Below are 57,671 nucleotides of genomic sequence, written 5' to 3'. Positions count from 1 at the left end.
GATGACGGGCACCCGGCACCACGGTGTAGAGCGAGCCCCCGGGCGCCAGCACGCGAGAAAACTCACGCTCGTTAAAGGGAGCAAAGAGCTCGGTCACCATATCAAAGGCGCCATCAGCCACGGGGATATCCTTCATGTTGGCCACAAAATAGGTCGCATCGCCGCGCTTGGCGGCCAGGCGCACCATCTCTTTGCCCAAGTCGAACCCGTAAGCGTCCACGCCCGGCACCGCACCCATGGCGCTGGTGTAGTAGCCCTCGCCGCAGCAAATATCGAGCAAGGTCATGGGGCCGTTCGTAGACGCGGCACGTTCAGACACCCGCTCGCGCACCAGCTCGACCATCGCATCGCGCAACAGCGCATAGTATCCACGGTTCAGAAAGTCACGACGGCTGCGCGCCTGCGACTTGGGATCGCCCATGGAGTCGCCGCTCTTGGACGAGCGCAGCAGATACAGATAGCCCTCGCGCGCACGGTCAAACCGGTGTCCACCCGCACATGCAGCACCGCGCTCGTCGTCCACCAACGGCTCATGGCAAACGGGACACAACAACATGGCAACTCCTTAGCGCGAACAACACAACGCCCACCATTGTCGCACGCCTTCCCCACCTAGTCATAGAAGAGACAAGGAGTGTCCCCAGCTGCCGACAGATAAGGAACGTCCCTAAGTGCCGGCTGGCTGCATTAGGAGTATCATCGTCTGCGCAAATAAGCACGAAAGAGCATATTAGAGATTGAGAGCGTATGGCAGGCACCGCATCTAAGCACATTGACATGACCACCGGCTCGCTATGGCGCAATATTCCCCTGTTCGCCTTCCCCGTGGCCGCCACGAGCATCTTGGAGCAGCTGTCGAACCTCATCGCCACGGTCATCATCGGTAACTTCTCGGGCGACCAGGGAACCCTCGCCATGGCGGCGGTCGGCTCCAATGTTCCGCTTACCAGTCTTATGCTCAACCTTTTTATTGGCATGTCGCTTGGCTCCAACGTGGTCATCGCCAACGCTATCGGCCGCAACGATCAGAACATGGTCAAACGCGCCGTCCATACCTCGATTTTAATGGCGCTCGTGGGCTTTGTCGTCATCGCACTGGGCGAGATCTTTGCCGAGCCCATGCTCGCTGCGCTCAACGTGCCTGCCGAGACCATGCCGCTCGCCTCGCTCTACCTGCGCGTCTTTTTGCTCAGCATGCCCTCGATCTTGCTCTACAACTTTGAGGCCGCGATCTTCCGCTCCGTCGGCATCACCCGCATGCCGCTGCAGGCGCTCGCCGTGTCCACCGTCCTCAACATTGGCCTGGACCTCATCTTTGTCCCCGTGCTCCACTGGGGCGTCACGGGCGTCGCCATCGCCACCGCCATCGCCTACACCGTCAGCGCCGCCACACTCTTTGTCCACCTGCTCAAGACCGACTCCGTCGTCCGCGTCACCCCACGCGACTTAGGCTTAGACCCCGTCGCCCTCAAGCGCATCGTCAAGATCGGCCTGCCCGCCGGCATCCAAAGCGCTGTCTTTGCCGTCGCCAACATCATCATCCAGTCCGCCATCAACAGCTTGGGCACCGAGGTCATGGCGGCATCAAGCGCCGCCATGAGCTTGGAGTACGTGTGCTACAACCTGCTCAACAGCTTTAGCCAGGCTTGCACCACCTTTGTGGGACAAAACCACGGCGCTCGCCAGATCGACCGCTGCACCAAGACGCTCAAGGTCTGCCTGATCGAAGGCGGTATCGTTGCACTCACCACGATTATCGTTATCGTCGGTCTGGGGCGCGAGATCCTATCGCTCTTTAACAGCGACCCCAACATCGTCTCGATCGGCTACATCCGCGTGTGTTCGATCTTCCCGGCATACGCCTTTAGCATGTTTTACGAAAACATGTCCGGCTACCTGCGCGGCTTTGGCATCTCGCTCATGCCCGCCCTCATCACCATGATCTGCGTCTGCGGCATTCGCTTCTATTGGGTATTCTGCGTGTTCCCGCACTTCCGTACCTTTGCGAACATCATGATGGTCTACCCCATCAGCCTGGGCACCACGGCATTCTTTATGGTCGTGGCGGTATTGCTCTGCCACCCGGCACGCACCTATCACACCGCCCAAGCCAAAGCGACAGCCCGCTAAACACCGCACTCAACGTCACGCCAGTCATTAATTGACAATATGCGAGCTCATATAGTCGATAAAACGCCTCGTGGCGATAGGCATGGTGTCCCAGCTGCGCCAAGCTGCCACCACGTCGCGCGAGGGAGCATGCACGATGGGACGTACGCGGATATCGGCCCGCATGCCCTCGACGGTACGGCGATACAGCATACTTACGCCTAGGCCCTCCTCCACCATCGCCATGATGGTGTAGTCGTCGGTGACCTCACTCGTCACGTGCGGCGACAGCCCGTGCGCCGCGAATGCATCGAGCACCAGACTCTGTTCGCCCTCATCCAGCAGCACAAACGGTTCGGACGCCAGGTCGGCGAGCGTCACCTTTTCCTTTGCCGTCAGCGGATGCGCGGCCGGCAACAGCGCCACCAGCTCGTCGTGATAGACCACGCGCTTCTGAAGCCCCGTGGTAAATCCGCGTGCCGTAAAGCAAAAGTCAACCACGCCATCGTGCACCCACTGGGCGTTGCGCGTGTAATCGCCCTGCTTGAGGGTAAAGCGTACGCCCGGATGCAGGGCCCCAAAGTCGCGGATCACGCGCGGCAACACGGTACGGCTCACATTGGTAAACGTCGCAATGCGAATGTCGGCCGATGAAAGCCCCAGCAACTCCTGACGCTTGCCCTCGAGCTCGGCCTCGGCAGTTACAATCTGGCGCAGATACGGCAGGTACTGTTTGCCGTCGCGCGTAAGCGACACGCCCTGCTTGCCGCGCTCGATAATCGTGGTGCCCAGCTCGCGCTCGAGCGCTTTGACGGCCTGGCTTACCGCACTTTGCGTATAGCCCAGCTCGTCGGCCGCGCCCTTCAGGCTGCCGCAATCGACCACCATACATACAATCTGATACCGCGATGCCATCGTGCCTCCACATCGATGTAGCCGTAAAACGTTTTGCCAGGGCTTTTTCTTCCAACATTAGTATTTCTTAATCATACTGAAGATACATTCGCTTTACTACATCCATATCTGGGAGCAGAATCCTTTTTGCGAAACCGTTCTGTAACAAAAGGAGTCCCATGGATCGCAAAAAAGCAATCGCGCTCTCATTTTCCGTTCCCGTCGCATGGGGCTTTTCGTACCCCCTCATGAAGATCGGCATGGACAGCATGAACGCCACGAGCATCGTCGCGCTGCGCTGCATCATCGCCTTTGCGGCCTGCCTGCTGCTCTTCCACAAGCACGCGGTGCGCATCAACCGTGACCTGATGGTCCGCGCCGCCATCATCGGCGCCATCATGGCAACCGAGATCACCTGCATGTGCCTGGGCTCCAGCCTCACCTCCGCCTCCACCGCCGGCTTTTTGCAGAGCCTGACGGTCGTAATCGTGCCGTTTGCCAACGCGGCCCTGCTGCGTCGCGCTCCCGAGCGCAAGGTGCTCATCGGCACCGGCATCGTCACCTGCGGCATGTTGCTGCTCTCGGGCGCCGACTTTACCAGCCTGAATCCCGGCGCGATCATCATGCTGCTCTCGGCCTTTATCTATGCCGGCCACATTATCATCGCCAAGCGCTTTGTCGAAGAAGTCGATCCGCTGGCTCTGGGCGTTTGGCAGCTGGGCTTCGGCGGCTTGTTCTCGGGTATCGCCGCATTTACCTTTGGCGGCTTCACGCTTCCCAGCACGCCGAGCGAGATCGTCGTTATCGTTGCACTCGCACTCATCTGCTCTGCCTACGGCTTTATCACCCAGACGCTCGTGCAGCCCCACGTACCTGCCGAAACCACTGGCTTCGCCTTCTCGCTCGAGCCGGTCTGCTCCGCCGTCTTCTCGTTTTTCCTGGTCGGCGAGGTCCTGAGCCCTATCGCCTTCCTTGGCGCTGCCCTCATCCTCACCGGCGTCATGGTGGCAACTGTCGAGCTTCCGCGCCTTCGCGCACATGGGCATGCTCATATGGCGGCAGCGCCCGAGCACGTCTCGTAGACCCCACTCCTCATACAGCCGCGGCATAAAGGTCTCTGACGCCTTTACAATAGATGCCGACAAAGCATCTGCCCTAAAGGAGTTCCATGGACGCTGCAACTCGCGACCGCAACATAGCAACTTGGTTGGGCGATGCGCCGCAGCCGGTACGTGACACTACGAACCAGCTACTCGAGCGCATCGCCCTTCTGCGTGCCGAGCAGACCATCTACCCGGCACAAGACGACATCCTCAATGCCCTCGCCTACACGCCGGCCGACCTGGTCAAGGTAGTCATCCTGGGCCAAGACCCCTATCACGGGCCCAACCAGGCCATGGGGCTGTCGTTCTCGGTGCCTGCGACGCAAACCAAGTTGCCGCCGAGCCTGCGCAACATCTATAAGGAACTCAACGCCGATCTGGGCTGCCCCATTCCCGCCACGGGAGACCTAACCCCCTGGGCACAACAGGGCGTCCTGCTTCTCAACACGACGCTCACCGTGCGCGAACATGCCGCGAACTCGCACGCCAAGCTGGGCTGGAGCACGCTCACCGACTACGTTATCGAACGCTGCTGTCAGCTGCCCCAGCCGGTCGTCTTTTTGGCATGGGGCCGCTTTGCCCAGCAGATGGTCGAGGGCAAGCTCGCCGCGACCGGCGCGGGCAAGGCGGGCGGCAAGTTCTGCCTTGCCTCCACGCACCCCTCGCCGCTTTCGGCCAACCGTGCCACGGCAGAACTCCCCGCTTTTATGGGGTCGTGCCCCTTCTCCGCTGCCAATCGGCTACTCGAACAGCACGGCTCGACCCCCGTCAACTGGACTTGCCTCGGCTAAAAATCGATACATCAAAAAACGCGCCCGACGGCTTCCCATCGGGCGCGTTTCCTATTCGGGCCAAATAAATTGTGTGCGGCCGGCCTCGCCGCCATCGATCAGCAGGCTCTGCCCGGTCATAAACCGGTTGGTCACGCCCACAAAGTAGGTCCACTCGGCGATCTCTTGGGCGGTGGCCCAGCGTTTAAGCGGCGTGAGCTCCATAATCTGGTTCCACAGGTGTTCGTCTTCCATCACGCAACGGTTGAGCGGCGTGATAACGCCGCCCGGGTCCACACTGTTGGCGATAGCCTGCGGCGCCAGACGGTTTGCAAGGTTCTTGGTGTAGGCGATAACGCCGCCCTTGCTGGCGGCATAGGCGGGAAACTCCGATCCCGTATGCCCGCTCGCCGACCCCACATTGACCACGGATGTAATGGCCGGCGCCGGCTTGGCGGCAAGCCCCTCCCCCACAAAGGCATAGCGCTCGGTCACGTTGATGGTGCCGCACAGGTTGGCGGCAATATCGTCGGCCGAATCCTGCGTGCCGGCAACGTTCACGATCACCTGGGGTTCAAGCTCGTCTGGAAACGAATCCGGCTCGCGGACATCGACGATCAGATGGCGATAGCGCTCGTGCTCGACTGCCGCCGGCAGCAGATCAAAGCCCACGACCTCGTGACCCTCGTCCAAAAAGCGCTGCACGCACGCGGCTCCAATACCACCCGAAGCACCCGTGATCAAAACCCGCATACTTGCTCCTTAGGCGATTGCGTGGCGCTCGAGGTACTCGGCGCCCACATTCTCACGCTCCCAGCCACGCACGACCTTGTAGCCCACGGGGCTCAGGAAGACCTCGCACAGCAGCTCGGCAACAGCGCCGGTCAGCGAGCACATAAGGACCTGTACCCAGGTCCAACCAAAGAACGTGTGGCTCACCACAATGGCAAAGACCAGGTTGTCGATAAACTGGCCAACACCCGTGGACACATAGGAACGGAAGGCAAAGCTCGCAAAGTTATTCTTTTTGAGCATACGGCCGAGCGACTGGTTGAGCGTGGAGTTCACCACGGCAGAAACGAGCATTGCCAGCGAAGAGCCCAACACCACGTACCAGGTGCCGCCGATGGTGGCGTTAAGGGCGGTGTTGACCTCGATCATGCCCGTGTCATAGTAGGCGCCCCACATGCCGGGCGTGAGCGAGCACAGCCAAAAGCACAGGCTTACGGCCAGGTTGACCGCCAGCGCGAGGATAGAGATTTTGATGGATGCCTTGGCGCCAAAACGCTTGCAGATCATGTCCTGGCACAAAAACGAGACCCAGCTCACCACAAAGCCGCAGTCGAGCGCCAGATATGGCAGGCTGATAAGCTCTTTGTTGGCCAGCAGGTTCATCATGATGACACTCACGAAAAACAGCGAAACCGTTGCCGCGGGAATGCTCCGCAACAGGACCTTGTAGTCCTCCATGACCTTCTTGATCATTATGTACTCCTTTGGTTTTAGGTTTAACGAGCAGGATATCGGACCCGAACTGCTCGGACGTCACGGGCTTGAGACGACGATGGGTATAATAGCCGCTCACACGGCATCAGGCAAGCAAACGACGCGGCAGCCCCACAGGGCCACCGCGCCGGTGCGCTAAAACGTTACGTTGCCGAACTCCGACAGGACAAGGTCGGGGTTGTGGTCGGTAGCCCAGTCCACGTTCCACGGGCTCGTGAACAGCAGCAGTTTGCCGCCGCGCATGTCCTCGACGCGCAGGGTATCGCGCGTGAGCGAAAGGCCCGGGATATCGATGGTGTCGGGGTCGTTTTGGATCCAGCGGATGTCCGTATAGGGCAGCGGCTGGCGACGAACCTCAACACGGTACTCGGCCTTGAGGCGGCGCTCGAGTACCTCAAACTGCAGCACGCCGACCACGCCCACGATGACGCTCTCCATGCCGGCACCCAGCTCGCGGAAGATCTGGATGGCGCCCTCCTGGGCAAGCTCCTCCATGCCCTTCACAAACTGCTTGCGCTTGAGCGTGTCGACCTGCGTAATGCGGGCAAACATCTCGGGGGCAAACGTCGGGATCTGCGGATACTGCACGTGGCGCTTGCCGGAGCACACGGTGTCGCCGATGCTAAAGATACCGGGATCGAACAGGCCCACGATGTCGCCGGCGTACGCCTCGTCCACGATGGCGCGATCGTCGGCCATCATCGAGGTGCCCGTAGCCAGCTTGAGCTTGCGGTTGCCCTGCACATGGAAGGCATCCATGCCGCGCTCGAACTTGCCCGAGCAAATGCGCACAAAGGCAATGCGATCGCGATGGTTCTTGTCCATGTTGGCCTGGATCTTAAACACGAAGCCGCTAAAGTCGTTCTCGGCGGGCGCGACCGGCTCGCTGGTGAGTGTATCGGTATAGGCGCGCGGCGTCGGGGCCAGACGCAGGAACTCTTTAAGGAAGGGCTCCACACCAAAGTTGGTGAGTGCCGAGCCAAAGAACGCCGGGCTCAGCTTGCCGCAGGCCACGGCATCCAGGTCGAGCTCGTCACCGGCGCCATCGAGCAGCTCGATGTCGTCCATCAGGTTCTTGTGGTTCTCCTCGCCAATAAGCTCGTCCATGGCCGGATCGCCCAGCTCGGCCTCGACCTCGGCGACCTTCTTGGTGGCGTTGGCGTGGCCGTCGCCCTCAAAGGCAATGACGCGACGGGTCTGACGATCGAACACGCCGCGGAAGTTGCGCCCGCTGCCGATCGGCCAGTTCATGGGATACGTATTGATACCCAGGACGTTCTCGATCTCTTCCATGAGCTCAAACGGATCGCGAGCCTCGTGGTCGAGCTTGTTCACAAAGGTAAAGATGGGAATATGGCGCAGCGTACAGACCTTAAAGAGCTTTTTGGTCTGGGCCTCGACGCCCTTAGCGCCGTCGATGACCATGACTGCGGCGTCGGCGGCCATAAGGGTACGGTAGGTATCCTCCGAGAAGTCCTGGTGGCCGGGGGTATCGAGGATGTTGACGCAGGCGCCGTTGTAGGTGAACTGCAGCACCGAGGAGGTAACGGAAATACCGCGCTCCTTCTCGATGTCCATCCAGTCCGAGACGGCATGCTTGGCCGAGCTCTTGCCCTTGACCGAGCCGGCAGTCTGGATGCTGCCGGTATAGAGCAGCAGCTTCTCGGTAAGCGTGGTCTTACCGGCGTCCGGGTGGCTGATGATCGCGAATGTGCGGCGCGACGAGATTTCATCCGACAGGCTTGCCATGCGGATCCTTTCTTGCATTGAGTGCATTACGTCGATGTAACCGCACTATTGTAGCCGCGAAATCCCGCTCTAGGGCGCCTATCAGGACAAATTCATCAGTTGGGGCCTGGGTAGCCGGCCCAATCCGAATTTGTCTCTTGCGTAACTGTGCATAGTGTATATATACTGTGCTTACCGGTTATATACACGTGTAGCCCAACAGCTAAGGAGCCGCTGTGGACATCATCCTATCCAATTCGAGCGATAAGCCTATCTACGAACAGATATCCTCACAGGTCAAAGCTCAGATCCTTTCGGGCACACTCACTGCGGGAGCCAAACTCCCCAGCATCCGCGCGCTCGCGAGCGATCTTGGCGTGAGCGTCATCACCACCAAGCGCGCCTACGCCGACCTGGAGCAGCTCGGGTTTATCTGCACCGTGCAGGGCAAGGGCTGTTTTGTCGCCGAGGGCAACCAGGAGCTCTTGCGCGAAAACCAGCTCTGCCATATCGAAGAACTGCTTGCGAAAGCGGCGAGCCAAGCCGAAGCCCTGGGCGTTACGCGCGACAAGCTGCACGAGATGCTCGACCTGATAGCCCCCGAAACCATGCAGTAGCCATCTGCAAGAAAGGCTATACCATGCAAAACCTTCTAGAACTCAAAGGCATCTCACGCCGTGTGAGCGACCGTTTTTCACTGCGAGACGTCACACTTGCCGTGGAGCCCGGCCAGATCGTTGGCTTTGTGGGCGCAAATGGCGCCGGCAAGACGACGACCATTCGCGCCGCGCTCGGGCTTATAAAGCTCGATGCCGGCGAGGCGCATCTGCTTGGACAGCGCTGCGACGCCAACGCGCCCGACGAGGCACAGCGCCACCTGCGCTCCCGCGTCGGCCTTGTCCTGGACACATGCCCCTTCCCCTCCACGCTCAAGGTGGGCCAGGTCGAGAGGCTCGTAGGCCCGGCGTACCCCACGTGGAGCTGCGAAACGTTCGCCGGATTCATCGACCGATTTGGCCTCGACCCCAAGACGAAGGTCAAGGACCTCTCCCGCGGCATGGGCATGAAGCTGCAGCTCGCCTGTGCGCTCAGCCACAATGCCAAGCTGCTCGTTTTGGACGAAGCCACCGCGGGCCTCGATCCCATGGCGCGCGAGGAACTGCTCGACGAGTTGCTTGCCTTTGTCGCCGACGGCCAGCACAGCGTGCTGCTCTCGAGCCACATTACGTCCGACCTCGATCGCGCCGCCGACCGCGTCATCTGCATCGATAACGGTTCGATTGTGTTTGACCTGCCGCGCGAGGACATTACCGACCGAGCCGGCATCGCCCACTGCACCCAAGCACAGGCCGCAGAGCTTATGGCTTGCGTCGAAGGCGCCCGTGCCGCCCACCACGCCTATAGCGTGGACGTGCTCGTGCCCAACCGTCGCGATGTGCTCGAGGCCTTCCCCGAGATTCCCTGCGACCGGGCAACCATTGATGACTATCTTCGCCTCACGCTGAAAGGGGCTTCGAAATGAAACGCGCCTTTATGTCTGAGCTCGCCATCGTCCGCACGCTTGTCCCGAGCATCGCGGGCGTCGGCCTGTTCATCTTCGTCGTACTGACCCTCGCCAACGCATCGGACGGTGACTCTGGCATGAGTGCCGGCGCCTGCGCGGTCAGCGCCATGTCGCCCATCGTGGTCATGAACTCGCTGGCCGGCTACGACAATCAAAACGGATGGGAGCGCTATCGGGCAACGCTGCCCATCTCGCGCAAAGACATCATCTGTGCACGCTACCTGAGCATCATTGTCTTCTCGGCCGTCATGGCGTGCGCCGCCGCGCTTTTGAGCATCGTCTCCATCCCGCTCTTCAACAGCGCGGGTATTCCCTCGACGGGACAGACCGTCTTTGAGACCACAATAGCCTCCGCCGCATCGATGCTCATCTCCCTCATGATGGTGTTTCTGGCACAGCCGCTGTTCTTTCGATTTGGACACATGGAGGCGCTGCGCCTTTCCGTCGGCCTGTTTGCCCTGCTCGGATGCCTTGCCATGGCCACGCTGAGCTCCTCCAACCCCATCAGCAACTGGCTCATGTCGATTGCTGGGGCGAATCCCGATCCCGCCGTCCTCGGCTGCCTGTGCGCAGGAATTGCCGTACTGGCCCTCACGCTATGTGCAATCAGCTGCACCGTCAGCACCAAGGTCTATCGGGCACGCGACCTGTAGGCAAGCAAATCTCGACCCACGCGGGCCGCAATCGGTCGCAATCGCCCATCCGCAAATCCATGGCAAACGGCATGTCCCCGGCGTGCGCCACCGTACTACTTGCGCAGCGGCTTGGGAAGCGGAATGCCGGCGGCGATAACAGCGGCGATGATCATGCAGACGATGCCCTTGAGCGGGAAGCACATGAGCAGCAGGCCCACGACCATGACGGGCTGACGCATGACGGCGCCCATCGTCGAGGCGGTGCAGACGGCGACGCAAAAGACCGGATCTGCGCCGGTGAGGATGGCAAGGCCATAGCCCAGGCTCACACCCGAGAAGATAACCGGGAAGAAGTGGCCGCCGCGCCAACCAAGGTTGATGAGGGCGGGCGTCAGCATGGCCTTAACAAGACCGGTCGCGATAAGCACGCCAGCGGGAATGGTCAGATAGGTTTCCATGAGCACATCGGCCTGGGTCTCGCCGGCAAACATGGTGTAGGGCAGGACCGTGCCACAGATGGCGAGCGCCAGGCCGGCCAGCATGGCCTTGACGACCGGGCGCTCCCCTATTGCATGGGACAGTGCCTCGCTTGCATGCTCAGAGACAAAGTACAGCCAACCGCATACGGTGCCGACCAACGCCAGCGGAATGAGCCAGACAAGTTCCAGGTTACCCACCTGGGCGGCCTCGAACCTGGGCATGCCCATGCCGCCGCCCATAAGCTGGCCGAGCAGCAGATAGGTGCCCAGACCGCCGGCAATCGCGATGCCGTAGACCACGGTCTTTTGCGCCTTGGGCAGCTTGATGGTGATCTCATCGGACGCGGAGTCCTCGCCAGCGCCCTGGCCGTCGGCGCTACCGGCGAGCGGCGCCACAAAGCCAAACACGGGCGCGGTAAAGAGCGCCGTCAGGGCAGCCTGGGTGCCCAGCAGCGTGAGCTCCCTAAACTCGGCGCCAAAGCGACGCATGCGGTCGCCGACCCAGCTGCACAGACCCGCGATAACTCCGGTCAGGCCGGCCTCCGGTCCAATACTTCCGCCAAACAGCAGCGGCAGCAATGCCGCAAGCGAAAGCTTGCCGAGGTTGTCGTACGGGTAGCGACCGTCTTGTTTAACCTTGGCCATCACCTGGTTGAGGTCATCGGTCTTGGTGCCCGTAATCTTTTCGTACAGACCGATCAGCAGGCCGCCCAGCAAGCAGACAAAAAACGGGTACGGCAGAAAACCGAACGGGCCGCTCGCGAGCTCAGGCGAAGCGACGCCCAGCGCGTGCGGAATCTCGGTCCATAGATAGTCGACACCGTGCTCCATCGCAAAAAAGAACAGCCAGACCGCGGCGCCTGCGAACGCACCGGTCACGGCAACGCTAACTAAAAACAGCGCACGGTTTTTGGGTTTTGCAAGACTATCCATCGGGACCTCCCGTGGTCAAATTCGGCAAAGATACGTTTTATTGTAGAGCGAGCGTTACCCGAACGAGCCAACCGTCTGCGCCGCAAACGGCACCATTGGGAGTCATAGTGGGGCAGGCTCAAGACTTATCCGTTGATAATCGAGGCAATCTCGCGCAAATCGTCGGCAAAGTAGATGCCGTGCTGGCGCCTCGGGCTCGAAAGCCCTTTATCAATCATGTGCTCGAGCAACGCCTTAAGATCGTTGTAGTAGCCCCCAAGGTTGTACAGAATGCACGGCGCATCGAGATGCCCCAACGACACGGCGGACATGACCTCGGCAATCTCCTCGAGCGTACCCGTCCCACCGGGAAAGGCGATGAACGCGTCACCGAGCTCAATCATCTTGGCCTTGCGTTCGGCCATGTCACTCGTCACGATGAGGTCGTCGATACCGTCATGTTGAAACTCGGCCTCGATAAAAAAGCTCGGTTCAACACCCGTCACGTGTCCACCTGCCTCGAGTACGCTATCGGCGAGCGCACCCATCAGACCCGACTTGGACCCGCCGTATACCAACGCGTGTCCGTTAGCGCCAATCCAGTCGCCCAGCTCCTGCACCGCGGGCAGAAACGCCGGGTCATTGCCGACGCTGGCACCCAGGTATACCGTGATATTCATATTCAGTCCCCCTCGTCGTGACGCGCGGCGCCCGTTCTAGCGTTGGCGTCGGCGATATTCGCGCACACGGCGCGATAGGTCGGCAAGCTCGTCACGATCGAGCTCTTCCAAATGCTCCAGATCATCCATAAAGCGCGCCATGGTGTCCTTTTGGCGCATCTTGATGAGCGTATTGCAGTAGTTCACCGCCACGCCCGTGAGCATGGCGATGTAGAAGATGCTGATGACGCTCAAAACGACGGTGATAGCGCGGGCAACCGGCGTCTCGGCCGGGATATCACCGAAGCCGATCGTCGATACGGTCTCAAAGCTAAACCAGAGGCCGTCGCCAAACGTAAGGGTCGTGGGCTCGGACAGCCAGACGGCCGTCGAGCACAGCAGATAGAAGACGAGAAACAGGCCCGTGATGCGCGCAAAGCCAGCCTGGCGCAACACGTCGGCAAGCGTCCTCAACTTGTTCATCGCGACCCCTTTTCCCAGACGCCCAATCACATTCGCTCGGTATTGTCCCACGCCTCCCCCGCAAACGGAACTAGTCATTGGGGACGTTCTTAAACGACTAGTCAGTTAAGAACGTCCCCAATGACTACCTAACCGTTTAGCGGTGCGGCGGCTGAATGGGCAGGCTGAGCTGGTATCCTTATGCGAAACTGTCTCAACTCGATAGGATTTCATGTGAAACCTTCCGCCGTCCTTCGCTTGGCTCTATATCGCACCCTGGCCGTCGCGCTTGCCGCGCTCGCCATACTGAGCGCCGTCATGCCCGCCCCCGCCTTTGCCGCCGACTCCGACCAGCAGGTCAAGACGGTCCGCGTTGGCTGGCTCGTCAACAACAAAGGCTTCCAGGAAGGCATGCCGGGCGAGCGACTCTCGGGGTGGGGCTACGAGTACCTCCAGACCCTCTCGTATTACACAAAGGGCTGGCAATACGAATACGTTAGCGGCACCTTCTCCGAGCTTATGGACATGCTCGAAGCAGGCGAAATCGACCTCATGCCCAACATCTCGTATTCGGCAGAACGCGAGCAGAAGCTGCTCTTTTCCTCGAACCCCGAGGGCACCGAGCGCTACTACATCTACGCCAGGCCCGACCGCGACGACCTGGCCAAGGGTGACCCCCAGGCGCTCCAAGGCCTCACCATCGGCTGCAACTCTGGCGTTATGCAAACTATCGTCGGCCAGCAGTGGCTCGCCGACGAAGGCGTTACCTGCACCTATAAAGAAATCGACACCGGCAGTGCCCTCTTTGAGGCGCTTGCAGACGGCGAGGTCGACGCCGTCATCATGAACGACACCATTTCGTCGCCCGATGCGTCACCCATGTTCTACGTAGGCTCGAGCGACTACTATTTTGCCGTTCCCAAAAGCCGCCCTGATCTGATGAACGACATCAACGCCGCCATGACGACCATCGCCCGCGATAACCCGCGCTATAACGAGGAAGTCAAATCGAGTTACTCGACCCAAAACAGTGGCTCGTCATCGCTCACCGGCCCCGAGACCACCTGGCTCAAAGAAAACGGCAATACCATCACGATCGGCTATCTTAAAAACCAACTTCCCTACTGTACGCAAAATGACGACGGCGAGATGGAAGGGTCGCTCGCCTCGCTTGCAACGACGTTGCACGACAAGTTTGGCATTACGGTCAAAACAATCGCACTCTCGAGCAACAAACAAATGATCAAAGCCCTTTCCAACGGGACCATCGATGTCGCCCTGCCGTTGTTTCGCGACTACTGGCTCGCCGAGCAGACAGGGGTCATCCAGTCAAACTCGATGGGAACGGTTTCGCTGACCGCCATTCACAGTGGCAAAAACCTGAACAGCGACCTTAAGAACATCGCTTGTACAAAGAGCACAATCGTTAACCGTTTTGAGCTCGAAAGTCTCTTTCCGAACGCAACGGTAACCGAGTATTCGAATGACGGCGAGGTGCTCAAAGCCCTCGATGAGGGGAAGGCACGTTGCATCATTGTCCCCAGCACGCGCCTGGAAACTCTCCGCGACATCTACGACATCGAGGATTTCGAAACACAGGAACTCACCAACACGGCACAACTATCGTGTTTAATTTCGCGCGGCAAGCCCGAGCTGCTGGGAATCATCAATAAGGGCATCGTCAATGCAGGTGAATCGCTCTCTGCAAACAGCTATTTCCCCACATCGTACTCGGCGCAAGAATCGGATGCGTTCCGACTTCTCTACCGCAACCGCATCGTCATTGCGGCAGTCGTCATCTGCATTTTGCTCACCGGCATCGTCATCCTTGTCTGGTCGCTTTACCGCGCACAGGAGGAACGGCAGAAAGCCGATGCCGCCAACGCCGCCAAAACCGCTTTCCTCACGCGCATGAGCCACGACATCCGCACGCCGCTCAACGGCATCCTGGGCCTTATCGAAATTGAGGAATTGAGAGAAGGCGACATGCAGGTCGCCCGCGAAAGCCGCGCCAAGGCGCGCGTTGCCGCCAATCACCTGCTGTCACTGATTAACGACATCCTCGAGATGGGCAGGATCGAGGAGCGCAAAGTGACGCTCGAGCACGAATCATTCAACCTTAAAGAGCTGTGCGACAATGCGCTCGTACTGTGCAAGCTCCGCGCATCGGACCGCGGCATAACCATGCTCGACACCAGCGAGCCCTACGCTGTCGACCAATATATGATCGGCAGCCCCACCCATATTCGGCAGATCCTTGTCAACCTGCTCGACAACAGCATCAAGTACAACAAGCACGGAGGCACCGTCACGTTCTCATCGACCATCAAGCCGGTCGACGACGAGCACGCCGTGTTTTGCTTTAGCGTCTCGGACACCGGCACTGGTATGACGCCCGAGTTTTTGACGCACATTTACGAGCCGTTTGCCCAGGAAGGCGACGATGCGCGTAGCAAGTTCCAAGGAACCGGCATTGGCATGTCTATCGTCAAATCGCTCATCGATATGATGGGCGGCACGATTGAGATTTCGAGTGAGGTTGGCGTGGGAAGTACGTTTAACGTCCAGATTCCGCTCGAGATCGACAAGAACCCTCAGGCAAGAGAAGGTGCGGACGAGCAGGCGATCAGCTGCTCGCTTGCCGGCATGAACGTTCTTTTGGCCGAAGACAACGAGCTCAATGCCGAAATTGCCCAGGCCCTGCTCGAAAGCGAAGGCATCGTCGTAACTCGCGCCGCCGACGGCAAAGAAGCGGTCGAACTATACACTAGTCGTCCCGCCGGCAGCTTCGATGCGATCCTGATGGACATCATGATGCCGGGTATGGATGGCTACGAGGCAACTCGCGCGATTCGTCTGAGCGAGAAGGCCGATGCAGCCGACATCCCCATCATCGCGCTCACCGCCAATGCCTTTGCCGAGGACGCCAAGGCGGCACACGACGCTGGCATGAACGCCCATCTGCCCAAACCGCTCGACTTTAACAAGCTCAAAAACATCCTCGCCCGCATCAAGAAAAACGGGGCTGTTTCGCTATAGTTTGTGCTCAACCACCATGCGCAGTAGAAAGGAAGCCAACGATGTTTAGGCCCTTACGTCGAAAGAAACGCGCCATCACCGACGAGGAAGCGCGCGAACTGCTCGCCACCTGTAAGCGCGGCGTCTTTGCCGTCAACGGCGATGATGGCTACCCCTATGCCATTCCCGTCAACTACTTCTTTGACGCCGAGCACGACAAGATTTATTTCCATGGTGCCAAGGCTGGCCACAAGGTCGATTCACTCAGGCGTGATGATAAAGTCTGCTTTACCGTTTACGGCAACGAGTGGTACAAGGACGATGACTGGGCTCCCTATGTTATGAGCACCGTGGTCTTTGGTCGTTGCCGTCTGGTAGATGAGACACCTGCGTTTATCGAGGACAAAGTCCGCCAGCTCGCGCTTAAGTACTACCCCTCTGCCGAAGAAGTTGAAGAGGAAATCGCCAAAGACATCAAGGGCGTCCAACTCTACGAGATTTCGATTGAGCATCTTTGCGGCAAGCAGATCCATGAAAAGTAAGCCCAAAAACAGGTCCTGCAAATAGCAAAATGGCTCGGTTCCAACCAGTATTGGAACCGAGCTATTTGTTTATGAAGCGTCGGCGGCTATGTGCGCAAGCGCCTCAACGAGATCCTGAGAACTCACGGGTTTGCTCAGATGCGCGTTCATGCCCGCCTCGCGCGAAAGCCTACGGTCGTCGGCAAAGGCATTGGCGCTCACGGCGATAATCGGCGTGGTCGCGGCGTCCTCGCGATCGAGCGCTCGAATCTGACGCGTGGCCTCAAGGCCATCGATGCCGGGCATCATGATGTCCATCAATACCACGTCGTACTCGTGCGGCGCGCTCGCGGCAAACGTCTCGACGGCAGACTCGCCATCTTTAACATGTGTCACGACGGCACCGGCGCGGTCGAGCGTAAACTGTGCGATCTCGGCATTCAGGTCGTTATCCTCTACGAGCAAAACACGCAGGCCCTGGATCACGTCGCTGTCGCCTGCATCCACGCGAACTGCCTGGGGAATCTCGGAACTCTTGCACTTCTCAAACGGCAGGCAAATGGTAAACGTCGTCCCCCGCCCCAAGGCGCTCGTAAAGCTCATGGTTCCGCCCATAAGCTCGACCAACTGTTTGGCAATAGACGCGCCCAGGCCAGTTCCCGATGAAGCGCCTTCCACCTGCTGTTCCTCGCGGCTGAACGGCTCGTAGAGGTGCTGTTGAAACTCCTCGCTCATGCCAATGCCGTTATCGGCGATCGTGTATTCATAGACGGGGACACCGTCCACCGGCTCCACCTCGCGGCATGTCAGGCGAACATAGCCGCCCTGGCGGTTGTACTTGACGGCATTACCGGCAATATTGAGCAACAGACGCTTGAGGTGCGTCACGCTCACCCGGGCATAGGGATGATCAAGAGTCCGTTGGTCGCAGATAATTGTCACCAGGCGCTCCTCGGCTTGGCGCTCCAGAATATCGCACACCTCACGGTTGAGGGCCACCATATCTGTAGGCACGAGATTCAGGTCGACCTGCCCGCTCTCCAAGCGGCTCATATCGAGTGCCTCGTTCGCAAGGTCGAGCAACAGTCCCGACGCCGTCCAGATCTTTGAGCGGCACTCAGTCTGCTTTTGCAAGTCGTCCGCGTTGGCATTGCCCACCTCGACCATACCGCGAATGCCGTTGATGGGCGTGCGCAGGTCGTGACTCATGCGACGCAGGAACTCCGTCTTTGCAGAGTTGGCAGACGAAGCTTCGCGCGCCGCTTTTGCCAGTTTGTCGCCATAGTCGCGCTCCTGCAGCAACAGGTCGGCAAAGCGTTGGCTCTCGGCGCGGCGGCGCACCAACACAACAGTGGCTATAACACCGCCGTAGAGTGCCAACACGCTGGCAACAACAGCGGCAACAACCTCAAAGTAACGCTGCGCGGGAGCATAGGTGTACACGTAAAAATCGCGCGCTTTACCAAATGTGCCCAGATACCACTCACCGCTGTCGTTAACCAATCTGACCTTACCAGCCAGGCAACGCTCCTTAATGCCGTTGACAACGATGGCATCCGTCGCAGGCAAATCGAACACGCCTGACACGGCGGGCTCAACAGCGTTGGTCGCAACGACCTTACCGTCGTTTTCGATCACGATATTGCCGCTATCGATGGTCTCATAACCATCGAGCAAGCTCTGCAACTTGAGCGTATTGCTCGCGACCGCCTTGGCGCTCTGGTGCCTCACCGCGACAACGATGCCCTCACCGTCCCGCCGGGCCACGCAGCCAATGTCTGCGACCGAATCGTCCGCAAGCGTAATGCGAGCGGTATAGGACTTAAGCGGATGGGCTGCCACCTCCAGCACAGGCGCCTCTTTGAGATTCGCGGCGAGCGACTCGTAGCCCACGTCATCCTTCGAGGACTCGGACACCAAGTTGCCCGATGCATCCGTTACGATCAGCGCTGTCACATTAAACTGGTCAGCATATTGCTCCAACGTAGCGTTATCCACCGAGCCGTCGCGCTCCATATCGCGCGCCGCCTCTCCGGCGATCTCCATAACGCGAATCAGGTTTTTGGTCGCATAGGCGCTGTTGAACGCATCGTAGGAAAGGCTCTGTGTCGCCACGTAATCGACAACGTCGGCAAAGCGCTGCTCGGCCTGAGCTGTCGTGTAGGCGTAGCTCGTCACGCCGGCAACAATCGAGAGCGCTATCCCCAACAGGACGACGATGAGCCATTCCCGTGCCGAACGATCGCCCCGCTCCTGAGCGGTGTGGTCGGACGCATCAATCATGACAGGCCCTCCACATTCAAAAAGGGCGAAGGGTCATCAAAATACTTTGACACCAGGCGCTCCATGGTGCCATCGGCAAGCATTTCTTGGTAGGCATGGGTGAGCTTAACGTCGATGCCGCGTGTGTCGTTGATATCGAAAGCGGTGCCCAAACCAACCTCTAGCAGCGGCTCAGACAAAATGCGATACGTCACGCCATAGTCTTTTTCGTAGGTGAGCAGCGAGGACTCATGCGCGGCGATGGCGTCGACTAGGCCCTCGACAAGCGCCGGGTTCAGGTACGAGCGGTCCGAAAAGCTGTAGAGCTCCTTAATCTGCGGAACGTTTTCATTGGTGTGATTGAGCAGAATCGATTCGGGCTTGGTGGTGGACTGGACCGCCACGACCCTACCCTCAAGATCGGCAAGCGTGTAGATATCGCTTTCGGGATCGACAGCAACCACCTGTCGGCTCGCAAGGTACGGCCCCGCCCAGCGATACTCGCCTTCGCGGCCCGTCATACTAAAGCTGCCCATGACGCAATCGAGCTCGCCGCTCGCCAGCAGCTCTTTCTTCTTTTCCCAGTCGATCAGCTGGTACTTTGGCTTGTAGCCAATGCGGCCCAAAGCCTCGGTCAAAATATCGACATCCAGGCCAACAATATCGCCGTACTCGTTGCTATACACAAACGGTGGATAGAGGTCGCTGCCAACGTTGAGCGTCTTAAGGTTGTCGTCTTTGACCTGCGAGGCGGCTGCGCCTTCTGATGCAGACGCCGCGGCCCCATCATTCAACCCGGAACAGCCAGCTATCGCCACGACAAAGGCGCCCACCACTGCAAGCGCAACAAACAACGATATGGCGGCCGAGCGACGAGGTCTTTTCATCGAGCTCCAGACGATCCTGTTTACAGACTCAAGAGCAAAGATATTAGCAGACAAAACCGCGCTTGCGCTCAATGGTTACAGATGCTTTACCATACGGGGCCTTCCAGCCAATCTGGCAGACAGCCCCGCATGCAGCACTCACTTACCGTGCATTAAAAACGTAGCGGTCCAAGCGGTCGCACGCCTCCCTTACACGCGAAAGCGGCAGCGCCAGATTCACGCGAATGTGGCAAGGTCCATGGAATGGACGGCCGTCCTGATAGCCCACGCCCACACGCGCCCCCTCGTCGAGCAGCCACTGAATATCGCAGCCATGCTCGCGGCACCACTCCGTGCAGTCCAGGAACACCATATAGGTGCCCTGCGGGCGCGAATAGGACACGCCCTCAAAATGCTCGTCCACGTAATCGCAGAAGTAGTCAATGTTGCCCTCGATAACCTCGTTGAGCTCATCGAGCCACTCGTAGCCCTGCGGCTGGTAGGCGCCGATAAGCGCATGCATCGAAAGGACATTCATCTCGTTGTAGTGGGTCTTATTGGACACGGCGCACACGCGGTCGCGCAGCGTCTCGTTATAGATGATGTGGTAGCTGCCGACCAGGCCCGCCAGGTTAAACGTCTTGCTGGGCGCATAGAGGGCGACCGTGCGCATGCGGGCATCCTCGCTCACCGACTGCGTCGGGATATGCTTGTGACCGGGCAAGATGATGTCGGACCAAATCTCGTCCGAAATCACCACGCAATCGTGCCGGCGATAGATGTCCATGGCGCGCTCGATCTCGTCGCGCTCCCATACGCGGCCACAAGGATTGTGCGGCGAGCAGAACACCGCGGCGTGGATGTGGTTTTGGGTGAGCTTGCGTTCCATGTCCTCAAAGTCCATGCGCCACACGCCCTGGTCGTCGAGCTTAAGCGGGCTGTGGACAATGCGATAGCCCGCGGCTTCGATGGACTTGGTAAAGCCGATGTAGGTAGGGCTGTGGACCAGCACCGCATCGCCCGGCTGGACATACGCCCGCAGGGTCGACACGACACCGCCCAGCACGCCGTTTTCGTAGCCGATATGCTCCGGGAGCAGACCCTCGACGCCATTACGTCGGCTCTGCCATTCGATGATGCGGTCGAAGTACTCGTCGCGCGGATCGAAATAGCCAAACATGGGATGCTGGGCGCGCTGAATGATGTGCTCCTGGACCGTGGGCACCGTGGCAAAATTCATGTCCGCCACCCACATGGGGATGCGGTCGAAGCCCTCGTCGGGCGCGTTCGGAGCCATGCCAGGGATCTCGCCCCAGGAGTCAACGGCGATGGCGTCCATGCCGTGGCGGTCGATAAGCGAAGTAAAGTCGTATTTCATGCTGAGCTCCCGTGCAAAGCGGATTGTTTTGATAGGCGTTATTGTCCACCAGCGTGGGCGATTTTGGCACGGGGTTTGGCGTTGAATTTGGCGAGCGCCATCGAATGGCTGGCTAGTCCCGCGCGTCGTTGACGGCGGTTACCGTCAACTTGGATCCGTCAACCGTAAAGGATATGTCGAGCCCAGCGTAAGCCAAGTGGTAAATGCGGTTTGGCTCGTGCTTGCTACCCGCGCGGCGCGGATCTTGGCGAAGGACCTCGACCAACCCGGGGAGCTTCGTGGGCGGGACCATCTCCTGCAGCGCTTGCGGGAAGTCAACGTCGAGCTCTTGCCACGGCGCATCCTCAATCCAGCCGCCGGTCGCATCCGAGTGGCAGTCCGCAAACGGAATGTAGGGCTTAATGTCGTAGATGGGCGTGCCGTCACGCAGATCCGCTCCCAGCACATGGATGATGGGACCGTCGTCGGTAAGCTCGACACGATCGAGCTTGACGCAGGTAAGACCGATGGGATTGGGGCGAAACGGGCTGCGTGTGGCAAATACGCCCACGCGCTCGGCTCCACCCAAGCGCGGCGGACGCACGGTCTTCGACCACTTGGCGTTGGTGCCGGACCTATCCTGTGTCTTGGCATCGGCGGCGATGTCTTCGGCCGCGCCGCCGGGTGTTCCGTTTTCAAAGCGCCAGAGCAGCCACAGGTGAGAGAAGGAGTCCAGACCCTCAACTGCCGCGCTGGAGGCAAATTCCGGCTCAAAGACGATGCGTCCCTCAAGATGGGGCGCCAAAAAGCTGTTGCGCGGGATGCCGAACTTTTGCGGCAGGTCGGTATGTATGTGTGCAATAGGTTTCATGCCGGTCATTGTACGGCATGAGGGCATGCGCGATGCGCGTAATCCCTCACCGCGACCGCCCCTTTTGCAACCAACGGTTGCTTGGAAGGGCGTCGGCCGCCGCGTATGCTTAAGCCAACAAGCAGCAGAAAGGAGCCGTTATGGCCTTTGCAGAAAAACTCATCGCCGTCCGTCGCGCCAACAACCTTACCCAAGAGCAGCTTGCCGCCAAGCTCTATGTCACGCGCCAAGCCGTCAGCCGCTGGGAGCGCGGCGAAGTCACCCCGGGCATCGACATGATGAAGCTCATTGCCGCCGTAACCGGAGAACCGCTGTCCCACCTGCTCGAAATGCCCGAGCACTATTGCCAGAGCTGCGGCATGGTGCTCACACCCGACGACTGCGGCACCGATGCTGCGGGCACCGCGACCGATCATTACTGCAAGTGGTGCTACGACCACGGCAAGTACACCTACGACACTACGATGGAGGCAATGATCGAGGATTGTGCCCCGCGCCTGGCACAAAACACCGGTATGTCGCTCGACGAAGCTGTCTCGCTCATGGGCGCCGTGCTGCCGCAACTGGAACGCTGGCGCGCCGTGCAAGAAAACGAGGAGCGCTACGGCGCCGAAGCGCGGGCGCGCTATGGCGATGAGGCTATCGATGCAGCAAACGAAACGTTACTGGATATGGATCCTCAGACATGGAACGACATGAAGGAACTTGAACGCGCTATTCTGGGCCAGCTCTCGATTGCCATGAGCGACGGCGAACCGGATGGAAGCGAGGCTCGCAAGCTTGTCGCGATGCATCGTCGCTGGATTGCTCTCAACTGGGGATGCGAGCCCCAAGACGAGGCGTACTTGGGGCTCGCCCACGGCTATCTTGCCGACCAGCGCTTTGTTGACTACTACGACAAGCCCTGCGGCACCGGCGCCACGGCGTTTCTGGTACAGGCAATCGAGTCGTCGTTGACGCGTGCATAGACCGCGGCGGCTTTGGGTATTTCAATCGAAACCTCAACCGATTGGAGACCTATGGCTACTGATCACGAGCTCGCGCTCTACGTTATGACCGGCTGCCCGTATTGCATAAAGGTCAAGCGTTTCCTGGCCGATAACGGCGTGACCATCCCCGAGCGTAATATCTCGACCGATTCCGATGCCGAGCAGACGCTCATCGCCGTCGGCGGAAAGCGCCAAGTTCCCTGCCTGTTCATTGACGGCACGCCACTCTACGAGTCGGGCGACATCATCGCGTGGATACAGAAGAACCTGCTCTAGCGTTCTATTGCGGTCGGCCGGCCCCAACGCACAAACCCATACGGCACAAACATGTACGTCAGCATCCAAAGTCGATATTTTTCGACATCTTTGGATGCTGACGTACAGCTATTTGTGGGCAGTCGTTGGGGACGTTCTTAAATGACTAGTTACTTGTATTTTTGTCTACAAAATTGTATACAAAAAGAGAAGCCGCCTCATGGAGCTCATCGCTCGATGTTGCCCCGATCGGGATGGTTACATCATTTACCACGCCCTTGTCCCTCCTACGCGCAAGGTGCTCAGGGAAATCGGAATCGATCGATAGGAGGCGCTATGGACGCTAAACAGCTCGAAAAGATGATGGGGTTTGCTCCCGGTGAGCTAGAAAAAGCCGCAGCGGCATACGAAAAAGATGAGTGGCCGAAGGGCCACACCGTCAAGTTGGGAAGGCCGCCGATTTCCGATGAACCAAGCGTTGTTTTATCGGCACGTGTGGGCGAATCGGTTCTTGAAGCATTTGACGCAAAGGCAAAGCGCCATGGGCAAACGCGCACGGAGCGACTCAGGGAACTCATTACACTCGATGCAATGATTGCCTAGTCCCCTGCCGAACCAAACATGTACGTCAGCATCCAAAAACGATATTTTTCGACATCCTTGGATGCTGGCGTACAGTTTTTTGCATGGGTCCGGCACAGGCGATCCGTTCTTCTCCGTCCCCAAGGGATCATTTAGCCACAAAAGCGGGCGATGGGCGCAAGCTGCTGCTCGCGAAAGACACGGTCGACAGCGGCACGGTATTCATCGACCTTTTTGGTCTTGCGTACGAGTTTGTGAACGGTCGCGGGATCGGCGAAGGCGCATTTGGCGTAGAACCACCACTCCTTCATGCGAAAGACCGCGTTGCCCCCAATCTCGTCCGCATAGGCCGCAAACAGCATGTCATGGAAGCGTTGCAGCTCAGCGGCGGTAGCGGCAGGGTCGCCCTTAACCATGCGAGCCAGCGCGGGATTCGCAAGCAAGCCGCGCCCCAACATTACGTGGCGTGTTCCGGGATAGGCCTTCACCAGCGCATCCATGTCCTCAAGATCAAAGATGTCGCCGTTATAGGCCACGGGGAACGGCGCCCGTTCCAGCGTCTCGCCGTAAAACTCTTTGCGCGGTGAGCCCGTATAACGGTCCTTTTGCACGCGCGGATGCACGATCAACTCCGCCAGCGGCATTCGGCAATAGAGGTCGAGCACGCGCTCGTACTCGTCATCGCATTCGAGCCCCAGTCTGGTCTTGACCGACACCGGCAAGGGCGAGCGTTCGCACACGTCGCTCAAGAACACCTCGAGCTCATCCAAATTGCGCAGAAAGCCTGAACCCTTGCCCTTCGCGACCACCGTACCCGAAGGGCAGCCAAGGTTGAGGTTGACCTCGCGGTAACCCATATCGGCAAGCACCTGCGCCGCCCACACAAACTCGTCCGCATTCTTGGACATCAGCTGGGGCACCACGTTAAGTCCCTGGTTGTTGGCAGGATCGACCTCTTTAAACGCCTTGCCGCCAAAGCGATTGCCCACCCGCGGCGGCGGCAAAAACGGCGTGTAATAACAATCGAGCGCGCCGAAGCACTCCGCATGCACGCGACGGAACACATGCCCGGTAATCCCCTCCATAGGAGCCAGCGATAAATACATCAACATCCATTCTCAAATCAATGTGACAAAGGGACTGTCCCTTTGTCACATAATACGCCCACCGAGGGCGGGGGTTCTCTATACTGAGTCACATATGACGGTATCGCGCCAAAGGAGAACGCCGTGACCACGTCGCAGATATCCCTGCTCGCGCTCATCTTGGTTGGGGGCATCGGCATCCTGCTTATCGGAGTGAGCGCGCTCATGAAAGCCGCCGCTCGCAAGAAAGCCAAGGCCTGTACCGCCGTGACCATGGGAACGGTCATCGACCATCGCTTTATGGGCGAAGGCAGGATGTATCCCGTTTTGGAATACGCCGTCGACGGCACGCAATACCGCGCGAAAAAACAATTCCGTGGCATAAAGACCAAAAGCTTGTCGGGACTCCCCATCCGCACGCAAGCCACCGCCTACGAAGACGCCAAGGGCTGGCTGCACGTGCAGACAGGCCCCATCGCCCGCCTAGGCACCCTCGCGGAGCAGCTTTGGCCCCTCGGTAGCCAAATGACCGTGTACTACAACCCCAGCAACCCAGACAAAAGCTATGTCGAACGCCCCATCGTGGGCAACTTTGCCACACTGATGTTTAACATCGCAGGCTTCTTGCTCATCGCGATGAGCATCTTGCTCTATGTTCTTATCCAGCGCTAGCTCAAACTGATGCGCCCCGCGCCCCATGCGCCGCAACGACCGTTACGACACCAAGGATCAGCCATGGCAACACTTTCCGAACAAGAACGCAAGCGTATCCAGCGATACTGCATCTATCCCAAGATTGCCGGCGCAGCGCTTGCCATGGCGTTTGTGCTGCCTTTTTTGATTATTCCCTTCGAAATGATTGACGATATCGTCTTCCATCATGAAAGCTTCCAGGAGACGGGCATGATGACCGCCTTGGCGCTCACCGCCGTCGAGCTCGCCATCTTCTGCTACTGCGCGCTCGCGCCGCGCTTTGGCATGCGCGGCAAGCAGTGGAAAGAAATGCAGCACCGACTCGTCGTCGAGCAGGCTGAGAAAGACCGCTCGGCACAAATCGCAGGTGTTATCGGTACGCAGGCCGCCGCGCGCCTGCTCAAGAACAGCGACAACGAGACCGCACGCAACCTGGGCGGCGCGGCAGAAGTCGCCGCTGCCGTAGGCGCCGTCGCCACCGCGGCAGACGTGCTCGCCGAAAGCTTTGCCAACGCAAAGGCCATGGCAGAGGCCTGTGGCGTGCCTATCCCCCGTGCAAAAAAGTGGATCGTCGCGCTTGTGGCGCTGCCCCTCGCGATCGTGTGCGGTGCCTATATCCCGCAGCTGGCGCAGGGAAACATCGAGATGCAACAGAACGCAGCGGCCGCGGCCGAGCAGATCGCCATCGCTCGCAAGGCATTAGAGCCCGCATGCGAGCACGTGTCCGCCGATGATCCCTACGAGCGATATCAAGATTACGGCTATCATGTCCGCGGCTATCTGCACGAAGGCGACTCCGACGCCCAGAAGACCTATACGTATCTGGACTTTGACAACAAGGGGACGCTCAAGGAAGTGAGCTACGCGGCAGAGGTCGACCCCAGCGCGAGCCTCGAGGATAACCTTGCCCGCATCGAACGCGAGCTTGACGAGCTTTCCTCTGCCGTTCAAACCGTTGACGTCAAGACGGTGAGCCCCGAGCTCTTGGCACCGCAGAAACTCCCCGAAGAGTTTAGGCAGGCATTTTTGAACGGCTCACTCTACGAGAGAATCTCTATCAGGACGAGTGACGACCTCATCAAAACGTATTACTCGTTTGATACGGATCCCGAGGACGAGTTTGACGAGTACACCCATCCAAGCGTCCGTATTACGCTGATGGGCAAAACAAACTAGAAGGCGAGGGAAGGGGCCACCCCCTTCCCGCGCCTTTTCATCCAATGTGACAAAGGGACTGTCCCTTTGTCACATTATTCGGAGCGTAGGGCTTCCACAGGGTCTTTCTTGGATGCGCTGCGGGCCGGCAGCAGGCCGGCAACGACCGTCAGCAACACAGAAATTGCAATGAGCATCAGCGCATCCCGCAGGGGCAGGCTCATCAGATTGGGTACCTGCTTGGCGGCAAGTGCCCAGGCATTAACCGGAAAGCTCACGGTCACTACGACGACAATGGCAAAGACGCCGGCAATGAGGCCTTCGATAAAGGTCTCGGCGTTGAACACGTTGGCCACGTTGCGCTTGGACGCGCCGATCGCGCGCAGGATGCCAATCTCCTTTTTGCGCTCCAGTACGCTGATGTAGGTGATGATGCCGATCATGATGGAGCTCACCACCAAACTGATGCTCACAAATGCGATGAGCACCAAGCTGATGGTGTTCACGATGTCGGTTACCGAGCCCATGATGATGCCCATGTAGTCGGTGTACGAGATTGCCTGCTCATCGTGGCCAGCGGCTTTGACCTGCTTGTTGTACGCGTCGATGTGATCGAGTACGCGCTCCTTGGCCTCAAAGTCGCGCGGGAAAATCTTGACCGAGATGGGGTCTGCCTCGTCCGCATAGCCCAACGTGGTCAGATTGTTGTCGTAGGTGAGCTTCGACGCCTTGGCATAGCCCATCATGAGCGAACTCAGGTCCTCGGCGTCCATGTTGAAATGGATGGCACGCGCAAAGGCGCTCGCATCCACACGCATAGCGCTCGCCAGGTTGGCAAAACTCGATGACATCTGCGTCGCCATCTGGCCCATGAGCCCTGCCGCGCCCGCCTTGAGCTGGGACGATACCGTCGTGGCAATCTGCTCGCTGACCGCCTTCATCACCTGATCCATAGACTGCTGCAAATACGGAGCCAGCTGCTTTTGCACATAGTCGCCCATCACCTGCTGCAGACGCTCGGCCAGGGCATCGCCGCCAAGCGCCCTGAGCTGAGCCAGGTATTGCTGGGCTGCGACATCATTCTCAAGGTACGCTGAGAATGCGGCAGCAAGCTTTGACGCGTCCTTAAGATCTTCGGGCGACAGCGCCTTAAACTGATCAGACTGCAGAAAGCCCTCAAACAGCTGGTTGGCAAGCGTTCCTACCTGCTGCATCTGCTCGGGCGTGAGTTCCAGACCGTCAAAGATGCCCGAGAAATCTGGGGCCGGCGCTTTGGCCATGATGTCGCTGAAGTCAATGCCCTTCCCAACGCCCGAAAGGTCAAGGTCCAGCCCGGACAAGTCGATACCAGAAAGGTCTATACCGCCGGCCGCACCCGAGAGCGCCGACGAATCGAGAGAGAACGCACTCTTCAGCGCCGCTTCGTCCACACTGAACATGCTGCCCAGTTCCACGCTCTGTTTGGCCTCGCCTTGCAGTTCATCGAAAGACTTGCCCGTAAAGACATCCGTCTCGGGGTGGGCAAGCTGCTCCTGCACGATTTGCGAATCGGCAGCACGCTCCATAAGCTGGCGAGTCAGCGCGTGCGTATAGGCAATACCCGGGGACAACGCGCTCGCGTTTGCCGCCTCGTTGGGTCGCACCACGCCCACAATGCGCACGTCAATACCGTCGGCAACCTTGGCCGCCATAAAGACGGCATCGCCAGACATGTCAGTCCACATGCCGGTCTCTTCGTTTTTGCGATAGGCATCGGACGGCGACAGCACCTTAAACGTCGTGGACAGCGCATCGTCGTAGGTAAAGTCGGTGCCGGCCTTGGGCGTCTCGACCTTGCCGTCGGCCGTCATGGCACTGTTAACCAGGTCGTTAAGCTCATCGATATCCAGCGCACCGATGCTATAGAGGGTGTAATCGCCCACCGTGCCGCGGCTCGAAAGCACCATCACGGCCTCGTTGGCAGACGTAGGCCAATGACCGGCAACGACATCGTACTGGCTGTCGAGCAGGCTCTGGTCGTCAATCATCTCGTTAAAGACCGAGGTCCCCATGGAATCCATGCTCACCGTTGCCGCCGAACTTGCGCCGCCGCTCATGGCCTCGGTCATGGCGTTGGGCACCAGCCGGACAGGCTTCTCATCGCCCTTGCCGGCACGATAGACAACCGGCGATACACCGTAGCCGTACTGAATGGCGTTGACCTCTTTATCGATGCCGTCGCCACCGGCATCGAGCCATGCCTTAAAGCTCGTCATGTCGTTGGACTTAACGCTTGCGAACATGTCTTTTACGGCCGTGACCACAGGGATCTTATCGGTTCCCTTATCTTTGCCACCGGTGGCGTCATCGGACGAGCCCTCGCCCTTGGACGCCTCCTCATCGGTAGCCCCATGCCCGCCCATCATGGATGACAGGTCATAATCTTGTTTGGAAATCGTAAGCGGGTAGCTCGAGAGCGTGTCCTCCTCGACCTTTTTGATGTAGCCGTTTACGCCGTTGGACAGCGCCAGAATCGCTGCGATGCCAATAATGCCAATCGAACCTGCAAAGGCAGTCATGGCCGTACGGCCCTTCTTGGTCATGAGGTTTCGGGCAGAAAGCCCCAGCGCCGTCACAAAGCTCATCGAGGTTTTGCGCGTGGGCTTGGCCTCGCGACGCGCGGCCTCGGCAGCATCAAAGGGATCTGAATCGTCGGTGATCTTGCCGTCCGCCAGGGTGACGATGCGCGTGGCGTACCTGTATGCCAACTCGGGATTGTGCGTGACCATGATGACCAAACGATCGCGCGCAACATCCTTGAGCAAATCCATGACCTGTACGGATGTCGTTGAGTCCAAGGCGCCGGTCGGCTCGTCAGCCAGCACAATCTCGGGATCGTTGATTAAGGCGCGGGCGATGGCGACGCGCTGCATCTGCCCGCCCGAAAGCTGGCTCGGGCGCTTGTCAACGTGCTCGCCCAGGCCAACTGCCTCGAGCGCCTTGCGCGCACGCTGGCGGCGCTCGGCACGCCCCACGCCCGTGAGCGTAAGCGCCAGCTCCACGTTTTCCAAAATGGTCTGATGCGGAATGAGGTTATAGCTCTGGAACACAAAGCCAATGCGATTGTTTCTGTAGGCATCCCAATCGCGGTCGCTGAAATCCTTGGTCGAGATGCCATCGATCAGCAGGTCGCCCGAATCGAAATGGTCGAGTCCACCAATGACGTTGAGCATCGTAGTTTTACCCGAACCCGAGGGACCCAGGATGGCTACAAACTCGTTATCGCGAAAAGACAGGCTTACGCTGTCGAGCGCTACCTGCGTAAACGACTGCGTAACGTACCTTTTGCAAATAACTCTGAGATCCAGCATGGACGGCAACCTCTCTCGCGCGGGCGCGCTCGCCCGCTCCCCCGCCGTTCACGTTCGGCGCGTTTGTCCTACTCTATCCTCATTTTTGGCCGATACCAGTGAGGAATGTAACGAACCGCGCCAAAAAACGAACGGGACAGCACGCCGCATGGCGCACCATCCCGCATATAACATCCCCGATGCGACAAAGAGGCTGTCACTTTGTCACATTCCAATGCGCGCTACTTTTCGAGCCCGCACGGCATAACGTTAGCGCTGCCGCGGCGAGCCTCAGTCACGGCTGCAAAGAAGCGATAGCCGCCCGAGAAGTTAAAGCACTCAAAGCCATGCTGCGCCAAAATGCGGCAAGCAATGTAGCTGCGAATGCCGCTCTGGCAAATCACGTAGACCGGCTTGGCCCGGTCGAGCTCGCCCAGGCGATTGCGCAGATCATCGACGGGAATGTTTACGAAACCATCAATATGCCCGCGCTCATACTCCCCTTCCGTACGAACATCGAGCAGCTGCACGCTGCCATCGCGTGGCAAGTTGGGCTCATCCTCCCAATGCCACTGCGCCAGTATGCCGCGATTGAGGTTCTCGATCATAAAGCCCGCCATATTGACGGGATCCTTCGCCGATGAATACGGCGGCGCGTATGCTAGGTCCAAATCCTTAAGCCTATCGCCGCGCATGCCTGCCTGGATGGCAGTCGCCAGAACGTCGATACGCTTGTCCACACCATCGATGCCCACGATTTGCGCACCCAGCAGGCGCAATCCCTGCTTCTCGAAGACAACCTTCATGGTCATGGGCGTTGCACCCGGATAATAACCCGCATGCGAACCGGGCGACAGGACCACGCTGTCGCAGTCAATTCCCGCCGCGTGTGCTGCCTTTTCGGATAGTCCCGTGCTTGCCGCCGTCAAGTCGAATACCTTGATAACCGATGAGCCCAACGATCCGAGGTAGCAGCTGTCCATGCCGGCTATGACATCGGCGACGACACGCCCCTGCTTGTTGGCGGGGCCGGCGAGCGAAATGACCGCGTCCTCGCCGGTCACCTGATGCGTGACCTGCACGGCATCGCCCACGGCATACACGTCGGCAGCAGAGGTCTCCATGCGGTCGTTGACCACAATAGCCCCCTTGATGCCCAGTTCGAGCCCCGCCTCTTGCGCCAGATGGCTCTCAGGTGCCACGCCAATGGCAAGCAGCACCATATCGGCTCCGATAGGGTCATCGCCCGCAACATGGGTGACAACGCGGCCATCAACTTCCTCAAAACCTGTCACATCGGCCTTGAGGCGCAGATCGATACCGTGCTCACGCACCTCGGTATGCAAAAGGGTCGCCATGTCGCAATCCAGGTTGTTCATAAGCTGGACGGGACGCTGCAGAAGGGTCACCTTGAGCCCCAGCTCGCACAGATTCTCCGCCGTCTCGACGCCAATGAAGCCGCCGCCGATCACGACGGCACTGCTCGGTCGCCGCTCTCGAACATAGCTGTGAATACGCAGCGTGTCCTCAACGGTGCGTAGGCTAAAGATTTTATCCGAGTCGATGCCCGGCAACGCAGGGCGAATCGGCTTTGCACCCGGCGACAGGATGAGCTTGTCATACGTCTCGACAAATTCCTCGCCCGTCAGCATATTGCGAACCTCGACCGTATGCGAATCGGGATGGATGGCAAACACCTCGTGACTCGTCTTGACCGCAATGCGAAAGCGATCCCAAAAGCCCTTGGGAGACTGCAGCGTCAATGCACTCTCTTCTTCTATCACGCCGCCAATGTAGTACGGAAGCCCACAGTTGGCATACGATACAAAACCCGTGCGCTCAAAGATGACAATTTGGGCCTGCTCGTCGAGCCTGCGCAAACGTGCCGCCGCCGATGCGCCGCCCGCGACGCCTCCAACGATAACCACCTTCATAGCTAACGCACCACCTTTCCCGTGTAGCCGCTTATGCCGCCGATATTCTTGACACTGCCATACCCAGAACGCTTAAGAAAACTCACAGCTTGGTTGCTTCGCGCACCGCTCGGGCAATGCACGAAAAGCTGCGTGCCCTTTCGACGTATACCCATGATGCTACCCCGAAGCAGAAAAAAGAGTCGCTGTTTCCAGCGACTCCCCTTCAGTTGTCTGTCCCACGGACTTACTGTTCGCTCTTCGCGAGTGCCTGATCGATCAGTTTGTTGAGCGCCTCGCGCTGCTCAGCGGAGTTGATGCCGCCCATGATCGGCTCTCCCACAATGTTACCGTTCTGGTCGATCACGTAGGTGGTCGGGAACGAGTACAGGTTGGAGGTGAACTTTCCGGCCTCGCTGTCCGACTTAAACCAGATGTTCTTATACGTCACGCCCTTCTTGGAAAGCACGTCCTTGGCATCGGCCACCTCGTCTTTGTTGCCATCGAGCGTAAAGGAATTAACGCCCACGACCTGGCCGCCCTTCTCGGCAAGCTCCTTGTTGAGCTTCTCCAGATCGCCCAGCTCTCCCACGCACGGCTTGCAGGTGGTAAACCAGAAGTTCATGACGGTGACCTTGTTCTTGGAGAACAGCTCGTCGCTGTTTACATCGTTGCCGTCCAAGTCCTTGCCCTTAAAGCTGGGGAACTTCGTCTCCCCGCTCTCGCCGTTAGTCATGCCTGCGGTCGAGGCATCGACGCTCTCCCCCTCGCCGGGCGTGCTGCCGCATCCGGGGAACTCCTTCTCCAGCGCCATGAGCTTGTCCTCGATCTCCTTGACCTGCTGCGCGCCGGCCTTAAGCGTCTTAAGCTCGTCAGCCGCAAACTGATCCTTGGCGCCCTCGATGGTATCGAGCAAGAAGTCACCGTAGTTCTTGCCGTCCTCAATCATGGGAGTGTCTTTGTTGGCCGCAAGGAACACCTTTTCCCATAGGGCGTTATCGCTCGCAAAGATCTCGTTTTCCTTTTGCAGCAGCTGCTGGTACAGCTCGGCCGCCTCCTCGGCACTCGACGGCTTTTGCGCTATGAGCTCGGCAATCTGCGCATCGCCGCTCGTAGCACCCTTCGCGTCGCCCTTGGGGGCAGAGCACGCCGCGAGAGTCAGCGCCAGCACGGGCAGCATCAACAGAGCCGCAATTTTTGACAGTTTCATGGTTCCTCCGTTTATATCGAAACTTATATAGGTACCTATTTGTTTTCGCAGGCTTGCGTGGACTGCGCGGGTTTGTCGCCCGTCACACCCAGCCCGTAGCGAAAGCTAATAGCATCGACGGGGCACGCGCCCACGCATTTGCCGCAACGAATGCACTCGGCATGGTCGGGCGTACGCGTAACGTCCACGTCCATCTGGCACACCTTGGCGCACTTGCCGCACGAGACGCATTTACAATGATCGACCTGAATCCCCAGCAACGACACCTTGTTCATGAGTGCATAAAATGCGCCGAGGGGGCAAATCCATTTACAGAAGGGGCGGTAGAACAGCACGCTCAGCACCGCAACCACAATGAGAATCGCGAGCTTCCAGGTAAAGAGCTTTCCCAGCGCGGAGCGGATTCCCATGTTCATGATGGACAGCGGAATCGCGCCCTCGAGCACGCCCTGCGGGCAGATGTACTTGCAAAAGAACGGGTCGCCCATACCCACATCGTTGACCACCAAGACGGGCAGCAGCACCACGGCAAACAACAGCACGGCATACTTGATGTACGTGAGCGGCTTGAGCTTTTTCGTGGAGAGCTTCTTGCTGGGAATCTTATGCAAAAGCTCTTGCAGCCATCCAAACGGGCACAAAAAGCCGCATACAAAACGTCCCAGCAGCACGCCGATTAGAATGAGCGTTCCGGTGACGTAATACGAAAAGCTAAACTTAGACGAGCCCACCACCGACTGAAACGACCCGATGGGACACGCACCCGAGGCCGCCGGACACGAGTAGCAGTTGAGCCCCGGCACGCAGACGGCTTTGCCGGCTCCCTGGTAGATGCCGCCCTTGGCAAAGTTAGGCAGGTGAATATTGGTCGCAAGCGTCGCCGCCGCCTGAATCAATCCACGAAATTGCGCTAAAAGATGCGATGCAGTGTTTTTTCTTTTATCCAATTCCGATACACTCCAAGCACAGCCTGATTGCCTTGGCCAGCACGGCATCCGCCTCGCCGCGCATAATTCCAAAGCCAACCATGGCTACCCCAACGATCAGCAAAGCCACCTGCGCCACAGGCTTAATCGCTTTGAACAATCTGACCACTCCTTTCGTTTCGCGACCCATTGGACCATACCGACTATAAAATCCGTGTTAAGCGTGAATGACTATGCAAGGAGAACGTTATGCGCATCTTGGTCGTCGAGGACGAGCGGGCGCTGTGCGATGCGATCGCACGCAGCCTGCGCAACTTGGCCTATAGCGTCGACTGCTGCTACGACGGGCAGCAGGCCCTCGATCTGCTCGATGTCGAGACCTTTGATCTTGTCGTGCTCGACCTCAATCTCCCCCATGTCGACGGCATGACCGTGCTCAGGCAACTCAGGACAACTGATTGTGAGACCAAGGTGCTTGTGCTCTCGGCACGTGGCGAGGTCTCCGACAAGGTAGCGGGGCTCGATGCGGGCGCCAACGACTACCTCACCAAGCCGTTCCATCTTGACGAGCTGGCGGCACGTATACGCAGCCTCACGCTCAGGCGCTTTACGCAAAGCGACGTTGTTCTAACCTGTGGATCGCTGAGCTTTGACACCAAGGCGCGCCTCGCCTCCGTGGGCGGCGAGACCCTATCCCTCACGCGCAAGGAGACCGGCATCTTGGAATACCTGATGCTTAACCAGGGGCGGCCGGTGAGCCAGGAAGAGCTTATCGAGCATGTATGGGACAGCAGCGTCAACAGCTTTAGCAACGCGACCCGCGTGCACATCTCGTCGCTGCGCAAAAAGCTGCGCGGCGCGTTGGGGCACGACCCCATCCGCAACCGAATCGGCGAAGGCTACGTTATGGAGGACGGCAAATGAAGCGGCTGTCGCTGCAGTGGCGCATCACGTTGATGACGGCACTGCTGATATGTTCAACCTGCGTACTTATGAATTGCCTGGTTGGCTACTCCGGCATGCGCTACATGGACTCGATCGGCAATGAACTATCGGCGCACAGCAAGGTGGAGGCGGCCTCGCCCAGCTCATTTGACCCGACAAACAAAGAGCTCGACGACGCGCTGACCATCGTCGTGAACGACGCCCAAGAATCGTTTGGCGCGACGAGCTGGTATATAACTGCGGCGGTGACGCTGCTCGGCGGCGTGCTGGCCTACTTTGTGAGCGGACATGCGCTGCGGCCGTTGCGCTTCTTTGCGACGCAAGTCGAGAGCGTGCGGCCCGACAACCTCGCCGACACAAAAATCAGCGAGGACGTGCCCTCTGAACTTAGGCGCTGCAGCGCGTCGTTTAACGACATGATTACCCGCCTTGACGAGGGATTTTCCGCACAAAGACAGTTTACGGGCAATGCGGCGCACGAACTGCGCACGCCGCTTGCGCTCATGCAGGCCCAGGTTGAGCTGTTTTGCGCCGAGCACCCCGACGTCGACGCCGATACAGCGAGCCTGCTCGGGCTGCTGCAGGAGCAGACCGAGCGAATGACGCACATGACAAAGACCCTGCTCGAGATGAGCGAGCTGCGCAGTGTCCCTTGCAACGATGTGATTGACCTAGCGCCGATGATCGAAGAAGTGCTCACGGACCTGGCACCCCTTGCCGAGCAAAAAGACATCACGCTTACAAGTGAGGGCGACGCGCAAACGATCGGCAGCGACACGCTGATCTATCGGTTGCTGTTCAACTTGACCGAAAACGCCATACGCTATAGCGCGCCCAACTCGACCGTGCAAATCAACGCCTGCGCCGAAGGCGACCGCGTGCTGCTACGCGTGCGCGACCAGGGACCGGGCATTCCCGAGCAATACCAGACGAGCATCTTTCAGCCCTTCTTTCGCGTCGACAAATCGCGCAGCAGGGCATATGGCGGCGTGGGGCTGGGGCTTGCACTGGTCTGGGAGATTGCCGCACTCCACGGCGGCTCCATCGAGGTCGAAGAGAGCTCGGAGCGCGGAACGACCATGCTCGTGACTCTTCCCACTCGCGCACTCGGCTCATTAAAATAACGAACGGGATGGCACGCCGCGTGGCGTACCATCCCGCACATAATATCGAGGATGTGACAAAGGGACTGTCCCTTTGTCACATCTGCTAGTTCTCGTCGCCTACCAGCTGAGTTAGCTTACTCCCACTCGACCGTGCCAACGGGCTTCGGCGTGAGGTCGTAGCAAACGCGGCAAATACCGGGGACCTCGGCGGTCACGCGAGCGGTAATGCGCTTGAGCAGCGCCCAGTCGAGCTCAGGCACCTCGGCGGTCATGACGTCGACGGTGTTGATGCAACGGATGATGCAGGGCCAGTCGTAGGCGCGCTTGCCCTCGCGCACACCGGTAGCGCGGAAATCGGGCACTACGGCAAAGTACTGCCAGATGGTCAGGCCGGCCTTGTCGATCTCTTCGCGCACGATGGCATCGGCCTCGCGCAGCGCCTCGAGACGGTCACGGGTGATGGCGCCAAGGCAGCGGACGCCCAGGCCAGGACCGGGGAACGGCTGACGCTCAACCATGTTCTCGGGCAGGCCGAGCTCGCGGCCCACGACGCGCACCTCGTCCTTGTACAGCAGCTTAACGGGCTCGCAAAGCTCAAATTGCAGATCCTCGGGCAGGCCGCCCACGTTGTGGTGAGCCTTCACGCCATCCTGGGACTCCAGGATGTCGGGATAGATGGTGCCCTGGGCGAGGAAGCTGACCTCGTCGCCCACCTTTCGGGCCTCTTCCTCGAACACGCGGATAAACTCGGCGCCGATAATCTTGCGCTTGGCCTCGGGCTCCTCGACGTCCACGAGCTTATCCAGGAAGCGATCAGTAGCGTCGACATAGACCAGGTTCGCATCCATCTGGTTCTTGAAGACGTCGACGACCTGCTCGCTCTCGCCCTTACGCATGAGGCCATGGTTCACGTGCACGCAGATGAGCTGCTTGCCGATAGCTTTGATGAGCAGCGCCGCGACGACAGAGCTGTCAACGCCGCCCGAAAGAGCCAGCAGGACCTTCTTGTCGCCGATCTGCTCGCGGATTGCAGCGACCTGCTCATCGATGAACACCTGGGCAAGTTCGGGAGTGGTGATACGCACCATGTCGTCGGGACGCTTGTTGGGATCCATGCAGAGCTCCTTCTCGATTCGATGGAAATGCGCCGCGCGTATGCAGACGCACCGTCATATGACCTCATTATATGCAGAACGAGATGCGTTTCCCATCGCTGCGACAGAGCTTTTTGCAGGGGCGGCAGTTTTTCTATATCCCAAGGTCAGCTAGACTTCGGTAGCCACCTTGGGAGCATCGCCAATAGACTCTTCCTTTATACGTTCGGCACAATCGTAGGCGATACCCACAAATTCCAGTCCCGAGCAACAAGAGTACAATTGCTGCTAGTGTTGCCAGCTGTTGGGAGATGGAAGATGGACTGCGATGGCTACCCATGCGTTCCCATGCCGTTGATGTGCACCGCCTTTGCGCCGGGGCAGATTGACGCTGCGGTTGCAGGCATTTCCGACCCCGATTCACGCGCCATCGCCACGGCAGAAGCGCTGTACTTTCGCGGACAGGCCGCACTCGCCGCCAAGACAGCACGCCCCTATCTTGACGCCACCGACCCCGCACTGCGCTATTCCGCATGCTTTATCTGCGGATATGCCAGTCTGTCGCTCAACCGTATCGCCGATGCCCGCCGTTGCCTTGCTGGCATCCTCGATACGCCGGCCGACGAGGAATCACCCGCCGTCCACGCCACGCATATCCTGTTCGCCTCGGCCGCGAGCGTCCTGCTGCACTTGCCTTCCCCGTATTCTGCCGAAGAGTTTTATCCGCTTGCGGCGCATCTGCCCGAAGGCCTGCGACTGTTCGCCAGCTACGTGATGGCGCATGCCCTGTACCTGCGCGGCGAATATGGCCGCAGTCTGGGCATGGCGGAAAACGCCCTGATCATGAAACAGGGAAGCTATCCCATCTCGGAACTGTTCCTGCACCTGGCAGCTTCCATGGCCTGCATGAGTCTCAAAGACGTCGACGCCGCAAGGACGCATTTCGGAGCTGCTTGGAACATTGCGCGTCCCGACGGCCTTATCGAGCTCATCGGCGAGCACCACGGCCTTTTGCAGGGGCTCATCGAGGCATGCCTAAAAACGCAATACCCTGACGACTTCGCACGCATCATCGAGATCACGTACCACTTCAGCTACGGCTGGCGGCGCATCCACAACCCCGATTCGGGCGAGGACGTTGCCGACGATTTAACAACCACAGAGTTCACCATGGCCATGCTCGCCTGCCGCGGATGGACCAACGCTGAAATCGCACGCCATATGGGAGTATCGCCGGGCACCGTCAAAAACCGCCTATCCGGCGTATACGCAAAGCTTGGCATCGGCACACGCGCCGAGCTGGTCGCGCACATGTTGCGTTAGCGACCGGGCTGCCAAGCGCATCGAACGCGTTCCGGAACCCGGCGCTTCGCTCGATCAATTTGGACATTTTGACCCTTGAACGGCACTACCGCCACGAAGCGTCTTCTCGCAAAATTGGATTATTTCCACCGATATTTGCGGGATGGGAGCCCAAGATGCTTGATCGCCGTTCGTTACTTGTTGCTGGAGCGTCCTCGCTGGCGAGCATTATGTTGCCTCGCGTGCCGGGAAGCGAAAATGCCTTCCTGCTGCCGTTCGCGCCCACCGCGGCCTATGCCGACGAAGAAGATCCCTTCAAGGTGCTCGTTCTCTCGCGCACCATGTTTGGTGTGGTCGTGGTCGACGTCGCCAACAAGAATACGCCCATCGCAGGTGCCCAGGTCACGCTCACATCGCGCTATGCCGTAGGCAAGCAGCTCACCGCCACGACCGATGACGAAGGCACGGCCATCTTTGAGGTCGCCCCTCTTTCGGAAGACTACGTGGACGAGGCAACGCTTCTCGACGCGTACGACTTTAACGGCGGCATCTCCATTAGCATGGCGGGCTACCGCGATGTCGAGATTCCCCTTGCGCGTATCCAGGGCGGCACCGCCATAACCGCACCCACACGTCCGCTGTCCGACGGCGAGCCGTACTTCCGCCAGCTCACATTCGACGAATGGGACATCCAGTACGCTGATGCCACGTTCATGGCATTGCCGAAGGACGACGCGGCAAACGACCAACCCGACACGCATGCCTTTATTGTACAGGCACATCTGCCACAGGGTGGACAGGCAACGCTGCACATCAACAAGGTAATGCCCGCCACGGGTAGCTCGCCCGAAACCGTCACGCAGATCGGCCAGATCAAGGCCAGCGCATCAGGCGCGGATAATCTGGCGACGTTCACACTCGAAGACAAGTTTCTCGACGCGGCATCGGGCCTTCTGGAGGAAGGGTGCAAGCTGCGCTTTGTCCTCGACTATCAGGGCAAAACCTACACGCTCTCATCCCCCATGGCCGTTGTCACCGCGCCGGCCGCAAAGGCGGAATCGGGCTCGACCACTATCGTCCCCACTACCATGGACCAAGAGGTCACTCCGTTTGATTTCCCCGCGGCGTTTCCCGGCATCGGCGGCAATAAGTTCACGTGCTGGATACCCACATTTCCGATCCTCTTCGATTTCTCGTTTGCTGGATACGTGCTGTTTGGCGGAGGATACAAACCAGCCAGCTATATGAACGATTCGGGCAATCCGGATCCGGAGTACTGGAAGAAGTCACCGCGCGAGTCGGGCGCCAAGCAGGCAAACCGCTACCTCGACGAAATGGAGGGGAAGTGGAATCAGTACAAAAGTATGAGTGCCGGTTCGGGCACCGATCCAAGAAACACCAAGCTCCTTCGCCACCATTGCACGCCGCTGTTCACGATGGATATCGCCACACAGCTGTACGGCTCGCTCGCCTACGATTGGGTGGGCAAAACCTGGGGTGACAACAACGACCCCGCATACGGCAATATTAAGGCCCTCTTCCAGGTAAGAACCGACCTCAATTGGACCGAGCAGTTTACCCTAGGACCGGTGCCGTTTTTCCTAAACGTCAACCCCTGGGTGCTGGCAAAACTGGCGCTCGCCGTGGGCGCCCACACGCACGGCAGCGGCGCGGCGTTTTTCAAGAACATTTCGCTCGACTATTCCAACACGTCGGGCTCGTTCACCATCCAGATCGGACTTGCCGTCACCTTTGGAGCCGGCATTGCAGGCGTCGCTTCGTCCGCTGTGCGTGGCGCCGCATCCCTCACACTGTTCATTGGGTACGAGAAGGCAGATGGACACCAGCTTCCGCGGCTGCGCGTAGGTGCAGACGTCGATGTCGATGTGATACTCCAGTTCGTAATGTTCAAGTGGACCACCAAGGCTTGGTCGGGGTCGTGGCCCACACTCATCGATTCGTGGAATATGTCGGTGAACAATGGCGACCAGTATGTACTCCAGCGCTCTGAGCTGGCATTGGGTGGAAATACGCCTTATACGTTGGATGCCTGCTTCGGCTCGGCCGGCAACGCCGAAGCAGGTGGTGTGCCGCAGTTTATCGCATCGGCCACCATCGTCACCAACGCCGAGCTGCTCGCACGCGCCGAGGTTAAGGCCACTGCCGTAAATGTCGCGCCTGTCGTGCGCGATTGGGATCAAGCGGTCACGCGCATTGAGCTCGAGGCGGATGCAGAAAGCGACGACACGGGACAGGTCGAACATTTCGTCCATGCGCTGATGGAGAACGACGAAAATGCCGCACCGATGTATGAGTACACCTACATCGGTCAGTCAACGAACGCCGCTGCGGACCCCAACGCCAATTCTGCCGGCGTGTCGGAAGACGAGCGTGGCGGTATCAAGCCCTCGAACGACAACGTGCTGTTTACTGGCGTGCTCAGCGAAGCTCACATGAAGCTGGCAATGATTGCCGGCGTAGAATGCCTGTTCCGTATCGCCTCGGTGCGCTACGGCGACAATGGCCGCTCGCGCCTGGTGGTGCACACAAAGGCAAACGGCACGTGGTCCGCTCCCGCGCCCGTGGACTTTCCCCTTGGGTTTGGCGAGGGCGACGTGGAGCGCGACGGCATATACGATTACGACTTCGACGTGGTGGAATATGCGGACGGAAGAGGAAACCGGGACGCCTACGTGTTGCTGGTCTCGGGTGAGCGACGCGACGGCGATAGTACCCTTTTCGATACGGCAAGCACATCCGGCATACTGTCCGTCGTGCGCCTGCGCATAAGCAACGACGGAGTTCGCGTGGTGTCGCATACGTCATGGCGCAGCATCTCGCGCGGCCGCTTGCAAGAGGATGGCTACCATTGCCTGCAGTGCCCGCGTATCACGGTGGGCAAGACGCTGGTCGACGGGCGCCTGTCGGGTGCCTACCTCCACCGCCGCGGAACCACCGCAGAAAAGGCGCTCGGCAGCGAGGCTGAGGTTGCGCTGGAGTGCTTTACCCTGTGGTCGGACGTTTCGGGCGACAGCCTGACGTTCCGCCAAGTTCTCCGCTTTCCGCAGGCACCTTCGAGTATCGAGCTGGGCGAGCCCGAAAACATCAACGGCAAAATGGTGGTGCCCGTTGCGTACGAGACCGCAGACGGTTGCGGCTGCGCATCGTACGCCGTGATCGGCCGGTCCATTGCGGGCTGGGGCGTTATGCCGCCGGACGCCGCGGTGCCCCGTGCGGTGCCGTGGCCGCAGCACACGGGCTTTTTGGCAACCGTCAACGAGCAACTGCAGCATATTACTTGGACGCGAGGCGCATCGGCATTTGCAACGCGGCCCGTGGGCGCGGCAGGCTGTGGCCCGGCATCGTTTAGCGTAAGCAACAACGGCAGGTGCGTGCTCTATGTAGAGAACACCGATGGCAAGGTGGGACAAACCTACGACGAAGAAGGCAACCCGGTAGCAGTGATGGGCAAGCACTTCCGCATCTTCGCCAGCACCTTGGCAGGCGATCTGTTCACGGAGCCGTTCGTGATGTGCGAGCTGGACCATCCCGTCGATCAGATAACGACATTTTTGACGTCGGGAGGCATTCTCTCCGCGCTCGCCACGCACATTGTGAGCGCGGAGCAGAGCGAGGCAGAGCTGCACGGCATCGAAGTGCCCTTGGTGGCGTGTGCCACTCCGACGGGCGCGGTCGCTACCTCGGGCGCGGTGGTGCCCGGAGCAGCAGGCGAGTCCTTCATGGTCACGGTGCGAAACGACGGCAACACTTTGCTGACCGCCGGCACGATCGATCTGTACCGAGAGGGCTCCAGCCAGCCGTTCTCCAGCGCATCCATCGGATTCGGAGCGAACGCACGCATGGCTTCGATCCACGATCCAGAGCTTGCCGAAGACGCTTCGGCCAACGACATGGCACACGTGAAGTACGCGCTCGAGACGCTGGGCGCATGTTTTGCAACGCACCCGCTGGTAGCCGACAACGGCAACGCCGTGCTGGCACCGGGTTGCACGGCACAGTTCCGCATGAGCTTCGCCATCCCCGAGAGTTGGAGCGACGAAGTGGGCAAACGCGTAACGCTGTATGCGAAGGCGCGTGACCTGGTGGCGCTCGATCCCGTAACGCTCAAGGAAATCCGACCGGGCGCAAACTCGGCGCTGGGTGCCGTACTGCACGAGCTTCATGTGCCCGACGCGGCATGCGAACGCTCAGAAATTCAGGTCGGCGTATGCGATAGCGCGGATACGACAGGACTTCACGACGCCCCGATGCCGGCGGACGGCGATGGTGGCTCAAGTGGCGGCGGTACTGACGAGGGCGGCGGCTCCGGCGGAAGCAGCTCCGGCAGTGGCAAGGACCACGACAATAACAAGCGCTCCGGAAAAGCGGGCGCACTTGCGGGCACGGGCGATGTCAACGCTCCCCTTACGGCAGCCGCTGCAGCACTCGCCGCGGCAGGCGCCGGCCTCGTCGCCTACAGCGCCCGCCGCACGGCGCTCGAAACCGACACCGCCAATGAGGTCAATTCGGATAGGCCTCGCTAGCTCCTACTTACTTTTGTGAGAGGCGCTGACTCGGCTAATCGAACATCAAAATGGGCTGGTTCTGGATACCCAGAGCCGGCCCATTGCGCATTAGATGTCGTCTGAGGAGTCGAGTTCTGCCTCGAGCTTGGCACGGCGTCTTTTCGCCGTGAAAAACGTTGCACACAGGACAGCAAACGTGGCCGCGAAAATCGTCGCACCGCAGAACACGCCCGTGGCCAGGTTCGCCAACCAAAAGACGCTTTCGAGCGGTACGATCTGCGCCTCAGCGACACAGCGCATTGCGGCAATAACAAGCGCGAACGCGGCGCCGCTAAGACCGCTGACAAGCAGGAAATATCCAACAGGAAGATGCTCGGTTTGCCCAAAACGATTGGTATCGACATAGCCCTTCCGCGTTTGCAGTCCTGCGCAAATCAACATCACGAGAACGAGCCACAAATACATGGCTGCCTCGAACGGCGTTGCAAAGCCATGCGGCATTTCACTGGCGTCGCTGTGAACCCACGCAACCTGTCGAGCTATAAACTGGTAGAAAAAGATCATCAACATGCCAAACGAAAGCAGCACGAAACCAATCTTGTAGATCTTCGCGCTCTCAGCCTCCAGGCGCTCATCCTTTGGACCGGCATATTCACGCCACTTTTGCACGAGTTTTAAATCTTCAAATTTCATAGCGAACTCCTAAAGAGCGTCAGGGTCGACGTTGCTCTCGTCTTCCCAAAACAAGTCGTTCAACGTAACGCGTAGCGCTTTACAGATTGCCACGCACAAATTGAGCGTGGGGTTGTAGCCGCCCGCCTCGATAAGGCCGATGGTTTGGCGCGTAACGCCCACGGCTTGGGCTAAGCCAGCTTGCGAAAGGCCAGCCGCCGCGCGTGCCGCCTTCATGCGTAGGTTCTTTTTGCCCGGCATGGAGTTCCTTTCGTGGTAATGGACAGATATCCGTTGCAACATGACAGAAATATATTGCATCTACTAATTGATGTCAACTATATCTTGCATATTGAAACTCATGTATGTCATTTTGCTTATTCCGCAAAGCCAAAACTGGTGCTGGCCAGCCGAGTTGAAGGCGTGCGCAAAAGGAGTGGTTTTCTCGCAACGCATCCGGCTGAAGAGCGCGGGGCATTATCGTTTAAGAGCTCCGTTATTGCTCGATGGCCTTCTTGACGACCGCGGGAACGCCTGCCGCCATCACGTTGTCCGGAAGGTCTTCCATCACAACACTTCCCGCAGCGATAACGCAGCCGCTGCCGATAGTAACCCCCTGGAGTACGGACACGTTCGCGCCAAACCAGCAGTTATCGCCTACAACAATAGGCAGAGCCCTCTCGAGACCCAAGTTGCGGTCCTTTGCCTTTAGGGGGTGTGAAGCGGTGTAGAAGCCGCAAAACGGCCCGATAAACACGTTGCCACCAAAGGTGATGGAGCCGCCGTCCATAAAGTAGCAGCCATGGTTTACAAAGCAGCCCTCACCAAAGCTCGTCTTGCTCCCGTAGTCAAAGTAGGCAGGCGAAAGGACCGTCAGCCCTTGCGGAAGATCGGTATCGAGCAAGGATTTCAAAGCGTCAAGCTGCGCGTCGCTTCCGGGTTTTGCCATATTAAAGTCATAGCAGAGCGCCTCCGCCTTCGCGCGTTGCGCCAGGAGCTCCTCGTCAAAGTTGGCATCATGCCACTCCCCGCGCTCCATCTTCTCTTTCTCAGTCATTGCGCCCCCTCAAACAACATGCAGTCTTGATGCGGCAATTCTACCAGCCGATAAGCCACGGTTTTAACACGAGCACCACGCCGCGCAGGGAATGACCGCAGAAGCTAAAGGCCACCGGCTCCGAACGCGCGTTCGATGGATTTCGTGTTGGGTGGAATCGCCCAAGGGCCGGGCTATGCTACCTTGACTATCTATATGACTTAAACGCAGCAAAGGAGCACCGAGAGAGCGAGTATGGCAAAAAACACCGCAAACTATGGTAACGACAGTATCCGCCAGCTCAAGGACGAGGAGCGCGTACGACTGCGCCCCGCCGTCATCTTTGGCTCGGACGGACTCGACGGTTGCGCGCATGCCGCCTTCGAGATCCTGTCCAACGCCGTTGACGAGGCGCGCCAGGGCTACGGCAAGCTCATCACCCTTACCGCCTTTCGCGATGGCTCCATTCAGGTAGAGGACAATGGCCGCGGCTGCCCGCTCGACTGGAACCCTTCCGAGAAGCGCTTTAACTGGGAGCTCGTCTTTTGCGAGCTCTACGCCGGCGGCAAGTACAACAACAACCAGGGCGGCGACTACGACTTCTCGCTCGGCACCAACGGCCTGGGCTCCTGCGCGACCCAGTACGCCTCCGAATACATGGACGTCACGGTTTGGCGTGACGGCAACAAGTACTCCCTGCACTTTAAGAAGGGCAAGGTCGTCGGCGCCAAAAAGAAGGCGCTCGAGATTGAGCCCAGCGACGAGAACCGTACCGGCACCACCATCAAGTGGCGCCCCGACCTTGAGGTCTTTACCTCGATTAGCATCCCTCACGACTGGTATCGCGAGACCATGCGCCGCCAGGCCGTGGTCAACGCCAACGTGACCTTCCGCCTGCGCATTGAGGGCGACGATGGCGAGTTTTCCGAAGAGGATTTTTGCTACCCCAAGGGCATCGAGGACTACGTGCTCGAGAAGGTCGGTGCCGACTACCTTACCGAGCCCTTCTTTATCGAGGCCGACCGTCGCGGTCGCGATCGCGAGGACCTGCCCGACTACAACGTAAAGATCACCGCGTGCATGTGCTTCTCTCGCACCTTCATGATGCAGGAGTACTACCACAACTCGTCATGGCTCGAGAACGGCGGCTCGCCCGAGAAGGCGGCCCGCAGTGCTCTGACCAGCGCCATCGACGCCTACATCAAGCAACAGGGCAAGTACAACAAAAACGAGAGCGGCATCAAATGGCAGGACGTCCAGGACTGTCTGGTGCTGGTGACCAACTGCTTCTCCACCCAGACGTCCTACGAAAACCAGACCAAGAAGGCCATCAATAACCGCTTTATCCAGCAGGCCATGACGGCCTTCTTTAAGGAACGCCTCTCGACCTACTTGATCGAGAACAAGGACGCTGCCAACAAGATCATGGAGCAGGTGCTCATCAACAAGCGTTCGCGCGAGAACGCCGAGAAGACGCGTCAGAGCATCAAGACCAACCTGCAGCAGAAGACCGACATGGCCAACCGCGTGCAAAAGTTCATCGACTGCCGCTCCAAGGACAAGAGCCGCCGCGAGATCTACATCGTAGAGGGCGACTCGGCAGCAGGCGCCATTCGCACCTCGCGCGATGCCGAGTTCCAGGGTGTTATGCCCGTCCGCGGTAAGATCCTCAACTGCCTAAAGGAAGACTATCCGCGCATCTTTAAGTCCGACATCATCATGGACCTCATGCGCGTGCTGGGCTGCGGCGTGGAGATCAAGGACAAGCGCATCAAGAACCTTGGTGCCTTTGACCTGGACAACCTCAACTGGAACAAGGTCATCATCTGTACGGACGCCGACGTCGACGGCTACCACATCCGCACGCTCGTACTCACCATGCTCTACCGCCTGGTGCCCACACTTATCGACGAGGGCTACGTGTATATCGCCGAGTCGCCGCTCTACGAGATCAACTGCAAAGAGAAGACCTACTTTGCCTACACCGAGCTCGAGAAGAACGGCATCCTCAAGGAGATCGGCGACCAGAAGTGCTCCATCAACCGCTCCAAGGGTCTTGGTGAGAACGATCCGGACATGATGTGGCTCACCACCATGAACCCCGAGACGCGCCGTCTGATCAAGGTGGAGCCCGAGGACGTCACCAAGATGGAGACCATGTTCAACCTGTTGCTGGGCAACGACGAGGCGGGCCGCAAGCGCCATATCTCGGAGCACGGCAAGGAATACCTGGACCAGCTGGACCTGCAATAGCAGCAAATCGATAACGACGGCCCATAAGAAGTTCAAGAGGATATCGTGGCAAAGAAGAAGACGAAGAACCAGCCAAAGAAAAAGCAGGTCAACGCCGAGAACGTCATCGGCCTGCACTCCGAGGTCACCGACCAGCCGATCACGCAGACGCTCGAGGTCAACTACATGCCCTACGCCATGAGTGTCAACGTCTCGCGTGCGTTCCCCGAGATTGATGGCTTTAAGCCCTCGCACCGCAAGCTGCTCTACACCATGTACAAGATGGGTCTGCTCAAGGGCGAGCGCCAGAAGAGCGCCAACATCGTGGGTCAGACCATGAAGCTCAACCCGCACGGCGATGCCGCGATCTACGAGACGATGGTGCGCCTGGCGACGGGTAACGAAGCGCTGCTTGCCCCCTTCGTGGAGTCGAAGGGCAACTTTGGCAAGTACTATTCGGGCGACCTGAGCTACGCCGCCTCTCGTTATACCGAGGCCAAGCTCTCCCCCATCAGCGCCGAGATCTTCAAGGACATCGACAAGGACCCGGTCGACTTCGTCGACAGCTACGACGGCGCCATGAAGGAGCCGCGCCTGCTGCCCACCACGTTCCCCAACATCCTCGTCTCGGCCAACAAGGGCATCGGCGTCGCCATGGCATCCGATATCTGCGGCTTCAACCTCAACGAGGTCTGTACCGCCACCATGCATTACCTGCAGAATCCCGACTGCGACCTGCTCGAGTACATGCCCATGCCCGATTTCTCGACCGGCGGCGAGATCATCTACCGCCGCGAAGAGATGGAAAAGATCATCGAGACCGGCCTGGGCAGCTTCCAGATTCGTTCCCGCTGGCGCTGGATTCCCGAAGAGCGCATCATCGAGGTCTACGAGATCCCCTACACCACCAAGACCGATGTCATCATTGAGCGCATCGTCAAGCTCTCCAAGGAGGGCAAGGTCAAGGAGATCGCAGACATTCGCGACGAGACCGACCTTTCGGGTCTGCGCATCGCTATCGACCTTAAGCGCGGCGTCGACCCCGACAAACTCATGGCCAAGCTCTATCGCTCGACCACGCTGCAAGATTCGTTCTCGTGCAACTTCAACGTGCTCGTCGACGGCTATCCCCGTGTTATGGGCGTGCGCCAGATCCTGCACGAGTGGGTCAAATGGCGTATTGAGTCCACGCGTCGCCGCATTAACTTTGACCTGGGCAAAAAGTCTGAGCGCCTGCACCTGCTGCACGGCCTTGAGGCGATTCTGCTCGACATCGACAAGGCAATCGCCATCATCCGCGGCACCAAGCTCGAGGCCGAGGTCGTGCCCAACCTTATGAAGGGTTTCGATATCGACGAGACCCAGGCCGAGTTTGTTGCCGAGCTCAAGCTCCGCAACATCAACGAGGAGTACATCCTCAACCGCACCAAGGATATCGCCAAGCTCGAGGGCGAGATTGCCGAGCTTGAGGAGATCCTCTCCAGCGAGGACAACATCAAGAAGGTCATCAGCGACGAGCTGGCCGCGGTCAACAAGAAGTACGTGATGCCGCGGCGCACGGGCAGGATCGAGCCCCATGAGGTTATCGAGGTAAGCTTGGAGCCCGAGGTCGAGGAGTACCCGGTCACCATCATGCTCTCGCGCGATGGCTACCTTAAAAAGATGACAGACCGCGTGCTTAAGAAGGCCGCCACGCTCAAGTACAAGGACGGCGACAAACCCTTTATCGAGTTCCCGTCCTCCAACACGCACGAGCTGCTGGTCTTTACCAACAAGAGCCAGGTGTACAAGTGCAAGGTTGCGGCGTTTGAGGACACCAAGTCGGCCCAGCTGGGCTCGTACCTGCCCACCGATCTTGAGATGGAACCCGACGAGAACGTCATCTGGGTCATCGACCCCGAGGATTACAAGGCCGACGTGCTGTTCGTCTTTGAGAACGGCCGCGTGGTGCGCGTCGCACTTGCCGGATACGTCACCAAGACCAACCGCAAGCGTCTGAAGAACGCAATCTACGGCGGCAGCAAGCTGCTGTATGCCCAGGTGCTCAAGGAAGACCGCGACCTCGCGCTGGTCTCGAGCGACTACCGCCTGATGAACTTCAACACATCGCTGCTCAAGACCAAGACGACCACCAACACGCAGGGCGTCCAGGCCTTTACGGCCAAGAAGGGCCGCTCGGTCACCACCGTCGGCACGACCGAGGAGATCCTTGGCGCCGGCGTCTCGGCCGAGAAGTTCACGGCGCAAAGCCTGCCCTCCGCCGGTGCCCTCATGAAAGAAAACGACATGCCAAGTCTGTTTGACTAGGTACCACGGCAACGAGATCGTTAGATACTTCGCAAAGCGACGAGGCCCGGAACGCAACGGCATTGCGCCCGGGACTCGTCGTTTTTCTTCTCAACTATTTTTTAACGCAGATAAATTGATTTCTGCTTATTTTTCTGCGTAAAAAATGTCAGCGTCACTACTTCGATGCCCTTTGGTCAGTCGTTAGCAAAACTTGCAAAAGTTAGCAAAACTTGCAAAAATTAGCAAAACCTGCAAAGGAGCTACCATGGAGTACAGCAAGAACCCCTTTACCCCAACATTTGGAAGCGTCCCTCCCTTTCTAGCGGGTCGCGAGCATATCCTGCGCGACATCAACCGTGGCTTTATCAACGGCCCAGGAGATCCCAACCTGTCGACCATTTTTACTGGCGCAAGGGGAACGGGCAAGACGGCACTTCTCTCGCTCCTTTCAGAAACGGCGCTTGAACACGACTGGATCGCAGCAAATGTCTCCGCCATGCCAGGCATGCTCGAAGATATTATCGAGCGAACCAAAGAAGCCGCAGATAGCTACCTCTCACAGCCTCACGCGCGCATAAACGGTGTTCAAATTGGCCCAGTGGGCATCGATTGGACATACGCTCAAGCGGCTCAGGGCAACTGGCGCACGCGCATGAATGGCATCTTTAAGCAACTCGAAAAACATGACATCGGACTTCTCATCACCATCGATGAAGTCACCGTCGATCTCGAAGAAATGCTTCAATTTGCCTCTGTTTACCAGCACTTTGTACGCGAAGGTAAAAAAGTTGCCCTACTCATGGCAGGACTGCCCTACAAAGTATCGGCGTTGCTACGTAACGATTCCGTCTCGTTCCTCAGACGCTCCCAGTATCATCAGCTGGGACGAATCACTGATGTTGAGATTGCAAATGCATTTCGTAAAACCATTGAAGCAGGAGGACGCTCAATCACGCCAGAAGCGCTCGAGGATGCCGTGAAGGCCGTCGACGGATTTCCCTACATGATGCAGCTCGTCGGATATCGCACTTGGGATGTTTCGGAAAACTCGCCCCAAATCAGTACATCCGATGTCCAGCAGGGTTCTCTGCTTGCCCGTATGGAGCTGCGCGATCGTATTCTCGAAACGACCTATCAGGAGCTTTCCGATAAAGACATTGAGTTTTTGCTCGCGATGCTGCCCGATTCTGGCCCCAGCAGGGTCTCGGAGATAGCCAAACGCATGGGCGTCGCCAGCAACTACGCAAGCCAATACAAACGCCGCCTCCTCGAGGACGGCGTTATCGGGGAACGTGGACGTGGCCTCGTCGGCTTCGACATCCCCGCGTTCAGGGAATTCTTGAACGAGAAGGCGTTTTAGCACACCGGAATTGTCCGCGGGAGCATCGTTGCATGGCAATCAGCAATCCTCTTGGTAAGGGCAGCAAGCATTTCCGCTTGTGCTGATTGCCATGCGCTCCTCTTGTCCTTAGGCGAGCTTGCGGGCGAGCTCGCGCACCTCTTCCAACTTGGGCGAGGAGGCCATGCTGCCGCGCTCGGTCATGCCGCTAATGGTGACAATGCCCTGGTCCTCCCACTTGCAGTACGCGCAGGTTGACTTGTACATGGCAATCGCCGCATCATAGACACCCTCGCTGTGGCTATCGAGCAAAAGGGCCGTCTTGGTGAACGGGAAACCCGTGGCACCGAAGGCGTACAGGCGGTCGATGGCGGTCTTTTCCTGCGCAGTGATATCAAACCAGTAGATAGGCGAAGCGAAGACAACCATGTCGGTGTCTTTCAGCGACTCAATCACGTTGGCCATGTCATCCTTCTGCACGCAGACGCCCTCATGGGCGAAGCAGTACTGGCATCCCAAGCAGCCGGCGATCTTCTTGCTGGCAACGCGGATGACCTCGACCGTATGGCCGCCCTCACGCGCGGTCTCGGCAAACGCCTCGACCATGGTATCGGTATTGGCGCCCTTACGCGGGCTGCCGCTCAATACAACGATATTCATAGGATTCCCTCTCCTTCATGCTGCAGGCGCGCAGCATTTTTTCTTGTAACCAAAACAAATGGGGTTAATCAATCGCCAGCAGGCCATATCTCTTGCTCAAGTTCCCTAAAGAAGCTCAAGGCGATTGCGATTGCCTTATACAACATCGAAAACCAAAGAGGGGCCATAGCAACGTCGCCTGCCTGAAATGACATGCGGTCAAGACGAGCTACGAGGATCGTGACGAGCCGATACCGCCCGCATGCCCTCTTCGGAATAGGCGCTGAGCAGCTCCTGAGCGTGGGCAAACTCGGGCCCTCGCCTCCAACCGAGCAGGCGGTTGACCGCGAGATTTCCCTGGACGTTGTGGACGAAGAGCAGATAGGCGTCCTCGCGCGAAAGCCCAGTCTCCTCCATGATCGAGGGAACCATCTGCTCGGCGCCGCGCTCGACGACGCGCTGTGCCACCCGGGCGTACGCGTCGTCATCCGAGTAGAGCAGATAATAGTCATCGTTTGCCGGCGGACGCTGGCAGAGGGCACCCGCCTCCGTTCCCTCGAGCGGCGGCACCGCCGCCAAGGCCTCGTCGATAAGCGTGTCGAGCAGGGCGAACTTGTCCTCGTAGTGCAGATAGAACGTGCCGCGGTTGATATCGGCACGGCGGCAGATATCCGCTACCGTCATCTTTGCGAAGCCGACCTCGGCCAGCAGCGCAAAGAACGCCTCCCGTATGACCGAGAGCGTATAGCGTCGGCGACGGTCCATCTTCCCCGTTTCCATTGCCCCTCCAATTGCAACGCTCGACAATGCCCAGCAAACGCTCGTTTATCGACAGCAGCCTAAAGCTGTTCATTGCTCTCGCACAAATCAACATGGATACTTTTTATAGACACCTGTTCATAATAGCTGAAAGAAGGTATCCAGTGACTCTATACGAGCAGCTCGTTGTCGAGCTCACCAACAGATCGTTTTCCCTTCAGGCCGCCTACCGCAGCAGCGGCACGCCCTATGAGCTGAGTGACCGCGAGCCCGAGCCCTACGATCAGCAAATCGTGGACTTCGCCCGCATGATCGAGGAAGCCGACTGCGTGCTGGTGGGCGGGGCCTCCGGGCTCTCCGCGGCGGGCGGCGGCGACTTCTACTACGAGGACAACGCGACCTATCGCAGACATTTCGGCAAATTCGCCGAGCGCTACGGTTTCAGGGGCGCTTTCGAGGGGTCGTTCTACCGCTGGCCCACCGCCGAGGCGCGCTGGGGATACCTCGCCACCTTCCTCGACACCACGCTCAACGCCCCGCTGCGCAAGCCCTACAAGGACCTCGACGCCATTCTCGCCGAGAAGGATTTCTTCGTACTCACCACCAACCAGGACACGCAGTTCGTGAAGCTCTACCCCTGGGAGAAGGTGGCAGAGATCCAAGGCGACCACCGCTTCTTTCAATGCTCCCGCTGTTGCACCGACGAGGTGTGGAATGCGGTCGAGCCGGTCTCCCGCATGGTAGAGGCTATGGGAGACGGCCTGGAGGTTCCGGCAGAGCTCGTGCCACGCTGCCCGCACTGCGGGGCAGAGGCGTTCCCCTGGGTTCGCGGCTACGGCAACTTCCTGCAGGGCGAGCTCTACGAGAAGCAGTACCGCAAGGTGTCCGACTGGCTCGATGCGCACGCGCGGCAGAGGATCCTTTTCCTCGAGCTGGGCGTGGGCCGCATGACGCCCGCGTTTATCCAAGAGCCGTTCTGGGCCCTCACGGCGCAGTTGCCGCAGGCTAGCTACATCGCCGTAAACAACAAGACGCAGTTTCTCCCCCGCGCGATCGATGATCGGGGCCTCGCCGTTCGCGCCGACATCGCCGACGTACTCGCCGACGTGCGCAAGACGCTGGGGAGGTAGTGCATGGAGACGGCGAAAGCAGTTCGCATAGGCAGGGCGCTTTCCGAGGCGGATCTTGTCATCATCGGCGCCAGCAACGGGCTCGACATGGCAGAGGGGCTCAACCTCTTCTGCGCCGATGCTCATTTCCGAGAGGCGTACGGGGACCTCGCCCAAGCAGACGGCATCGGCTGCATACTGCAGGGGCTCAGCTCCCCGGATGCAAACGTGCGATGTCGATGGGCCGAGCGGTTCCATCAAAAGGAGCATCTCGAATATGAGCCCAGCCCGCTCATGAACACGTTGCGGCGTCTCACGGAGCACACCGATGCCTTCGTGATCACCTGCAATATCGACGGGCATTTTGCGCGCGCAGGGTTCGACGAGAACCGAATGCTCGAGACGGAGGGGAGCACGCGCACGTCAATCGACGAGTCGCGTCTCGCTCATCCAGATGCCATCGCCGCGGCCCAGCTCGAAGAGCTTGCGCGCCTTGTGCGAGCCCATCGCAACGGCAGGGTTGCCATCCTCGAGCTTGGCGTGGGACTGCGTAACGGCGTCATAAAGCACGTGCTCGCTCAGATTGCAAACACCTGCGAGCACGCCACCTACATCGTGTTCAACTACAGCCAGGCCATGGCGCCCGACGCTTCGTGCGAGACCATTCTCGTTGATGGCGATATGGCACCGGCTTTTGAGGAGGTCGCCCAATGCCGTCTCTAGAAAGAGCAGCGGATAGGCTTCGAAGCCTTATCGCCGATGCCGACGCCATCATCGTCGGCATCGGATCGGGCATGTCGAGCGCCGCCGGGTTCAACCATTACAACCGCGCAGGCATGGCGCGCGCCGGAATGGAGGACTGGCAGCGAGCATTTGGCTTTAAGAGCCTTTTCGACGGCTTCTACCACCTCTACCCCAGCCTCGAGCAGCAATGGGCCTACTACGCGCGATACATCGATTTCATGCTGCGCGAGCCGGCCTCACAGCCCTATCTTGACCTGCGCTCCCCCATCGCCCACAAGGACTACTTTATCCTGAGCACCAACGTGGACACCCAGGTCGAGAAAACGTTTCCCGCCGAGAGAGTCTGCAACTACCAGGGAAGCGTCGCGCATCTTCAGTGCAAGCAGCCGTGCTGCGACGAGCTCTTCGACGCGAAGCCCTACGTCGAGCACATACTCGCCGGCATGACAGGGTTCGAGATCCGCAGCGAGGATATCCCCCGATGTCCCCACTGCGGCTGGCAGCTTGCGCCGTGGGTGCGCGACGACACGTTTCTGCAAGGCGGAGCATGGCGCGAGAGCCTCGAACGATACGAACGCTTTGTGCGCGAGCGCAGCAGTGGCCGCGTGCTGTTGCTGGAGCTCGGCGTGGGCGAAATGACTCCTGGTATCATCACACTCCCGTTCTGGAGCATGACCGCAAAGCTGCCGGATGCGCACCTGTTGAGCGTCAACATCTCGAACGGCTCGGCTCCGTTGCAGCTTGGAAGCAAGGCAGAGGCGATTCAGGCAGATTTGGGCGCCCTGCTCTCGGTGGCGCGGGCAGGTGGCGAGTAACGCGGAGCGGTAGACGCGCAATGAGGTTTTAGCCGCAGCCTCCGAACGAGAGGGCTCGGAGGCTGGTATTCCTGAATCGCAGGTCACGATGGGTTATCGGAATCGCGAAGAGCGGATACCGCCAGTAAGCCCCCTTCGGAATAGGCGTTGAGCAGCTCCTGGGCATGGGCGAACTCGGGGCCTCGTCTCCAGCCGAGCAGGCGGTTGACGGCCAGATTGCCCTGGACGTTGTGGACGAAGAGCAGGAAAGCGTCTTCGCGTGAAAGCCCTGTTTTCTCCATGACCCAGGGAACCATCTGCTCCGCTCCGCGTTCTATGACGCGCTGGGCTACGCGAGCGTATGAGTCGCTGTCCGAATAAAGCAGGCGATAATCGTCGTCTGCCGGCGGACGCTGGCAAAGCGTTGCCGATTCAACCCCCTCAAGCGGGGGAGCCGCTGCCAATGCCTCGTCGATAAGCGCATCGAGCAGCGCGTACTTATCCTCGTAATGCAGATAGAACGTTCCCCGGTTGATCTCGGCGCGGCGGCAGATGTCCGCCACCGTCATCTTCGCGAAGCCGACCTCGGCCAGCAGCGCGAAGAACGCCTCCTGTATGACCGAGAGGGTGTAGCGCCGCCGGCGGTCGATCTTGGTTTCTCCCATCGCCTCTCCAATCTGAGTCGTTTGACAATGTCCAGTAGCTGTTCGTTTATCGACAGGTGCACGCGTTTGTTCATTGCCCCTGCGAAAATCAACAAGGATACTGTTTATAGACACCTGTTTTTTATAGCTGAAAGGGAGCACGGATGACCCTGTGCGAGAAGCTCGGCATCGGGCTTGTCAGCCGATCGTTTTCCCATCGGGCCGTCTATCGAAACGGCGGCACGTCATACGATTTGAGCGATTGCGAGCCTGCTGCTTGCAAGCAAGATATCGAGGCTTTTGCCCGCAAGGTGGGGAAGGCTGATTGCGTGTTTACGGGAGAGGCAGGTAGGCAGGCGTTATGAGCATCTGCATCAAAAATCAGATTCAGAATATGAATATCGTCATCGGCTGCACGGTGGGGTGTCCATATTGCTATGCCCGTAACAATGTGAAACGTTGGCATATGATTGACGACTTCGCTGATCCTGCGTTCTTCCCGAGCAAGCTCAAGATGATGGAAAAGAAACGGCCGCAGAACTTTCTCCTTACCGGCATGAGCGATCTCTCCGGGTGGAAGCTGGAATGGCGAGACGAGGTATTTGCAAAGATCCATGAGAATCCACAGCATCAGTTCCTGTTCCTGACCAAGAGACCCGATTTGCTGGATTTAGATACCGACCTGGAAAACGCATGGTTCGGCGTTACGGTGACGAGGAAAGCGGAGCTGTGGCGTATCGACGCCCTTCGGAAAAACGTCAAAGCAAATCACTTCTTCGTTACTTTTGAGCCGCTATTCGACGATCCCGGTACGGTCGACTTTTCCGGAATCAACTGGATCGTCGTCGGTACCATGACCGGGGCGCAGAGCAGGAAGGTTCATACGGAACCGGAGTGGGCATGGTCTTTGACGGACCAGGCGCACGCGCTTGGCATTCCAATGTTTATGAAGGAAGACCTCGTCTCTGTCATAGGGGACGAAAACATGATTCAGGAATTGCCGGAAGAATTCGAAAGAGTGCTGGAGGTGCAGAGAACATGGCGGAAGTGATCGATGGAATCCTCATCAATGAGGTGGAAGCAAAGAACATCATGACCAAGTCCAGCCTGCCGGTAGGCGGCTACTCGGTCAATCCCTATGTAGGCTGCACGCATGCCTGCAAGTATTGCTATGCCTCCTTTATGAAGCGCTTTACCGGACACAAGGAGGAATGGGGCACCTTTCTTGATGTGAAGCATTGGCCGGAAATCAAGAATCCGAAGAAATACGCTGGACAGCGGGTGGTTATCGGTTCTGTGACGGATGGCTACAATCCACAGGAGGAGCGATTCGGGAATACCAGGAAACTCCTGGAGCAGCTGATTGGCAGCGATGCAGATATTCTGATCTGCACAAAGTCCGATCTTGTGGTACGGGATATCGATCTGCTGAAGAGGCTTGGACGAGTGACCGTTTCATGGTCGATCAACACGCTGGATGAGAACTTCAAGAACGATATGGACTCCGCGTCGAGCATCGAGCGTCGTATCGCTGCTATGAAGCAGGTGTATGACGAAGGTATCCGTACGGTCTGCTTCGTGTCCCCGGTATTTCCCGGCATCACGGATTTTGAGATGATTTTTGAGCGAGTAAAGGATCGGTGCGATTTGTTTTGGCTCGAAAATCTCAATCTTCGGGGTGGTTTCAAAAAAACGATCCTGGATTATATCGCCGAGAAACATCCCAATCTCGTACCGCTTTACGATGAGATCTATAACAAGCGCAACCGTAGCTATTTTGAAGCGCTTGAAGTAAAAGCCGAGGAAATGGCCAAGAAGTACGATTGCCCCTTTGTGGACAACGAAATGCCTTATGGCAGAGTCCCCCAGGGGCATCCGGTGATCGTGGACTACTTCTATCACGAGGAAGTCCGAGGGTCAGATAATAGCGGAAAAAGAAATCGTTAAACGGAAACCGACGACGATTCGCTCGAGCGATTAGCGTCCACGCGTGGCTTCTGCCGATTGGCGCAACGGGCGACGGATTAAGGGATCGCTCGGGCGGATGATCCCGCTGCAGTACAGGCGGTCGCTCAATTTAGCGGCATGAGCGTTTTCGCACGGAAAACCAGTATCCCCTGTGCCGAGTTTAATCGTAGCGAATACAATGGGCACTGAGCATCAATCGAAAGTAGTCAAGAGCCTTTTCGACGGCTTCTACCACCTCTACCCCAGCCTCGAGCAGCAGTGGGCATACTATGCGCGATACATCGACTTCATGCTGCGCGAGCTGGCCTCGCAGCCCTATCTCGACCTACGGTCCCTCATCGGCCATAAGGACTACTTCATCCTGAGCACCAATGTGGACACCCAGGCCGAGAAGACGTTTCCCGACGAGAGAACCTGTAACTATCAGGGAAGCTTCGCGCACCTTCAGTGCAAGCAGCCATGCTGTGACGAGCTCTTCGACGCGAGCCCCTACGTCGAACGCATGCTCGCGGGCATGGCGGGGTTCGAGGTCCTCAGCGAGGATATCCCCCGATGCCCGCATTGCGGCTGGCAGCTTGTGCCGTGGGTGCGCGACGACACGTTTCTGCAAGGCGGAGCAT

The 57,671-nt window shown here is 58.7% G+C and carries 51 protein-coding genes and 1 pseudogene (1 of these 52 running past the window's edge); 27 read left to right on the top strand and 25 right to left on the bottom strand.

Features of this window, described 5'->3' with window-relative positions:
- A protein-coding gene (locus tag DW661_RS01065; protein ID WP_118259607.1) for a putative RNA methyltransferase crosses the window boundary here: on the bottom strand, positions 1 to 556 show its 5' portion. It extends 257 nt beyond the left edge of the window; 556 of the gene's 813 nt are visible here — the first part of the coding sequence; its start codon is at positions 554 to 556; its stop codon lies beyond the left edge, outside the window.
- A 191-nt stretch (positions 557 to 747) separates the two neighbouring features.
- On the opposite strand from DW661_RS01065, the gene DW661_RS01060 reads away from it, so the two are divergent.
- A complete protein-coding gene (locus DW661_RS01060; RefSeq protein WP_117776027.1) occupies positions 748 to 2,130 on the top strand; it encodes an MATE family efflux transporter in 1,383 nt (460 codons plus the stop codon).
- Positions 2,131 to 2,157: 27 nt separating this feature from the next.
- Here the strand turns inward: DW661_RS01060 and DW661_RS01055 are convergent, their stop codons facing one another.
- The gene (locus DW661_RS01055; RefSeq protein ID WP_118934223.1) at positions 2,158 to 3,024 is read right to left on the bottom strand and encodes a LysR family transcriptional regulator; all 867 of its coding nucleotides are present in this window, start codon (positions 3,022 to 3,024) and stop codon (positions 2,158 to 2,160) included.
- A gap of 158 nt (positions 3,025 to 3,182) precedes the next feature.
- Here DW661_RS01055 and DW661_RS01050 point away from each other — a divergent pair, with 158 nt between their 5' ends.
- Both DW661_RS01050 and DW661_RS01045 read left to right on the top strand, forming a co-directional pair.
- Entirely contained in the window at positions 3,183 to 4,085 is a 903-nt protein-coding gene (locus DW661_RS01050; protein WP_117757282.1) for a DMT family transporter, read from the top strand.
- 86 nt (positions 4,086 to 4,171) lie between these two features.
- Positions 4,172 to 4,897 (top strand): uracil-DNA glycosylase, encoded by a 726-nt coding sequence (locus tag DW661_RS01045; protein WP_118934221.1) that lies wholly within the window; start codon positions 4,172 to 4,174, stop codon positions 4,895 to 4,897.
- 51 nt (positions 4,898 to 4,948) lie between these two features.
- On the opposite strand, the gene DW661_RS01040 is transcribed toward DW661_RS01045, so the two are convergent.
- The 3 genes from DW661_RS01040 to DW661_RS01030 form a co-directional block, all read right to left on the bottom strand.
- A complete protein-coding gene (locus DW661_RS01040) occupies positions 4,949 to 5,629 on the bottom strand; it encodes an SDR family NAD(P)-dependent oxidoreductase (protein WP_118934219.1) in 681 nt (226 codons plus the stop codon).
- Between the two features lie 9 nt (positions 5,630 to 5,638).
- A complete protein-coding gene (locus tag DW661_RS01035; RefSeq protein ID WP_233543264.1) occupies positions 5,639 to 6,361 on the bottom strand; it encodes a VUT family protein in 723 nt (240 codons plus the stop codon).
- A 156-nt stretch (positions 6,362 to 6,517) separates the two neighbouring features.
- On the bottom strand, positions 6,518 to 8,131 hold the full coding sequence (locus DW661_RS01030) for a peptide chain release factor 3 (protein ID WP_117717017.1): 1,614 nt from the start codon (positions 8,129 to 8,131) through the stop codon (positions 6,518 to 6,520).
- 215 nt (positions 8,132 to 8,346) lie between these two features.
- On the opposite strand from DW661_RS01030, the gene DW661_RS01025 reads away from it, so the two are divergent.
- Genes DW661_RS01025 through DW661_RS01015 form a run of 3 tightly spaced genes read left to right on the top strand, consistent with a single transcriptional unit; the run spans position 8,347 to position 10,327 of the window.
- Positions 8,347 to 8,727 carry a GntR family transcriptional regulator gene (locus DW661_RS01025; protein WP_117817262.1) on the top strand — a complete coding sequence of 127 codons (381 nt, stop codon included), beginning with the start codon at positions 8,347 to 8,349 and terminating at the stop codon, positions 8,725 to 8,727.
- A 23-nt stretch (positions 8,728 to 8,750) separates the two neighbouring features.
- Positions 8,751 to 9,632, top strand: coding sequence for an ABC transporter ATP-binding protein (locus DW661_RS01020; RefSeq protein ID WP_118934217.1), 882 nt, complete (start codon positions 8,751 to 8,753; stop codon positions 9,630 to 9,632).
- Positions 9,629 to 10,327, top strand: a complete 699-nt coding sequence (locus tag DW661_RS01015) for an ABC-2 transporter permease (RefSeq protein WP_118934215.1) — start codon at positions 9,629 to 9,631, stop codon at positions 10,325 to 10,327. Before DW661_RS01020 ends, DW661_RS01015 begins: the two co-directional genes overlap by 4 nt.
- A gap of 95 nt (positions 10,328 to 10,422) precedes the next feature.
- Here DW661_RS01015 and DW661_RS01010 read toward each other — a convergent pair whose 3' ends face one another.
- From DW661_RS01010 to DW661_RS01000, 3 genes are all read right to left on the bottom strand, one after another.
- Complete coding sequence (locus tag DW661_RS01010; protein ID WP_118934214.1) at positions 10,423 to 11,721, bottom strand: chloride channel protein; 1,299 nt, start codon at positions 11,719 to 11,721, stop codon at positions 10,423 to 10,425.
- A 125-nt stretch (positions 11,722 to 11,846) separates the two neighbouring features.
- Positions 11,847 to 12,380: a TIGR00730 family Rossman fold protein gene (locus DW661_RS01005; protein WP_117635830.1), complete on the bottom strand. Its 534-nt coding sequence runs from the start codon at positions 12,378 to 12,380 to the stop codon at positions 11,847 to 11,849.
- Between the two features lie 36 nt (positions 12,381 to 12,416).
- Complete coding sequence (locus DW661_RS01000) at positions 12,417 to 12,842, bottom strand: potassium channel family protein (RefSeq protein ID WP_055252221.1); 426 nt, start codon at positions 12,840 to 12,842, stop codon at positions 12,417 to 12,419.
- A 213-nt stretch (positions 12,843 to 13,055) separates the two neighbouring features.
- Here DW661_RS01000 and DW661_RS00995 point away from each other — a divergent pair, with 213 nt between their 5' ends.
- Positions 13,056 to 15,860 carry a transporter substrate-binding domain-containing protein gene (locus tag DW661_RS00995; RefSeq protein ID WP_158568397.1) on the top strand — a complete coding sequence of 935 codons (2,805 nt, stop codon included), beginning with the start codon at positions 13,056 to 13,058 and terminating at the stop codon, positions 15,858 to 15,860.
- Between the two features lie 41 nt (positions 15,861 to 15,901).
- A complete protein-coding gene (locus DW661_RS00990; protein ID WP_118934210.1) occupies positions 15,902 to 16,381 on the top strand; it encodes a pyridoxamine 5'-phosphate oxidase family protein in 480 nt (159 codons plus the stop codon).
- Between the two features lie 69 nt (positions 16,382 to 16,450).
- Here the strand turns inward: DW661_RS00990 and DW661_RS00985 are convergent, their stop codons facing one another.
- The 4 genes from DW661_RS00985 to DW661_RS00970 form a co-directional block, all read right to left on the bottom strand.
- A complete protein-coding gene (locus tag DW661_RS00985) occupies positions 16,451 to 18,643 on the bottom strand; it encodes an ATP-binding protein (RefSeq protein WP_117647361.1) in 2,193 nt (730 codons plus the stop codon).
- The gene (locus DW661_RS00980; protein WP_117635835.1) at positions 18,640 to 19,509 is read right to left on the bottom strand and encodes an ABC transporter substrate-binding protein; all 870 of its coding nucleotides are present in this window, start codon (positions 19,507 to 19,509) and stop codon (positions 18,640 to 18,642) included. The genes DW661_RS00985 and DW661_RS00980 overlap by 4 nt, the downstream gene beginning before the upstream one ends.
- Before the next feature lie 142 nt (positions 19,510 to 19,651).
- The gene (locus DW661_RS00975; protein ID WP_118934209.1) at positions 19,652 to 20,866 is read right to left on the bottom strand and encodes a MalY/PatB family protein; all 1,215 of its coding nucleotides are present in this window, start codon (positions 20,864 to 20,866) and stop codon (positions 19,652 to 19,654) included.
- 112 nt (positions 20,867 to 20,978) lie between these two features.
- Positions 20,979 to 21,716: a tRNA (N6-threonylcarbamoyladenosine(37)-N6)-methyltransferase TrmO gene (locus DW661_RS00970; protein ID WP_233547428.1), complete on the bottom strand. Its 738-nt coding sequence runs from the start codon at positions 21,714 to 21,716 to the stop codon at positions 20,979 to 20,981.
- Positions 21,717 to 21,856: 140 nt separating this feature from the next.
- Between DW661_RS00970 and DW661_RS00965 the strand changes: the two genes are divergently transcribed.
- From DW661_RS00965 to DW661_RS00955, 3 genes are all read left to right on the top strand, one after another.
- Entirely contained in the window at positions 21,857 to 22,684 is an 828-nt protein-coding gene (locus DW661_RS00965; RefSeq protein ID WP_117647358.1) for a TipAS antibiotic-recognition domain-containing protein, read from the top strand.
- Positions 22,685 to 22,735: 51 nt separating this feature from the next.
- Positions 22,736 to 22,981 carry a glutaredoxin gene (locus DW661_RS00960; RefSeq protein WP_117635838.1) on the top strand — a complete coding sequence of 82 codons (246 nt, stop codon included), beginning with the start codon at positions 22,736 to 22,738 and terminating at the stop codon, positions 22,979 to 22,981.
- Positions 22,982 to 23,296: 315 nt separating this feature from the next.
- Positions 23,297 to 23,563: a ribbon-helix-helix protein, CopG family gene (locus DW661_RS00955; protein WP_055252530.1), complete on the top strand. Its 267-nt coding sequence runs from the start codon at positions 23,297 to 23,299 to the stop codon at positions 23,561 to 23,563.
- Positions 23,564 to 23,694: 131 nt separating this feature from the next.
- Here DW661_RS00955 and DW661_RS00950 read toward each other — a convergent pair whose 3' ends face one another.
- Positions 23,695 to 24,648, bottom strand: a complete 954-nt coding sequence (locus tag DW661_RS00950) for a tRNA-dihydrouridine synthase (protein ID WP_117640864.1) — start codon at positions 24,646 to 24,648, stop codon at positions 23,695 to 23,697.
- A 123-nt stretch (positions 24,649 to 24,771) separates the two neighbouring features.
- Between DW661_RS00950 and DW661_RS00945 the strand changes: the two genes are divergently transcribed.
- Both DW661_RS00945 and DW661_RS00940 read left to right on the top strand, forming a co-directional pair.
- A complete protein-coding gene (locus DW661_RS00945) occupies positions 24,772 to 25,299 on the top strand; it encodes a DUF3592 domain-containing protein (protein ID WP_117635840.1) in 528 nt (175 codons plus the stop codon).
- Between the two features lie 63 nt (positions 25,300 to 25,362).
- Entirely contained in the window at positions 25,363 to 26,496 is a 1,134-nt protein-coding gene (locus DW661_RS00940; protein WP_117648493.1) for a hypothetical protein, read from the top strand.
- Between the two features lie 74 nt (positions 26,497 to 26,570).
- Here the strand turns inward: DW661_RS00940 and DW661_RS00935 are convergent, their stop codons facing one another.
- The 5 genes from DW661_RS00935 to DW661_RS00915 all read right to left on the bottom strand — a co-directional run bounded on the left by DW661_RS00935 (position 26,571) and on the right by DW661_RS00915 (position 34,013).
- Positions 26,571 to 29,825: an ABC transporter ATP-binding protein/permease gene (locus tag DW661_RS00935; RefSeq protein ID WP_118934205.1), complete on the bottom strand. Its 3,255-nt coding sequence runs from the start codon at positions 29,823 to 29,825 to the stop codon at positions 26,571 to 26,573.
- A gap of 221 nt (positions 29,826 to 30,046) precedes the next feature.
- Positions 30,047 to 31,738 (bottom strand): FAD-dependent oxidoreductase, encoded by a 1,692-nt coding sequence (locus tag DW661_RS00930; protein ID WP_118934203.1) that lies wholly within the window; start codon positions 31,736 to 31,738, stop codon positions 30,047 to 30,049.
- A gap of 226 nt (positions 31,739 to 31,964) precedes the next feature.
- Positions 31,965 to 32,927, bottom strand: a complete 963-nt coding sequence (locus DW661_RS00925; RefSeq protein WP_117583291.1) for a redoxin domain-containing protein — start codon at positions 32,925 to 32,927, stop codon at positions 31,965 to 31,967.
- Between the two features lie 35 nt (positions 32,928 to 32,962).
- A complete protein-coding gene (locus tag DW661_RS00920; RefSeq protein ID WP_118934201.1) occupies positions 32,963 to 33,874 on the bottom strand; it encodes a 4Fe-4S binding protein in 912 nt (303 codons plus the stop codon).
- A complete protein-coding gene (locus DW661_RS00915; RefSeq protein ID WP_197032826.1) occupies positions 33,867 to 34,013 on the bottom strand; it encodes a CD1871A family CXXC motif-containing protein in 147 nt (48 codons plus the stop codon). The genes DW661_RS00920 and DW661_RS00915 overlap by 8 nt, the downstream gene beginning before the upstream one ends.
- Positions 34,014 to 34,102: 89 nt before the next feature.
- Between DW661_RS00915 and DW661_RS00910 the strand changes: the two genes are divergently transcribed.
- Together DW661_RS00910 and DW661_RS00905 are read left to right on the top strand one after the other, a co-directional pair.
- The gene (locus DW661_RS00910; protein WP_117636921.1) at positions 34,103 to 34,777 is read left to right on the top strand and encodes a response regulator transcription factor; all 675 of its coding nucleotides are present in this window, start codon (positions 34,103 to 34,105) and stop codon (positions 34,775 to 34,777) included.
- Complete coding sequence (locus DW661_RS00905; RefSeq protein ID WP_117798073.1) at positions 34,774 to 35,922, top strand: cell wall metabolism sensor histidine kinase WalK; 1,149 nt, start codon at positions 34,774 to 34,776, stop codon at positions 35,920 to 35,922. Before DW661_RS00910 ends, DW661_RS00905 begins: the two co-directional genes overlap by 4 nt.
- A gap of 116 nt (positions 35,923 to 36,038) precedes the next feature.
- On the opposite strand, the gene guaA is transcribed toward DW661_RS00905, so the two are convergent.
- The gene (gene guaA / locus DW661_RS00900; RefSeq protein WP_117648496.1) at positions 36,039 to 37,019 is read right to left on the bottom strand and encodes a glutamine-hydrolyzing GMP synthase; all 981 of its coding nucleotides are present in this window, start codon (positions 37,017 to 37,019) and stop codon (positions 36,039 to 36,041) included.
- A 297-nt stretch (positions 37,020 to 37,316) separates the two neighbouring features.
- Here guaA and DW661_RS00895 point away from each other — a divergent pair, with 297 nt between their 5' ends.
- Both DW661_RS00895 and DW661_RS00890 read left to right on the top strand, forming a co-directional pair.
- On the top strand, positions 37,317 to 38,321 hold the full coding sequence (locus tag DW661_RS00895) for a helix-turn-helix transcriptional regulator (protein ID WP_158568396.1): 1,005 nt from the start codon (positions 37,317 to 37,319) through the stop codon (positions 38,319 to 38,321).
- Positions 38,322 to 38,476: 155 nt separating this feature from the next.
- Positions 38,477 to 42,844 carry a hypothetical protein gene (locus DW661_RS00890; protein WP_118934197.1) on the top strand — a complete coding sequence of 1,456 codons (4,368 nt, stop codon included), beginning with the start codon at positions 38,477 to 38,479 and terminating at the stop codon, positions 42,842 to 42,844.
- Positions 42,845 to 42,934: 90 nt separating this feature from the next.
- Here DW661_RS00890 and DW661_RS00885 read toward each other — a convergent pair whose 3' ends face one another.
- The 3 genes from DW661_RS00885 to DW661_RS00875 all read right to left on the bottom strand — a co-directional run bounded on the left by DW661_RS00885 (position 42,935) and on the right by DW661_RS00875 (position 44,555).
- Positions 42,935 to 43,519: a hypothetical protein gene (locus DW661_RS00885; RefSeq protein ID WP_118934195.1), complete on the bottom strand. Its 585-nt coding sequence runs from the start codon at positions 43,517 to 43,519 to the stop codon at positions 42,935 to 42,937.
- Between the two features lie 9 nt (positions 43,520 to 43,528).
- A complete protein-coding gene (locus DW661_RS00880) occupies positions 43,529 to 43,759 on the bottom strand; it encodes a helix-turn-helix transcriptional regulator (protein ID WP_118934193.1) in 231 nt (76 codons plus the stop codon).
- 235 nt (positions 43,760 to 43,994) lie between these two features.
- A complete protein-coding gene (locus DW661_RS00875) occupies positions 43,995 to 44,555 on the bottom strand; it encodes a sugar O-acetyltransferase (protein ID WP_118934191.1) in 561 nt (186 codons plus the stop codon).
- Between the two features lie 234 nt (positions 44,556 to 44,789).
- Here DW661_RS00875 and DW661_RS00870 point away from each other — a divergent pair, with 234 nt between their 5' ends.
- From DW661_RS00870 to DW661_RS00860, 3 genes are all read left to right on the top strand, one after another.
- Complete coding sequence (locus DW661_RS00870) at positions 44,790 to 46,787, top strand: type IIA DNA topoisomerase subunit B (RefSeq protein ID WP_118934189.1); 1,998 nt, start codon at positions 44,790 to 44,792, stop codon at positions 46,785 to 46,787.
- A gap of 45 nt (positions 46,788 to 46,832) precedes the next feature.
- Complete coding sequence (locus DW661_RS00865; protein ID WP_118934187.1) at positions 46,833 to 49,073, top strand: DNA gyrase subunit A; 2,241 nt, start codon at positions 46,833 to 46,835, stop codon at positions 49,071 to 49,073.
- A gap of 247 nt (positions 49,074 to 49,320) precedes the next feature.
- Positions 49,321 to 50,415 (top strand): ATP-binding protein, encoded by a 1,095-nt coding sequence (locus tag DW661_RS00860; RefSeq protein WP_118934185.1) that lies wholly within the window; start codon positions 49,321 to 49,323, stop codon positions 50,413 to 50,415.
- 108 nt (positions 50,416 to 50,523) lie between these two features.
- Here the strand turns inward: DW661_RS00860 and DW661_RS00855 are convergent, their stop codons facing one another.
- On the bottom strand, positions 50,524 to 51,054 hold the full coding sequence (locus tag DW661_RS00855; RefSeq protein ID WP_118934183.1) for a flavodoxin family protein: 531 nt from the start codon (positions 51,052 to 51,054) through the stop codon (positions 50,524 to 50,526).
- A 198-nt stretch (positions 51,055 to 51,252) separates the two neighbouring features.
- Entirely contained in the window at positions 51,253 to 51,813 is a 561-nt protein-coding gene (locus tag DW661_RS00850) for a TetR/AcrR family transcriptional regulator (protein ID WP_118934181.1), read from the bottom strand.
- A gap of 143 nt (positions 51,814 to 51,956) precedes the next feature.
- Between DW661_RS00850 and DW661_RS00845 the strand changes: the two genes are divergently transcribed.
- The 3 genes from DW661_RS00845 to DW661_RS00835 are packed head-to-tail and all read left to right on the top strand — an operon-like array spanning position 51,957 to position 54,460.
- Positions 51,957 to 52,922, top strand: a complete 966-nt coding sequence (locus tag DW661_RS00845; RefSeq protein WP_199584817.1) for a Sir2 silent information regulator family NAD-dependent deacetylase — start codon at positions 51,957 to 51,959, stop codon at positions 52,920 to 52,922.
- Between the two features lie 3 nt (positions 52,923 to 52,925).
- Positions 52,926 to 53,624 (top strand): hypothetical protein, encoded by a 699-nt coding sequence (locus DW661_RS00840; protein ID WP_118934180.1) that lies wholly within the window; start codon positions 52,926 to 52,928, stop codon positions 53,622 to 53,624.
- Positions 53,612 to 54,460 (top strand): NAD-dependent protein deacetylase, SIR2 family, encoded by an 849-nt coding sequence (locus DW661_RS00835; RefSeq protein ID WP_118934178.1) that lies wholly within the window; start codon positions 53,612 to 53,614, stop codon positions 54,458 to 54,460. The genes DW661_RS00840 and DW661_RS00835 overlap by 13 nt, the downstream gene beginning before the upstream one ends.
- Positions 54,461 to 54,543: 83 nt before the next feature.
- On the opposite strand, the gene DW661_RS00830 is transcribed toward DW661_RS00835, so the two are convergent.
- A complete protein-coding gene (locus tag DW661_RS00830) occupies positions 54,544 to 55,104 on the bottom strand; it encodes a TetR/AcrR family transcriptional regulator (RefSeq protein ID WP_118934176.1) in 561 nt (186 codons plus the stop codon).
- Between the two features lie 143 nt (positions 55,105 to 55,247).
- Here DW661_RS00830 and DW661_RS00825 point away from each other — a divergent pair, with 143 nt between their 5' ends.
- The 4 genes and pseudogenes from DW661_RS00825 to DW661_RS00810 form a co-directional block, all read left to right on the top strand.
- Positions 55,248 to 55,448, top strand: coding sequence for a hypothetical protein (locus DW661_RS00825; protein ID WP_055252679.1), 201 nt, complete (start codon positions 55,248 to 55,250; stop codon positions 55,446 to 55,448).
- Positions 55,445 to 56,134 carry a radical SAM mobile pair protein A gene (locus tag DW661_RS00820; RefSeq protein WP_118934174.1) on the top strand — a complete coding sequence of 230 codons (690 nt, stop codon included), beginning with the start codon at positions 55,445 to 55,447 and terminating at the stop codon, positions 56,132 to 56,134. The genes DW661_RS00825 and DW661_RS00820 overlap by 4 nt, the downstream gene beginning before the upstream one ends.
- Complete coding sequence (locus DW661_RS00815) at positions 56,122 to 57,030, top strand: radical SAM mobile pair protein B (protein WP_118289347.1); 909 nt, start codon at positions 56,122 to 56,124, stop codon at positions 57,028 to 57,030. Before DW661_RS00820 ends, DW661_RS00815 begins: the two co-directional genes overlap by 13 nt.
- Before the next feature lie 199 nt (positions 57,031 to 57,229).
- Positions 57,230 to 57,671: pseudogene (locus DW661_RS00810) on the top strand (hypothetical protein); the annotation flags it as partial.

The sequence above is a fragment of the Collinsella sp. AM24-1 genome (genome assembly GCF_003470325.1).
Taxonomy (GTDB): domain Bacteria; phylum Actinomycetota; class Coriobacteriia; order Coriobacteriales; family Coriobacteriaceae; genus Collinsella.
This window is presented reverse-complemented; position numbering and strand designations above follow the sequence as displayed.

Coding starts and splice junctions, on each gene's coding strand:
- DW661_RS01060 (WP_117776027.1), top strand. CDS start 748: ATGGCAGGCACCGCATCTAAGCACATTGACATGACCACCGGCTCGCTA.
- DW661_RS01055 (WP_118934223.1), bottom strand. CDS start 3,024: ATGGCATCGCGGTATCAGATTGTATGTATGGTGGTCGATTGCGGCAGC.
- DW661_RS01050 (WP_117757282.1), top strand. CDS start 3,183: ATGGATCGCAAAAAAGCAATCGCGCTCTCATTTTCCGTTCCCGTCGCA.
- DW661_RS01045 (WP_118934221.1), top strand. CDS start 4,172: ATGGACGCTGCAACTCGCGACCGCAACATAGCAACTTGGTTGGGCGAT.
- DW661_RS01040 (WP_118934219.1), bottom strand. CDS start 5,629: ATGCGGGTTTTGATCACGGGTGCTTCGGGTGGTATTGGAGCCGCGTGC.
- DW661_RS01035 (WP_233543264.1), bottom strand. CDS start 6,361: ATGATCAAGAAGGTCATGGAGGACTACAAGGTCCTGTTGCGGAGCATT.
- DW661_RS01030 (WP_117717017.1), bottom strand. CDS start 8,131: ATGGCAAGCCTGTCGGATGAAATCTCGTCGCGCCGCACATTCGCGATC.
- DW661_RS01020 (WP_118934217.1), top strand. CDS start 8,751: ATGCAAAACCTTCTAGAACTCAAAGGCATCTCACGCCGTGTGAGCGAC.
- DW661_RS01015 (WP_118934215.1), top strand. CDS start 9,629: ATGAAACGCGCCTTTATGTCTGAGCTCGCCATCGTCCGCACGCTTGTC.
- DW661_RS01010 (WP_118934214.1), bottom strand. CDS start 11,721: ATGGATAGTCTTGCAAAACCCAAAAACCGTGCGCTGTTTTTAGTTAGC.
- DW661_RS01005 (WP_117635830.1), bottom strand. CDS start 12,380: ATGAATATCACGGTATACCTGGGTGCCAGCGTCGGCAATGACCCGGCG.
- DW661_RS01000 (WP_055252221.1), bottom strand. CDS start 12,842: ATGAACAAGTTGAGGACGCTTGCCGACGTGTTGCGCCAGGCTGGCTTT.
- DW661_RS00990 (WP_118934210.1), top strand. CDS start 15,902: ATGTTTAGGCCCTTACGTCGAAAGAAACGCGCCATCACCGACGAGGAA.
- DW661_RS00985 (WP_117647361.1), bottom strand. CDS start 18,643: ATGATTGATGCGTCCGACCACACCGCTCAGGAGCGGGGCGATCGTTCG.
- DW661_RS00980 (WP_117635835.1), bottom strand. CDS start 19,509: ATGAAAAGACCTCGTCGCTCGGCCGCCATATCGTTGTTTGTTGCGCTT.
- DW661_RS00975 (WP_118934209.1), bottom strand. CDS start 20,866: ATGAAATACGACTTTACTTCGCTTATCGACCGCCACGGCATGGACGCC.
- DW661_RS00970 (WP_233547428.1), bottom strand. CDS start 21,716: ATGAAACCTATTGCACACATACATACCGACCTGCCGCAAAAGTTCGGC.
- DW661_RS00965 (WP_117647358.1), top strand. CDS start 21,857: ATGGCCTTTGCAGAAAAACTCATCGCCGTCCGTCGCGCCAACAACCTT.
- DW661_RS00960 (WP_117635838.1), top strand. CDS start 22,736: ATGGCTACTGATCACGAGCTCGCGCTCTACGTTATGACCGGCTGCCCG.
- DW661_RS00955 (WP_055252530.1), top strand. CDS start 23,297: ATGGACGCTAAACAGCTCGAAAAGATGATGGGGTTTGCTCCCGGTGAG.
- DW661_RS00950 (WP_117640864.1), bottom strand. CDS start 24,648: ATGTATTTATCGCTGGCTCCTATGGAGGGGATTACCGGGCATGTGTTC.
- DW661_RS00940 (WP_117648493.1), top strand. CDS start 25,363: ATGGCAACACTTTCCGAACAAGAACGCAAGCGTATCCAGCGATACTGC.
- DW661_RS00935 (WP_118934205.1), bottom strand. CDS start 29,825: ATGCTGGATCTCAGAGTTATTTGCAAAAGGTACGTTACGCAGTCGTTT.
- DW661_RS00930 (WP_118934203.1), bottom strand. CDS start 31,738: ATGAAGGTGGTTATCGTTGGAGGCGTCGCGGGCGGCGCATCGGCGGCG.
- DW661_RS00925 (WP_117583291.1), bottom strand. CDS start 32,927: ATGAAACTGTCAAAAATTGCGGCTCTGTTGATGCTGCCCGTGCTGGCG.
- DW661_RS00910 (WP_117636921.1), top strand. CDS start 34,103: ATGCGCATCTTGGTCGTCGAGGACGAGCGGGCGCTGTGCGATGCGATC.
- DW661_RS00905 (WP_117798073.1), top strand. CDS start 34,774: ATGAAGCGGCTGTCGCTGCAGTGGCGCATCACGTTGATGACGGCACTG.
- guaA (WP_117648496.1), bottom strand. CDS start 37,019: ATGGATCCCAACAAGCGTCCCGACGACATGGTGCGTATCACCACTCCC.
- DW661_RS00895 (WP_158568396.1), top strand. CDS start 37,317: ATGGACTGCGATGGCTACCCATGCGTTCCCATGCCGTTGATGTGCACC.
- DW661_RS00890 (WP_118934197.1), top strand. CDS start 38,477: ATGCTTGATCGCCGTTCGTTACTTGTTGCTGGAGCGTCCTCGCTGGCG.
- DW661_RS00885 (WP_118934195.1), bottom strand. CDS start 43,519: ATGAAATTTGAAGATTTAAAACTCGTGCAAAAGTGGCGTGAATATGCC.
- DW661_RS00880 (WP_118934193.1), bottom strand. CDS start 43,759: ATGCCGGGCAAAAAGAACCTACGCATGAAGGCGGCACGCGCGGCGGCT.
- DW661_RS00875 (WP_118934191.1), bottom strand. CDS start 44,555: ATGACTGAGAAAGAGAAGATGGAGCGCGGGGAGTGGCATGATGCCAAC.
- DW661_RS00870 (WP_118934189.1), top strand. CDS start 44,790: ATGGCAAAAAACACCGCAAACTATGGTAACGACAGTATCCGCCAGCTC.
- DW661_RS00860 (WP_118934185.1), top strand. CDS start 49,321: ATGGAGTACAGCAAGAACCCCTTTACCCCAACATTTGGAAGCGTCCCT.
- DW661_RS00855 (WP_118934183.1), bottom strand. CDS start 51,054: ATGAATATCGTTGTATTGAGCGGCAGCCCGCGTAAGGGCGCCAATACC.
- DW661_RS00850 (WP_118934181.1), bottom strand. CDS start 51,813: ATGGAAACGGGGAAGATGGACCGTCGCCGACGCTATACGCTCTCGGTC.
- DW661_RS00840 (WP_118934180.1), top strand. CDS start 52,926: ATGGAGACGGCGAAAGCAGTTCGCATAGGCAGGGCGCTTTCCGAGGCG.
- DW661_RS00835 (WP_118934178.1), top strand. CDS start 53,612: ATGCCGTCTCTAGAAAGAGCAGCGGATAGGCTTCGAAGCCTTATCGCC.
- DW661_RS00830 (WP_118934176.1), bottom strand. CDS start 55,104: ATGGGAGAAACCAAGATCGACCGCCGGCGGCGCTACACCCTCTCGGTC.
- DW661_RS00825 (WP_055252679.1), top strand. CDS start 55,248: ATGACCCTGTGCGAGAAGCTCGGCATCGGGCTTGTCAGCCGATCGTTT.
- DW661_RS00820 (WP_118934174.1), top strand. CDS start 55,445: ATGAGCATCTGCATCAAAAATCAGATTCAGAATATGAATATCGTCATC.
- DW661_RS00815 (WP_118289347.1), top strand. CDS start 56,122: ATGGCGGAAGTGATCGATGGAATCCTCATCAATGAGGTGGAAGCAAAG.